Raw genomic sequence first — 49,870 nt, forward strand, 5'->3', positions numbered from 1 at the left:
TGCATCGGTCAGGCCTGCAGCATGGGTGCCTTCCTGCTGGCCGGTGGCGCCAAGGGCAAGCGTTTCTGCCTGCCCAACTCGCGCGTGATGATCCACCAGCCGTTGGGCGGCTTCCAGGGCCAGGCCTCGGACATCGAGATCCACGCCAAGGAAATCCTCTTCATTCGTGAGCGCTTGAACCAGTTGCTGGCCCACCATACCGGCCAGAGCCTGGAAACCATCGAGCGCGACACCAACCGCGACAATTTCATGAGCGCCTCGCGCGCCATGGAGTACGGTATCGTTGACGCTGTGCATGAAAAGCGTCAAATGCCTGTCTAGATGAGGCATCGGCAGCGGGCATCCGCCATTGGCGCCACCGGCGCCCTTGAAAATGCCCGCATTTGCCTTCATCTTGTGTTTCAAGCCTACCGTATTGGATTGATCGAATGACTGATACTCGTAACGGTGAGGACAACGGCAAACTGCTTTATTGCTCCTTCTGCGGCAAGAGCCAGCACGAAGTGCGCAAGTTGATCGCCGGTCCCTCCGTCTTCATCTGCGACGAATGCGTCGACCTGTGCAACGACATCATCCGTGAGGAGGTGCAGGAAGCGCAGGCCGAGAGCAACGCGCACAAACTTCCGGCGCCCAAGGAAATCAGCAGCATCCTGGATCAGTACGTGATCGGCCAGGAGCGTGCGAAGAAGGTGTTGTCGGTAGCGGTGTACAACCACTACAAGCGCCTCAACCAGCGCGACAAGAAAGACGATGTCGAGCTGGGCAAGAGCAACATCCTGCTGATCGGTCCGACCGGTTCGGGCAAGACGCTCTTGGCCGAAACCCTGGCGCGCCTGCTCAATGTGCCGTTCACCATCGCTGATGCCACCACCCTGACCGAAGCCGGTTACGTGGGTGAGGACGTCGAGAACATCATTCAGAAGCTGCTGCAGAAGTGCGACTACGATGTCGAGAAGGCCCAGATGGGTATCGTCTACATCGACGAGATCGACAAGATCTCGCGCAAGTCGGACAACCCGTCGATCACCCGTGACGTATCGGGTGAGGGCGTGCAGCAGGCGCTGCTCAAGCTGATCGAGGGCACCGTGGCCTCGGTTCCGCCGCAGGGCGGGCGCAAGCATCCGCAGCAGGAATTCCTGCAGGTGGACACGCGTAACATCCTGTTCATTTGCGGCGGCGCCTTCGCTGGCCTGGAAAAGGTCATTCAGGCCCGTTCCACCAAGGGTGGCATCGGCTTCGGTGCGGAAGTGCGCAGCAAGCAGGAAGGCAAGAAGATCGGCGAATCCCTGCGTGAAGTGGAGCCGGACGATCTGGTCAAGTTCGGTCTGATTCCCGAGTTCGTCGGTCGTCTGCCGGTGATCGCCACCCTGGAAGAGCTGGACGAAGCGGCCCTGGTGCAGATTCTCACCGAGCCGAAGAACGCGCTGACCAAGCAGTACGCCAAGCTGTTCGAGATGGAAGGCGTGGATCTGGAGTTCCGCTCCGATGCGCTCAAGTCCGTGGCGCAGAAGGCGCTGGAGCGCAAGACCGGTGCTCGTGGCCTGCGTTCGATCCTCGAAGGCATTCTGCTCGACACCATGTACGAGATCCCGTCCCAGCAGGACGTGAGCAAGGTGGTGATCGACGAGAGCGTCATCGACGGCAGTTCCAAGCCGCTGCTGATCTACGAGAGCAGCGAGCCTCAGGCCAAGGCTGCGCCGGACGCCTGATCGCGTTGTCACCCGATGCAAAGAAGGGGCCTCACGGCCCCTTCGCTTTTCTGGACATTGCGCTTGTTTTTTATGGGAGCTACCCCCATCTTTAAAGCCAAGGGTAATCCCGCCTGTTTACGGCCCTTGGGCCGCTGCTGAGCCGAAATCATGAAGACAACCATCGAATTGCCTCTCCTGCCATTGCGCGATGTAGTGGTCTATCCGCACATGGTCATCCCGCTTTTCGTCGGGCGCGAGAAATCCATCGAGGCCCTGGAGGCAGCGATGACGGGCGACAAGCAGATTCTGCTGGTGGCCCAGAAGAATCCGGCGGTCGATGATCCGGGTGACGAGGATCTCTACCGTGTCGGCACCGTCGCCACCGTCCTGCAACTGCTCAAACTGCCCGACGGTACCGTCAAGGTGCTGGTCGAGGGTGAGCAGCGCGGCGTCATCGAGCGCATCTTCGAGCGCGAGGAGCACTGCCGTGCCGAAGTGCAGCTGATCGAGGAAAGCGATACCGCCGAGCGCGAGTCGGAAGTGTTCACGCGCAGCCTGCTGAGCCAGTTCGAGCAATACGTGCAGTTGGGCAAGAAGGTGCCGGCCGAGGTGCTGTCTTCGCTCAACAGCATCGATGAGCCCAGCCGCCTGGTCGATACCATGGCCGCGCACATGGCGCTGAAGATCGAGCAGAAGCAGGAAATCCTCGAGATCACCTCGCTGTCGGCGCGCGTCGAGCACGTGCTGGCGTTGCTGGATGCCGAGATCGACCTGCTGCAGGTGGAAAAACGCATCCGTGGCCGCGTGAAGAAGCAGATGGAGCGCAGCCAGCGCGAGTACTACCTGAATGAGCAGATGAAGGCCATTCAGAAGGAGCTGGGTGACATCGACGAAGGCCACAACGAGCTCGACGAGCTGCGCAAGCGCATCGACAATGCCGGCCTGTCCAAGGAGGCGCTGACCAAGGCCAATGCCGAGCTGAACAAGCTCAAGCAGATGTCGCCGATGTCTGCCGAGGCCACCGTGGTGCGTTCCTACATCGACTGGCTGGTGAACGTGCCGTGGAAGGCCGAGAGCAAGGTGCGCCTGGATCTGGCCCGTGCCGAGAGCATCCTCGATGCCGACCATTACGGTCTGGAAGAGGTCAAGGAGCGCATCCTCGAGTATCTTGCCGTGCAGAAGCGGGTGAAGAAGCTCAAGGGCCCGGTGCTGTGCCTGGTCGGCCCGCCCGGCGTGGGCAAGACCTCGCTGGCCGAGTCCATCGCCACCGCCACCAACCGCAAGTTCGTGCGCATGGCCCTGGGCGGTGTGCGTGACGAGGCCGAGATCCGTGGTCACCGTCGTACCTACATCGGTTCCATGCCCGGCCGTCTGATCCAGAAGATGACCAAGGTGGGCGTGCGCAACCCGCTGTTCCTGCTCGACGAGATCGACAAGATGGGCCAGGACATGCGCGGCGACCCTGCCTCCGCGCTGCTCGAGGTGCTCGATCCGGAGCAGAACCACAACTTCAACGATCACTACCTGGAGGTCGATTACGACCTGTCGGACGTGATGTTCCTCTGCACCGCCAACTCGATGAACATTCCCGGCCCGCTGCTGGACCGCATGGAAATCATCCGTCTGCCGGGCTACACCGAGGACGAGAAGGTCAACATCGCCATCAAGTACCTGGCGCCCAAGCAGATCAAGGCCAATGGCCTGAAGAAGGGCGAGCTGGAGTTCGAGGAAGCGGCGATTCGCGACATCATCCGCTACTACACCCGCGAAGCCGGTGTACGCAGCCTGGAGCGGCAGATCGCCAAGGTGTGCCGCAAGGCCGTGAAGGAGCATGCCAAGGAGAAGCGCTTCCAGGTCAGCGTCACGGCCGATTCGCTGGAGCATTTCCTCGGCGTGCGCAAGCACCGCTATGGCCTGGCCGAGCAGCAGGATCAGATCGGCCAGGTGACCGGCCTGGCCTGGACTCAGGTGGGTGGCGAGCTGCTCACCATCGAGACGGCCGTGGTGCCGGGCAAGGGCAATCTGATCAAGACCGGCTCGCTCGGTGACGTCATGGCCGAGTCCATGACGGCGGCCATGACCGTGGTGCGCAGCCGGGCTCAAAGCCTGGGGATCGCCACCGACTTCAACGAGAAGCGCGACGTTCACATCCATATGCCCGAGGGTGCCACGCCCAAGGATGGCCCCAGCGCGGGTATCGGCTTGTGTACGGCGCTGGTGTCGGCGCTGACGCAGATTCCGGTGCGGGCCGATGTGGCCATGACCGGGGAGATCACCCTGCGTGGTCAGGTGCTGGCCATCGGCGGGCTCAAGGAAAAACTTCTGGCCGCGCATCGCGGGGGGATCAAAACTGTGATCATCCCGGAAGAAAACGTGCGCGATTTGAAGGAAATTCCGGAAAATATTAAACAAGATCTGCAGATTAAACCCGTTAAATGGATTGACGAGGTCCTGCAAATTGCGCTGCAATACGCGCCGGAGCCCTTGCCCGATGCGGCTCCCGAGATGGTTGCAACGGATGACAAACGCGAGTCTGATTCCAAGGAGCGAATCAGCACGCATTAGTGGGGTGGCTTCCTTGACACATTTTTTGAGCCCTTGTTATAAAGCGGCTCTTATTGCGTCAGCAGGCTATCCAGCGCCCGCTTTGCTTACATTAAAAATCAAGAAACAAACTAAACAGAAATAAGGGGACTTTAGAGTGAACAAGTCGGAACTGATCGATGCTATCGCTGCATCTGCTGATATCCCGAAAGCTGTTGCTGGCCGCGCGCTGGATGCAGTGATTGAATCCGTCACTGGCGCTCTGAAAGCTGGTGATTCCGTCGTACTGGTTGGTTTCGGTACCTTCGCTGTCAAAGAGCGTGCTGCTCGCACCGGCCGTAACCCGCAGACCGGCAAGCCGATCAACATCGCTGCTGCCAAGATCCCGGGCTTCAAAGCTGGCAAGGCTCTGAAAGACGCCGTCAACTAAGCGTCTTCCGGGTTTGCCTCGCCTCGGGGTTCGCCCTGTGGTCAGTCGGGAGGCAGGGCAAGGCAGTCGCTGACTCCTTTCACCCGACACGTTACGAGAAGGCGCATCCACAGGATGCGCCTTTCTTCTATCTGGACATTACCCACGCTGCGCGACTGGTGACTCTGTACAGTCGTTCTGGGGGAAGCATGCTGCAAAACATCAGGGACAATTCACGCGGTTGGATTGCCAAAACCATCATCGGTCTCATCGTGATCTTGATGGCCTTCACTGGCGTCGAGGCCATCTACACCGGCACCAGCAATCGCAATAACGCGGCAGAGGTGAATGGCGACACCATCACCCTCAACGAACTCAACCAGGCTGTCGAGATGCAGCGCAGGCAACTGCTGCAGCAGCTCGGCCGTGATTTCGACCCTTCTCTGCTCGATGAAAAGCTACTGCGCGAAGCGGCGCTGAAGGGCCTGATCGACCGCAAACTGCTGCTGCAGGGCGCCAAGGACGCAGGCTTTGCCTTCTCGCAGCCGGCGCTGGATCAGGTCATCCTGCAGACGCCGGAATTCCAGACCGATGGCCGTTTCGATGCAGCCCGCTACGACCAGGTGATCCGGCAGATGGGCTACACCCGCCTGCAGTTCCGCCAGATGCTGGAAGAGGAAATGCTCATCGGCCAACTGCGCGCCGGTATCGGTGCCAGCAGTTTCGTGACCGAAGAACAGGCCCGTGCCTATGCCAGCCTCGAACGTCAGACCCGCGATTTCGCCAGCTTCACGGTCAAGGCCGATGCGGCTGCGATCAAGGTTGCCGATGATGAGGTGAAAGCCTACTACGATGAGCATGCCAGCGAGTTCATGAGCCCCGAGCAGGTGGTGCTGGAGTACGTGCAGCTGGACAAGGAGCGCCTGTTCGATCAGGTCAAGGTCACCGACGAAGAGCTGCAACCGCTTTACCAGAGCGAGATCGCCAACCTGGCCGAGCAGCGTGACGCGGCGCATATCCTGATCGAGGGTGATGACGACGCAGCGAAGAAGAAGATCGAAGAGATCAAGGCGCGGATCGATGCCGGCGAAGACTTTGCCGCATTGGCCAAGGAGTTTTCCCAGGATCCAGGCTCGGCCGCCAACGGTGGTGACCTGGGTTATGCCGGGCCGGGCGTGTATGACCCCGCCTTCGAGAAAGCCCTCTACGCACTCAAGCAGGGCGAAGTGTCGGCGCCGGTGAAGAGCTCGTTCGGCTGGCACCTGATCAAGCTGCTGGGCGTGCAGTCGCCGGAAGTGCCGAGCTTCGCCAGTATCCGGGACAAGCTGGCCCGCGATTACAAGGAGCAGCAGGTCGAGAAGCGCTTCGTCGAACTGAGCAAGGAGCTGGAAGACTCGGCATTCGAGTCAGCCGATCTGACCCAGCCTGCCCAGGAACTGGGCCTCGAGGTGAAGGTCACCGAACCCTTCGGGCGTGAGGGTGGCAGCAGCGGTATCACGGCCAATCGCCAGGTGCTGCAGGCTGCATTCAGCCCCGAAGTGCTGGAGGAGGGTGCCAACAGCTCGACCATCGAACTCGACCCGAGCAATGTCGTGGTGGTTCGCCTCAAGCAGCATCTCAAGCCTGAGCAACTGCCGCTGGAGCAGGTGGCCGAGAGCATTCGCAACCATCTCGCGCAGGAGCGCGCCACCGCTGCTGCCAAGACCGAAGGCGAGCGGCTGCTGGCGGCGGTCAAGGCCGGTGACGAGAAGACTCAGACCTGGGCACGCCAGGAAGCGGTTACCCGCAGTCAGGAGGGTGTCGAGCCCAAGGTGCTGCAAACGCTGTTCCGCATGGTCAAGCCTGAATCCAAGGATGCCCCCAGCTACGCAGGCGTGGTGCTGAACAACGGCGACTACGTGGTGCTGCGTCTGGATGGCGTGAGCGTGCCGGAGGGGGCGCTGAGCGAGAAGGAGCTGGCGATGTACCGCAATTTCCTCGCCTCGCGTGAAGGTCAGCAGGACTTCGCGGCCTACCGTAAGCAGTTGCAGGACAAGGCTGATATCGAGCGCTTCTGATTGCCGTGCGCCTCGCAAGAGGCGCATGAAAGGCCATAAAAAAACCCGCACCAGGTGCGGGTTTTTTGTTGCCTCTAGTGGGAGTATTGGACGTGAGCCATGGTGCCGAACTTGGCATGGCCCGGCGGACTGTTCGCTGGCGCTCCTGAGTCCGCCCTACGGTTGAGCAGCACTCCGTGCTAATTCTGGGTTACCGCTGGTTCAGGCGCGTGCAGAGCCCGCCCAGGAGGGCGAACGGAATCGTCGTGGAAGAGGTTGGGCGACATGGATGTCGCGAAAGCCGCGATGGGCCAGGGATGGCCCTTCGTCGGTGGGCCGCATCCGGTCGGGCCTCTGGAGCGGCGATGGAGTGAGCGAACCCTCGCGTAGCGAGGGCCGGATGATCGGGCGGAGGTTTTGGTTACTTTTGCCCCAAAAGTGACTCGCCCGGGAGGGCGAAACCAAAAACATCAGCAAAAACGCGGCAATTCGGAACGGATACAAGAACAAGCAACAGTGTATTGCCCGCCCGATATCAAGCCCGACTCTCCCGCGACTCCGCGAAAACCATAAAAAACCCGCAACAGGTGCGGGTTTTTTGTTGCCTCTAGAAGGTCACTCTTCCATCGGGCCCATCGCGGTGGTGTTGAAACCGCCGTCGACGTAGAGGATTTCACCGCTGATGCCCGACGCCAGGTCGGAGCAGAGGAAGGCGCCGGCATTGCCGACTTCTTCGATGGTGACGTTGCGGCGCAGCGGGGTCTGGCGCTCGTTGGCGGCCAGCATCTTGCGGAAGCTGGCGATGCCGCTGGCGGCCAGGGTGCGAATCGGACCGGCGGAGATGGCGTTGACGCGGGTGCCTTCCGGGCCGAGGCTGCCGGCCAGGTAGCGTACGCCAGCTTCCAGGCTGGCCTTGGCCATGCCCATGACGTTGTAGTTGGGCATGGTGCGCTCGGCACCCAGGTAGGAGAGGGTGAGCAGGCTGCCGTTGCGGCCTTTCATCATCTCGCGGCCGGCCTTGGCCAGGGCGACGAAGCTGTAGGCGCTGATGTCGTGGGCGATCTTGAAGCCTTCACGGGTGGTGACGTCGGTGAAGTCGCCGTTGAGCTGGTCGCCCGGGGCGAAGCCGACCGAGTGGACGATGCAGTCCAGGCTGTCCCATTTCTTGCCCAGGGCCTCGAATACGGCCGCGATGTCTTCATCGTTGGCGACATCGCAGGGGAAGCACAGCTCGGCGTTGGAGCCCCAGCCAGCGGCGAATTCCTCGACACGGCCCTTGAGCTTGTCATTCTGGTAGGTGAAGGCCAGCTCGGCACCTTCGCGGTGCATGGCGGCGGCGATGCCCGAGGCGATGGACAGTTTGCTGGCAACGCCAACGATGAGTACGCGCTTGCCGGTTAGAAAACCCATTGTGCTATTCCTCTTCCTGTTTCAAGGATCAGTGAGCGATTGCCGGGGCCATGAAGGCGGCTTCCAGCAATTGCTGCGTATAAGGGTGTTGCGGTGACCTGAAGATCGCGTCCGCCGAACCTTGTTCGACCACCTGGCCCTGCTTGACCACCATCAACTGGTGGCTCAGCGCTCTGACCACCGCCAGATCATGGCTGATGAACAGATAGGTCAGGTTGTACTTGGCCTGCAGGCCGCGCAACAGTTCCACCACCTGGCGCTGCACCGTCCGGTCGAGCGCCGAGGTGGGCTCGTCCAGCAGGATCAGCGCCGGCTTCAACACCAGTGCCCGGGCAATGGCAATCCGCTGCCGTTGCCCGCCTGAAAACTCATGGGGGTAGCGGTGCCGCGTCTGCGGATCCAGCCCTACCTCCAGAAGTGCGTCGATGATCGCCTGTTCCTGCTCCGCCGCGCTCCCGATGCCATGGATGCGCAGGCCTTCGCCGACGATCTGAGCCACCGACATGCGCGGGCTGAGACTGCCGAACGGATCCTGGAACACCACCTGCATCTGCCGTCGCAACGGCCTTACCTCTTTCTGCGACAACCCCTGCAACTGCTGGCCCTGGAACTGAATGCCGCCCTGGCTGCCGAGCAGCTTGAGGATGGCCATGCCCAGGGTGGACTTGCCGGAACCACTTTCACCGACTATGCCCAGGGTCTGGCCCTGGGGCAGGGTGAAGTTGATGCCGTCCACGGCTTTCACGTGGTCGACGGTCTTGCGCAGCAGGCCCTTCTTGATCGGGAACCACACGCGCAGATCGTCGACCGCCAGCATGGTGTCGCCTGCAGGGTTGGCCGCAGGCTCGCCGCTGGGTTCGGCACCGAGCAGTTCCTGGGTATAGGGATGCTGCGGAGCCTGGAACAATTGTTCACACGACGCCTGTTCGACGATGCGACCGCGCTGCATGACACATACGCGATGCGCAATTCTGCGTACCAGGTTGAGATCGTGGCTGATCAGCAGCAAGGACATGCCCAGGCGCGCCTGCAGATCCTTGAGCAATTCGAGGATCTTCAACTGCACGGTGACGTCCAGCGCCGTGGTCGGCTCGTCGGCGATCAGTAATTCGGGCTCGTTGGCCAGGGCCATGGCGATCATCACGCGCTGGCGTTGCCCGCCGGAGAGTTCGTGCGGGTAGGCTTTCAGGCGCTTTTTCGGTTCGGGTATGCCCACCAGCTCGAGCAACTCCAGGGTGCGCGCGCTGGCGGCCTTGCCGCGCAGGCCCTTGTGCAGGGCGAGCACTTCGTTGATCTGCTTCTCGATGCTGTGCAGCGGGTTGAGCGAGGTCATCGGCTCCTGGAAGACCATGGCGATGCGGTTGCCACGGATGCCGCGCAGGCGGCCTTCGCCGAGCTTGAGCATATCCTCGCCGGCGTAATCGATGCTGCCGGCCGGATGGCGGGCCAGCGGGTAGGGCAGCAGGCGCAGGATGGAGTGCGCGGTGACCGATTTGCCCGAGCCGCTTTCGCCCACCAGGGCCAGGGTTTCGCCCTTGCGGATATCGAAGCTGACGTTCTCCACCACGCGCTGGCACTGCTCGCCGGAGGTGAACTCGACGGCCAGGTTGTGTACTTGCAGCAGGATGTCGGACTGGCTCATGTCATTTCCTCGGGTCGAAGGCATCGCGCGCGGCTTCGCCGATGAACACCAGCAGGCTGAGCATGATCGCCAGCACGGCGAAGGCGCTGATGCCCAGCCAGGGCGCCTGCAGGTTGTTCTTGCCCTGCGCCACCAGTTCGCCCAGCGACGGCGCCCCCGGCGGCAGGCCGAAGCCGAGGAAGTCCAGGGCAGTGAGGGTGCCGATGGCGCCGGTGAGGATGAAGGGCATGAAGGTCATGGTGGAAACCATGGCATTGGGCAGGATATGGCGGAACATGATGGCGCCATTGCTCATGCCCAGGGCGCGGGCGGCGCGCACGTATTCCAGGTTGCGGCCACGCAGGAACTCGGCGCGCACCACGTCCACCAGGCTCATCCAGGAGAACAGCAGCATGATGCCCAGCAGCCACCAGAAGTTGGGCTGGACGAAGCTGGCGAGGATGATCAGCAGGTAGAGCACCGGCAGGCCCGACCAGATTTCCAGGAAGCGCTGGCCGATCAGGTCGACCCAGCCGCCATAGAAGCCTTGCAGGGCGCCCGCGGTGACGCCGATCACCGAGCTGGCCAGGGTCAGGGTCAGGGCGAACAGCACCGAGATGCGAAAGCCGTAGATGACCCGTGCCAGCACGTCGCGGCCCTGGTCGTCGGTGCCCAGCCAGTTCTGCGCCGAGGGTGGCGCCGGGGCGGGCACTGCTAGGTCATAGTTGATGCTCGAATAGCTGAAGGGGATCGGTGGCCAGATCATCCAGCCGTCCTTGTCCGCGATCAGCTCCTGGATATAGGGGCTCTTGTAGTTGGCCTGCAGCGGGAACTCGCCGCCGAACACGGTTTCCGGGTAGCGCTTGAGCACCGGGAAATACCACTGGCCGTCGTAACGCACGGCCAGGGGCTTGTCGTTGGCGATCAGTTCGGCGCCGAGGCTGAGGCCGAACAGGATGAGGAACAACCACAGCGACCACCAGCCGCGTTTGTGGGCCTTGAAGCGCTCGAAGCGGCGCTGGTTGAGCGGGGACAGTTTCATGCTCAACCCTCCCGGCTCTCGAAGTCGATGCGTGGATCGACCAGGGTGTAGGTGATGTCGCCGATCAGTTTCACGATCAGTCCCAGCAAGGTGAAGATGAACAGGGTGCCGAACACCACCGGATAGTCGCGGTTGATCGCCGCCTCGAAGCTCATAAGGCCCAGGCCGTCGAGGGAGAAGATCACTTCTATCAGCAGGGAGCCGGTGAAGAAGATGCCGATGAACGCCGCCGGGAAGCCGGCGATGATCAGCAGCATGGCATTGCGAAACACGTGCCCATAGAGCACGCGGCGGTTGTTCAGGCCCTTGGCGCGGGCGGTGGTCACGTATTGCTTGCCGATCTCGTCGAGGAAGCTGTTCTTGGTCAGCAGGGTGAGGGTGGCGAAGTTGCCGATGACCAGGGCGGTGACCGGCAGCACCAGGTGCCAGAAGTAGTCGAGTATCTTGCCGCCGAGGCTGAGTTCGTCGAAGTTGTTCGAGGTCAGCCCGCGCAACGGGAACCAGTCCCAGTAGCTGCCGCCGGCGAACAGCACGATGAGCAGGATGGCGAAGAGGAAGGCCGGGATGGCATAGCCGATGATGATGGCCGAACTGGTCCAGACATCGAAGGCGCTGCCGTGGCGGGTGGCCTTGGCGATGCCCAGCGGGATCGACACCAGGTACATGATCAGGGTGCTCCACAGCCCCAGGGAGATGGACACCGGCATCTTCTCGATGATCAGGTCGATGACCTTGGCATCACGGAAGAAGCTGGAGCCGAAATCCAGGTGGGCGTAGTTCTTGAGCATGATCCAGAAGCGCTCCGGCGCCGACTTGTCGAAGCCGTACATCTTCTCGATCTCTTCGATCAGCTTGGGGTCCAGGCCCTGGGCGCCACGGTAGTTGGAGCCGGCCACCGAGACCTCGGCGCCGCCCCCGGCGATGCGGCTGGTGGCGCCGTCGAAGCCCTCGAGCTTGGCGATCATCTGCTCCACCGGGCCGCCGGGAGCGGCCTGGATGATGATGAAGTTGATCACCAGAATGCCGAACAGGGTCGGGATGATCAGCAGCAGGCGGCGCAGGATATAGGCCAGCATCTTATTGCGCCGCCTCTGCGTCGGCGGCGGGCAGGTCGGTACGCTCCCACCAGGTATGCAGGCCGATATCGTAGAGCGGCGTCACCTTGGGATGCTCGAAACGATTCCAGTAAGCCACGCGCCAGGTCTTGATGTGCCAGTTGGGGATCACGTAGTGGCCCCACAGTAGCACTCGATCCAGCGCGCGGGTGTGGTTGATCAGATCCTGCCGTGAGTCGGCGTTGATCAGCTCCTCGACCAACTGGTCGATGGCCGGATCCTTGAGGCCAATGAAGTTGCGGCTGCCAGGGTTGTCGGCGCTGGAGGAATGCCAGTATTCGCGCTGTTCGTTACCGGGGGAGTTGGACTGGGCGAAACCGCCGACGATCATGTCGTAGTCCCGCGAGCGCAGGCGGTTGATGTACTGCGACACGTCCACCCGGCGGATGACCATGTCGATGCCGAGATCGGCCAGGTTGCGCTTGAACGGCAGCAGCACGCGCTCGAACTCGGCCTGGGCGAGGAGGAACTCGAAACTGACCGGCTTGCCCTGGGCATCGAGCATGCGGTCACCGTCGATACGCCAGCCGGCCTGTTGCAGCAGTTGATAGGCGCGGCGTTGCTGTTCGCGGATGATGCCGCTGCCGTCGGTTTGTGGCACGCGGAACTCCTCGGTGAAGACCTCGGCGGGAATCTTGCCGCGCAGGGGCTCGAGAATGGCCAGCTCTGCCTCGCTGGGCAGGCCGCTGGAGGCCAGCTCCGAGTTGTCGAAGTAGCTGCGGGTGCGGGTGTAGGCACCGTTGAACAGGCGCTTGTTGGCCCACTCGAAATCGAACAGCAGGCTCAGCGCTTCGCGCACCCGGCGATCCTGGAAGATCGTCCGGCGGGTGTTGAAGACGAAGCCCTGCATGCCTTGAGGGTTGCGATTGAGGATCTCTTCCTTGATCAACTGGCCGTTGGCGACCGCCGGGGTGCTGTAGGCGGTGGCCCAGTTCTTTGCGCTCATCTCCAGCCAGTAGTCGAACTGCCCGGCTTTCAACGCCTCCAGGGCGACGGTGTTGTCGCGGTAGTAATCGAACTGGATGGCGTCGAAGTTGTAGAAGCCACGGCTGACCGGCAGATCCTTGGCCCACCAGTCCTTGACCCGCTCGTAGCGGATGCTGCGCCCGGCGCGCACCTCGCCGACCCGGTAAGGGCCGCTGCCCAGCGGAGCGTCCAGGTTGCTCTTGCTGAAATCACGCTTGGGCGGCAGCAGCGGCAGTTGGCGCAGTGCTTCGAGCAGGGTGTCGTCGGCTGGCTGGCGCAGCTCCAGGCGCAGGGTCTGGGGGGCGTCTTGGCTGACCTTGGTGATCGCGGCGAGCGCAGGCTCTTCCTGGCTGGCGAACTGCAGATTGCGCTGCAGCAGTTCCAGGCTCAGTGGCTGCTTGTCGTTCAGGTGGGCATCCTGGGGCAGGCTGAGAAGAATCGAGCGGTTATCCTCGGCGGTCTCCAGCTTCGCCTGAAGCGCCTCGTCACCGAGCCGTGGGGCTTGCTCGGCCTGGCTGTTGTCCAGCTCGTTCCACCAGTGTTCGGGCAGCACCGGGAGCTGGCCGAGAATCAGCGGCAACTCGCGGTTGCCGGTGTGCTTGAAGATGAAGCGCACGCTGTGTGGCGATTCCACCTCGACCCGATCGACGCCGGCATAGTAGCCGCGGTACATGGGCGAGCCCTTGCTCATCAGGGTGTCGAAGGTGAATTTCACGTCCTTGGCGGTGATGGGTACACCGTCATGGAAGCGCGCGGCCTTGCGCAGGTGGAAACGCACCCAGGCGTTGTCCGGAGCCTTCTCGATACTCTCGGCCACCAGGCCGTAGGCGGTGAAGGGCTCGTCCATGCTCTGCACCGTGAGGGTGTCGTAGATCAGGCCGATGTCGTCGGCCGGCACCCCCTTGCTGATGAAGGGGTTGAGGCTGTCGAAGCCGCCGAAGCCGGCTTCACGCAGGGTGCCGCCCTTGGGCGCATCGGGGTTGGTGTAGTCGAAATGCTGGAAGTTGGCCGGGTACTTGGGCGGCTCGTCGTAGAGGGTCACGGCGTGTTGCGCGGCGGCGAAGGTGAGGCCGGACAGGCCAAGCAGGATGAGGCTGCTGCCGTGAAGCAGGAAACTGCGCAGCGGGTTTGTCATCGAGCGTTCTCCGTGGGCTTCAGCCACCAGGTGCGCAGCCCCAGGGTATAAGGCGGCGTGGTGACGAAGGCGAACCGATTGCGGTACGCCAGGCGGTGATAATTGATGTACCAGTTGGGGATGCTGTAGTGCTGCCACAGCAGGATGCGATCCAGCGCGCGCATGGCGGCGATCTGCTCGTCGCGGGTCTGGGCCGAGAGCAGCTTGTCGATCATGGCGTCCACCACCGGGTCGTTGACCCCGGCGTAGTTCTTGCCGCCGCGCACCTTGACCTGGCTGGAGTGGAAATACAGCGATTGCTCCAGGCCCGGGCTCAGGGTCTGCGGCAGGGTCAGCAGAATCATGTCGTAGTCGTACTGATCCAGGCGTTGCTTGTACTGGGCGCGATCAACCGTGCGCAGGTTGGCCTGGATGCCGATACTGGCCAGGTTGGCGGCATAGGGCTGGAGAATGCGCTCGAGGCTGGGGTTGACCAGCATGATCTCGAACGCCAGGCGCTCGCCACGGGCGTTGCGCAATTGCTGACCGACGGGTTTCCAGCCTGCTTCGGCGAGCAGGCTGAGCGCCCGCCGCAGGGTCTCGCGGGGAATGCCACGACCAGCGGTAACCGGCATCTTGAACGGCTCGGTGAAGAGTTTCGCCGGCAACTGCTCGCGGTAGGGCGACAGCAGCAACCATTCGGCGCCTTCCGGTTTGCCGGTGGCGGAGAATTCGCTGTTGGGGAAGTAGCTGGCCGCGCGTATGTAGGCGTTGTTGAACAGCGTGCGGTTGGTCCACTCGAAGTCGAACATCAGCCCCAGGGCCTCACGCACGCGGCGGTCGCCGAGCAGCGCACGGCGGGTGTTCATGAACAGGGCCTGGGTCTGGGTGGGAATCTGGTGCGGGATCTCGGCACGCACCACGTCGCCGCGGGCCACGGCCGGGAAGCGATAGCCGTTGCTCCAGTTCTTCGCCTGGTTCTCGATATAGAAGTCGAATTCACCGGCCTTGAATGCCTCGAAGGCGACGTTGCTGTCGCGGTAGAACTCCACCTCGACGCGGTCGAAGTTGTACTTGCCACGGTTGACCGGCAGATCCTTGCCCCACCAATTCTTGACCCGCTCGAACACCAGACGCCGACCCGGCACCACCTCGACGATGCGATAGGGGCCGCTGCCCAGCGCTGGCTCGAAGGTGGTCGCCTTGAAGTCACGGCCTTTCCAGTAGTGCTGAGGCAAGACTGGCAGCTCGCCGAGGCGCAGGATCAGCAGCGGATTGCCGGCGCGCTTGAAGACGAAGCGGATGCGGTGGCGACCGAGAATGTCGACGCGCTTCACCTCCTGCAGATTGGTGCGGTATTGCGGATGGCCCTCGTTGCGCAGCAGCCGGTAGGAGAAGGCCACGTCATAGGCCGTGATGGGTTTGCCGTCGTGAAAGCGGGCTTCGGGGCGCAGGTTGAACACCACCCAGCTACGATCCTCGCTGTACTCGACGCTCTTGGCGATCAGGCCATAGCTGGACGCCGGTTCATCGCCGGAGGGGTCGTAAATGCCGGTGCCGACCATCAAGGGCTCGTTCAGCTCGTTGACGCCGTACTGCAGGAAATGCGCCGTGGAAATCGGGCTGGTGCCCTTGAGCGTGTAGGGATTGAGGGTGTCGAAGGTGCCCGACGCCATGAGGCGCAGCGTGCCGCCTTTGGGCGCATCCGGGTTGACCCAGTCGAAATGACTGAAGCTGGCGGGATACTTGAGGGTTCCGAACTGCGCGTAGCCGTGGCTTTCGCTGATGGCCGCAGAGACGGGAAAGCTCAAGACCAGACTGAGGAACAGCGGGAAGAGGAAACGCATCGGGCGTGAAGTTTCGATCCTGGGGCAGCGTTGGCGCTATTGCGTCGGTACAGTAACAGCTTGTCCGAACAGGAAAAAGAGCAGCGTTTGCAACGCCATGCATGGGCTGAACGCAGTAGGCAGGCAATGGCGGCACTTTGGCATACACTGTCAGAAAACAACGAGGGCTCGATCTTGGTCGAACGCAGTCATGGTACGCAGTCATGGATCGACCGCCTGAGTCAAACCGAATTGCCAGCACTGACCGCCGTGGTGCGCGACTTGCAGCGCCTGGCGCAGCAGAACGACGCCTCGGTGCAGCAACTGGCCGATGTGCTGCTACGCGATGCGAGCCTGACCTCCAAGGTGCTGCGCGTCGCCAACAGTGTCTATTACAACCCATCGCAGGAAAGCATCCGCACCATTTCGCGAGCCATCGTGCTGATCGGCTTCGACAACGTGCGTCTGATCAGCCTGTCGGTCAGCCTCATCGATGGGCTGCTCACCCACCGGCCGCGTCAACAGTTGCAGGAGCTGTTGGCCAGTGCCTTCCATGCAGCGGTGCAAGCGCGCAACCTCAGCAGCTACGTGCTCAATAGCCATGAAGAGGAAGTATTCATCGCCGCATTGCTGCATCACCTGGGGGAGATGGCCTTCTGGAGCGCCGGTGGCGAGCAGGCCGATGAGCTGGCGCAGGCCCTGCAAGTGCCCGGCACCGAGGTCGAGGCGGTGGTGCAGCGGGTATTGGGCACCAGTTTCCGCCAGCTATCTCAGGGCCTGGCGAAGAGCTGGGGTTTGGGTGAACTGGTCAGCCTGGCGCATGCCGGGGGTTCGCACACCCATCCGGCGGTCAAGGCGGTGCAGCTCGGCGTGCAGATCAGCAAGGCCGCGCTCGAGGGCTGGGGATCACCGGCGATGGAGGCGTTGCTGAACAAGGTGGCGCCTTTCATCGGCCTGGGCCCGGAGGAAAGCCTGCAGCAGGTGCTGGCCAGTGCCGACGAGGCGGTCAAGGTCGCTTCCACCTTCGGTGCGAGCAGTTTGTGCCGATTGATTCCGAGTACCGATCCGGCGCAGATTCTCGATCAGCAGCAGGCGCGTCAGGCGCGCTTGCTGCAGCCCGATCTGCTGTTCATGCAGCAGGCGTTGCAGGATCTGGGCTTGATGGCCAATCAGCGCAGCGACGTCGAGCAGATTCTGTCCAGCGTGCTCGGCGGTCTGCACCGTGGCGCGGGGCTGGAGCGGGTGATGCTCGCCGTGCTGGCCGATGGGCAGAGCCGCTTTCGCGCCAAACGGGTGATCGGTGAGCAGACCGAAGGCTGGCTGAGGGATTTCGTCCTGCCTGCCGTGCAGGTAGAGCAGCCGCATATCTTCAGCTATGCGCTCAGGCATCGGGAGGCGATCTGGATGGGCGTGCCGGCCAGCTACAGCCTCAATGAGCTGGTGACCCTGCCCATCCGCCAGAGCCTTGGCGCTGGCATGTTCTTCATCGCCCCCGTGCTGGCCAATGGTCGCGAGGTCGGCGTGCTGTATGCCGATTGTCATCTGTCGGGGCGCGCCTTGCGCCATGAGCAGTTCGTCGCCTTTCAGCGTTTCACGCTGCTGGCCGGGCGCTGTCTGGGGGCCTTGAGCAAGCGCTGAGGATCAGGGTAGATAGAGGGTCAGCATCTGCCCCGGCTGCAGGGCATGGCTGGACAGGCGATTCCAGTCCTGCAGGGTCTTGGTGTCGATATTGAAGCGTTTGGCGATGACGTACAGCGAGTCGCCTTTCTTCACCCGGTAGTAGGTGGCCTTGTCGCGGCTGCTGCTGGCCGCTTTCGTGCTCTTGCCGGCGCTGGCCAGCGCGGTGGTCGTCGTGGGTTGCAGGCGCAGGGTCTGGCCGATCTTGAGCTGATTGCCCTGCAGCTTGTTCCATTGTTGCAACTCGCGCACCGAAACCTGATGGTCGCGGGCGATCTGCCAGAGGTTGTCGCCATCCTTGACCCGATAGCTGCGCGCGCTGCTGCTGGAGGCGAGCTGCGTACCACTGCGTTGGAACATCGGTTCGCTGGGCAGCGTGCCGGGCTTGACCGGGATGGTCAGCTCCTGGCCGATGCTCAGGCGGTTGCTGGATAGCTGGTTCACTTCCTTGAGCGTATTGACCGTCAGGTGATAGCGGTTGGCGATGGCATGCAGGCTGTCGCCGGCGTGTACGCTGTAGGTCTGCCAATCCACCAGTTCCTGGGGCTTCATCAGGGCCAGGTTGGCACTGAACATCTCGGCCTTCTGCGCGGGTATCAGCAGATGCTGGGGGCCGTCCATGGTGACGCCGCGCTTGTATGCCGGATTGAGCTGCAGCAACTCGCTCTCGTCGAGGTCGGCCAGTTGCGCCAGGCGCGACAGATCCATGTGCTGCTTGATCGCCACCTGCTCGAAATAGGGCTCGTTGGCGATCGGGGCCAGGGTCACGCCATAGGCTTCCGGAGTGAAGATCACCTGGGACAATGCCAGCAGCTTGGGCACGTAATCCTCGGTTTCCTTGGGCAGCGAGAGGTTCCAGTAATCGCTGGGCAGGCCCAGCTTCTCGTTACGCTCGATGGCGCGGCTGACGCGGCCTTCGCCCGCATTGTAGGCAGCCAGGGCGAGCAGCCAGTCGCCATTGAACATCTCGTGCAGACGGCTGAGATAATCCAGTGCCGCGCGGGTCGATGCGGTGACATCGCGTCGGCCGTCATACCAGTTGGTCTGGCGCAGGTTGTAGACGCGCCCTGTGGAAGGGATGAACTGCCAGAGACCCACCGCCTGAGCCGGGGAGTAGGCCTGCGGATCGTAAGCACTTTCGATCACCGGCAGCAAAGCCAGCTCCATCGGCATGCCGCGTTCGGCCAGGCGCTCGACGATGTAATGAATGTAAGGGGCCGCTCGTTCGCTGACGGCTTCCACGTGCTGCGGGTTGCTGGCGAACCACAGGCGCTGGCGCTCGATGCGCGGGTTGCTGCCGATTTCGTCCTGCAGTTTGAAACCGTCGCGCAGGCGCTCCCAGATATCGTGATAGTCGCGGGTCTTGGCGTCGAGGCTCAGCCACTCGGGCTCACGCTCGAGGCCGATCGCGCGCTGGGTCGTCACGCTGTCGTCGGTAGTCGAAGGTGCGAAGCTCTGGCAGCCGGCCAGGGTGACGCAGCAGAGCAGGGCGGACATTCGCACGCTCTGCGCCAATGCCTTTATTTTCAATGGCTTGCGCGTAGGTGAAGGCATTGGCTGAGAGGAGTTCCCCGAAAAAAAGTTCGGGCGATTCTAGAAACCGAAGCGGGGGTGGTCAAGTTTTCACCAGGCTTTTGTGACCTGCATCCCTGTCAGATCGTCGTATGCGCTTCCGATAAAGGCCGCTGCTGGCGCGCGCTAGAAGCGATCCTTCCAGGCACGCAAGCCAGCGAATACCGCCTGTGGGTCGGTGCTGCGCTGGCCATCGGCGCGGGCCAGGCTGTCGATCACCTCGGCTTCATCTACGCGCAGGAAGGGGTTGGTCGCGCGTTCCAGGGCAATGCTGGACGGCAGACTGATGCGTCCCTGCGCTCGCCACTGGCTGACCTGCTCGACGCGCGCTTGCAGCTCCGCGTTGCCCGGTTCCACCGCTTGTGCGAAGCGCAGGTTGCTCAGGGTGTACTCGTGGGTGCAGTACACCTGAGTGGCATCCGGCAGGGCGGCGAGGCGTTGCAGGGAGGCGTGCATCTGTGCCGGCGTTCCCTCGAACAGGCGGCCGCAGCCGGCGGCGAACAGGGTATCGCCGCACATCAGCAGGTGCTGCTCGGCCTGGTGATAGGCGATATGCCCAAGGGTATGACCGGGCACCGCGATGATCTGCCAGGGCAGGCCGAGCACCTCGATGGTCTCGCCGCCCGCCAGGGCGACATCGCGGGCCGGTATCTGCTCGCTGGCCGGGCCGTACACTCGTGCGCCGGTGGCGTCCTTGAGTTCGGCAACGCCGCCGACATGATCGAAATGATGGTGGGTGACCAGGATATCGCTCAACTGCCAGTCGGGATGGGCCTCGAGCCAGGCGCGCACGGGGGCGGCGTCGCCCGGGTCGACCACCGCGCAGCGGCGCGTGCCGGCATCCTGGAGCAGCCAGAGGTAATTGTCGTTGAAGGCGGGCAGGGCATCGATCTGGATCATCATGGGTCGCTAAGCCGGTGATAAAGGTGCATCTTATAAGAGCAGTCTCAGGCTGCAAGCGATCAGGGCGGTTCGTGCCGCCGGCAACCTTTAGGGAGGAGTCGTGATGAGCGATCAGGCATTCGCCCAGGCCGACCCCGAGTGGCTGAAACTCATCGGCGAGGCCCGTCAGTGGCTGGCCGGGCCGCTTGGCCAATTGCTGCTGGAAGAAGAACGACGCTTGCTGGACGAAGAGCTGGCGCGTTTCTTCGGCGGTTATCTGGTGAGTTACGGCCCGGGCGCCGAAGGCCCACCCCATGCCAGGCAGATTCAGCACAACGTGCGCCTGGGGGCGCCCATGCCGGGGGTGCAGATTGTCTGCGAGGAACAAGCCTGGCCGCTGGGCGAGCATGCCGCCGATGTGGTGGTGCTGCAGCATGGCCTGGATTTCAGCCTTTCGCCCCATGGCCTGCTGCGCGAGGCGGCGCGTAGCGTGCGGCCTGGCGGCCATCTGCTGATCCTCGGCATTCACCCCAGAAGCACTTGGGGCGCGCGCCGGCTGTTTGCCCGCGACGGCCTTCGCCAGGCACGTTGCATCGCCCCCAACCGGGTTGGCGACTGGCTGTCCTTGCTGGGCTTCGCGTTGGAGAAACGCCGCTTCGGATGCTATCGTCCGCCGCTTGCGTCGCTCGCCTGGCAAATGCGCCTGCGGCGACTGGAGCGTTGGGGGGAGGCCTGGCAACTGCCGGGGGCGGGTTTCTACCTGCTGGTGGCGCGCAAGCTGGTGGTGGGATTACGCCCCTTGCCACAGGTGCGCCGCGAGCCCATGGGCAAGCTGCTGCCGCTGCCGGTGGCCAAGCTCAGCCGGCGCGACGTCGAGCACTGACAGGGTGCCCCCAGCCGAGCATTTTCCAACAGAGCCTGTGAATGTCTGAAACCGATGAAGTGGTGATCTACACCGATGGCGCCTGCAAGGGCAATCCCGGCCCAGGCGGCTGGGGCGCGTTGCTGGTCTACAAGGGCGCGGAGAAGGAGTTGTGGGGCGGTGACCCCAGTACCACCAACAATCGCATGGAGCTGATGGGGGCCATCGCCGGGCTGGTCGCCCTGACCCGGCCCTGCAAGGTCAAGCTGGTCACCGATTCGCAATATGTGATGAAAGGCATTCAGGAGTGGTTGCCGAACTGGAAGAAGCGCGGTTGGAAGACGGCGGCGAAGGAGCCAGTGAAGAATGCCGACCTCTGGCGCAAGCTCGATGAAGAGGTCAACCGGCATGAGGTGAGCTGGCAGTGGGTACGTGGCCATACCGGCCATCCTGGCAACGAGCGCGCCGACCAGTTGGCCAACCGTGGCGTCGATGAGGTTCGTGGTCAGTGACCCGCACTAACATGGCCTTGTCGCAAGCAGTACTACAGATTCGAGAGAGAAAGTCAGCGTGAGTACAGAAAACGGCGTCATCAGACGGGTCGTGCTGGATACCGAAACCACGGGTATGCCGGTGACCGACGGCCACCGCATCATCGAGATCGGCTGCGTGGAGGTGCTCGGCAGGCGTCTGACCGGCCGGCATTTTCATGTCTACCTGAACCCGGATCGCGAGATCGACGAGGGCGCGATCGCGGTTCACGGCATCACCAACGAATACGTTGCCGACAAGCCGCGTTTCAAGGATGTGGCCGATGAGTTCTACGAATTCATCAAGGGCGCGCAGTTGATCATTCACAACGCGGCATTCGACGTTGGCTTCATCAACAACGAATTCGCCCTGCTGGGGCAGAGCGAGCGCGCCGACGTCAACGACTACTGCAGCGTGCTCGACACCCTGATGCTGGCGCGCGAGCGCCATCCGGGCCAGCGCAACAGCCTCGATGCGCTGTGCAAGCGTTATGGCGTCGACAACTCCAACCGCGAGCTGCACGGCGCCTTGCTCGACTCGGAGATCCTCGCCGACGTCTACCTGGCGATGACCGGTGGGCAGACTCATCTGTCGCTGGCCGGTGAAGAGGGTGATGGCGACGGCAGCGGGCGTCAGCAGGCCACGCCGATCCGCCGCCTCGACCCGAGCCGCGCCCGCACCCGAGTGATCCGCGCCAGCGCCGACGAACTGGCCGCCCACGCCGTGCGCCTGGCCGCCATCGAAAAATCCGCCGGCGGCCCGGCATTGTGGGCGCAGTTGGAGGAGTCCTGAGCTGCAAGCCTCAAGCGACAAGTTACAAGGCGTTTGCTCGTGCTTGAAGCTTGCCGCTTGCAACTTGTAGCTGCTTCATTGCGACCTTTTCTTACAGCCTGATGCCCAGGGGGTTCCGCCCGTTCGGGGGAGCCTCTAACCTGAGTCGATAGGCAGGCCCTGCCTGCCACCGCTCAGGATGTCAGCATGTACAAAGACCTCAAGTTCCCCATTCTCATCGTCCATCGCGACATCAAGGCCGATACCGTGGCCGGTGATCGGGTGCGCGCCATCGCTCGCGAGCTGGAGCTCGACGGCTTCAGCATCCTGCCCACCGCCAGCTCCACCGAGGGGCGTATCGTCGCTTCGACCCACCATGGCCTGGCCTGCATCCTGGTCGCTGGCGAAGGCGCTGGGGAGAACAGCCGGTTGCTGCAGGACATGGTCGAGCTGATTCGCGTGGCGCGGGTGCGCGCGCCGCAGTTGCCGATCTTCGCCCTCGGCGAGCAGGTCACCATCGAGAACGCGCCGGCCGAGGCCATGGCCGATCTGAACAGCCTGCGCGGCATTCTCTATCTCTACGAAGACACCGTGTCCTTTCTCGCCCGGCAGGTGGCGCGTGCCGCGCACAATTACCTCGAAGGCCTGCTGCCACCATTCTTCAAGGCGCTGGTGCAGCATACCGCGCAGTCCAATTACTCCTGGCACACGCCGGGGCACGGCGGTGGCGTGGCCTACCGCAAGAGCCCGGTGGGCCAGGCCTTCCACCAGTTCTTCGGCGAGAACACGCTGCGCTCGGATCTGTCCGTGTCGGTGCCGGAGCTGGGCTCGCTGCTCGATCACACCGGCCCGCTGGCCGAAGCCGAGGCCCGCGCGGCGCGCAACTTCGGCGCCGATCACACCTTCTTCGTGATCAACGGCACCTCCACGGCGAACAAGATCGTCTGGCATTCGATGGTCGGCCGTGACGACCTGGTGCTGGTGGATCGCAACTGCCACAAATCGATCCTGCACTCGATCATCATGACCGGCGCCATCCCGCTGTACCTGACGCCGGAGCGCAACGAGCTGGGCATCATCGGGCCGATCCCGCTCGGCGAATTCAGCAAGGAATCGATCCAGGCCAAGATCGATGCCAGCCCGCTGGCCCGGGGGCGTGCGCCCAAGGTCAAGCTGGCGGTGGTGACCAACTCTACCTATGACGGCCTGTGCTACAACGCCGAACTGATCAAGCGCACCCTGGGCGACAGCGTCGAGGTACTGCACTTCGACGAGGCCTGGTACGCCTACGCGGCGTTCCACGAGTTCTACGCTGGGCGCTACGGCATGGGCACCGAGGGCGGCGCGCAGACGCCGCTGGTGTTCAGCACCCACTCGACGCACAAGCTGCTGGCGGCCTTCAGCCAGGCGTCGATGATCCACGTGCAGGACGGCGGGCAGCGTCAACTGGATCGCGACCGCTTCAACGAAGCTTTCATGATGCATATTTCCACCTCGCCGCAGTACGGCATCATCGCTTCGCTGGATGTGGCCTCGGCGATGATGGAAGGCCCGGCGGGGCGCTCGCTGATCCAGGAAACCTTCGACGAGGCGCTGAGTTTTCGCCGTGCCCTGGCCAACGTGCGGCGCAACCTGGCGGCGGACGACTGGTGGTTCAGCATCTGGCAGCCGAACCTGGGCGAGGGCAACGAAGGGGTGGCCACCGCCGATTGGCTGCTAGAACCCAACGCCGACTGGCACGGTTTCGGCGAGGTGGCCGAGGACTACGTGCTGCTCGACCCGATCAAGGTGACCCTGGTGATGCCGGGGCTCAATGCCGCGGGTCGTCTGGAGCAGCAGGGCATCCCGGCGGCGGTGGTCAGCAAGTTTCTCTGGGAGCGCGGCCTGGTGGTGGAAAAGACCGGCCTGTACTCCTTCCTCGTGCTGTTCTCCATGGGCATCACCAAGGGCAAGTGGAGCACTCTGCTGACCGAGCTGCTGGAATTCAAGCGCAGCTATGACGCCAACCTGCCTCTGGCGCAGGTGTTGCCCACCATCGCCCAGACCGGTGCAAGCCGCTATCAGGGCATGGGCCTGCGTGATCTGTGCGATGCGTTGCACGGCTGTTATCGCGATAACGCCACTGCCAGGGCGCTGAAGACCATGTACACGACCTTGCCCGAGGTGGCGATCAAACCGGCCGACGCCTATGACCGTCTGGTACGCGGCGAGGTAGAGTCGGTGCCGGTGGAGCGCCTGGAAGGGCGCATCGCGGCGGTGATGCTGGTGCCCTATCCGCCGGGCATTCCGCTGATCATGCCGGGCGAGCGTTTCACGGCGGCGACGCGCTCGATTCTCGACTACCTGAGCTTTGCGCGGACTTTCGACCAGGCCTTTCCGGGTTTCGATATCGATGTGCACGGCCTGCAGGTGGAGGAAGGGCGCTATTGCGTGGACTGCCTGGTCGAGTGAGGCGAGGCGTTGCCGCGCCGAGCAAGAATCCAGCCAGATCAACCTCTTAATCGCCATAGTCAAAGTGTTTTTTAAACCCTTGGACGAGGCGTGCATCACAGTGTCGGCATCGACTTTTGCAGCGTGCTTGTTATAGTTGCGCGGCTATTAGTTCGCAAAAATAATGACTGCGCTGCCAAGTCAGCGGCTGAGGATTACCGTCATGCCCGAGTATCAAGCCTTCCGCGTCGAACTCGTGGACAAGATCGCCCATGTGCAGATCAACCGCCCGGAAAAGATCAATGCGATGAACGCCGATTTCTGGCGGGAAATCATCGAGATCTTCCGCTGGGTCGACGACACCGACGCCGTGCGTGTGGTGGTGCTTTCCGGCGCTGGCAAGCATTTCTCCTCGGGCATCGATCTAATGCTGCTGGCCTCGGTGGCCGCCCAGCTCGGCAAGGACGTCGGTCGCAACGCCGACGCGCTGCGGCGCAAGATTCTCGAACTGCAAGCCTCCTTCAATGCCGTCGACCAGTGCCGCAAGCCGGTGCTGGCGGCCATCCAGGGCTATTGCCTGGGTGGCGCCATCGACCTGATCAGCGCCTGCGACATGCGCTACGCCACCGTCGATGCACAGTTTTCCATCAAGGAGATCGACATGGGCATGGCCGCCGATGTCGGCACCCTGCAGCGCCTGCCACGGATCATTGGCGACGGCATGATGCGCGAGCTGGCCTATACCGGGCGCAGCATCGATGGCCAGGAGGCCGCCCGCATTGGCCTGGTCAACCGTACCTATGACAACCAAGAGGCCCTGCTGGCGGGAGTCATGCAGCTTGCCGGCGAAATCGCCGGCAAGTCGCCGATCGCCGTGCGCGGCACCAAGCAGATGATTCGCTATATGCGCGACCATCGGGTCGATGACGGGCTCGACTACATCGCTACCTGGAATGCGGCCATGCTGCAATCCGAGGATCTGCGTCTGGCCATTGCCGCGCACATGAGCAAGCAGAAGCCGGAGTTCGCAGACTGATGCCTTGTAGACTCTTGTACGGCGCAACTTGCGAGGTGCCCAGCGTATGGTGAGCGGAGCGACATCCCTGAACCTGGTGCGTGACGAGCTGTTCAACACCATGGAAGAGGCCGAGCGCAGTCTCGAGCAGTTCATCGTCGAGCGGCATAACGGCAGCCTGTTGCAACAGGCGGTGGAAAGCCTGCAACAGGTGCGTGGCACGCTCAACCTGATCGAACTGGCCGGTGCCGAGCTGTTGGCGCAGGAAGTGCTCGACCAGGCCACCGACATTCCGGCTGGCGCCGGTGAAGAGCGCGACGTGCAACTGGCGGCGCTGAGTAACGCCCTGCATGTGCTACGCCGCTACCTCGAGAGCCTCGACGTGCATCGCCAGGAAATGCCCGAACTGCTGTTGCCGGCGATCAACGACCTGCGCCAGGCCGGTAGCCAGCCGCCGTTGCCGGAAAGTTTCTTTTTCAGCCTGCGTCTCGACCAGGCTCGCCCGCAATCCTCGGTGCCGGTGGTCGATGAGGCCACCCGTCAGGTGCAGGCCAAGCGCCTGCGACACATGTATCAGGTGGGATTGCTGGGCTTCGTCCGTGAACAGAACACCCAGGCCAGCCTCAAGCTTATGGCGCGCGCCATGGCGCGGCTGGACAGCCTGTTCGCCAGCGAGGCGCGTGGGCGCATGTGCTGGATTGGCGCGGCGGCCATCGAGTCGCAGGCCGATGGTCAGTTGCTGCCGCGCAAATCGCGCAAGCAACTGTTCCTGCGCCTGGATCGCGAACTGAAACTGATGCTCGGCAACCCGCATTACGAAGCGCCGCGCAGCCTGCTCAAGGAACTGCTGTATCTGGTAGCCCTGGCTGACAGCCATGGGCCGCTGGCCAGCGCCATGCGCGAGGTGTTCGGGCTCACGCCACTGCCATTCACCGACCACCTGCTGGAAGAGGAATACCAGCGTCTGGCTGGGCCGGGGCAGGCGGTGATGCGCTCCTTGTCCACGGCCATTCGCGAAGAGCTGACCAGCGTCAAGGACATGCTCGATCTGCTCGAGCGCGGCACCTTGCAGGAGGATACCCTGGGTACCCTGCATGCGCTGCTGGGCAAGCTGGCGAAGACCCTGAGCATGGTGGGCCTGAGCTCCGCCGGCAATGCCTTGAGCGTCCAGCTCCCGCAGGTGGCCGCCTGGAACGACAGCGAACCACCGGCGCTGGAGCAGTTGCACAAGCTGGCCGATGCCGTGCTCTATGTCGAAGGCATGGTGGCCAGCCTGGAAAGCGGTTCGCGGCGTGACGCGCAGCCGGCGCCGAGTGCGGCGCTGAGCGATGCCGAATCCTTCGCCTTGCACCAGCTCAACGAGGCGCGCATCGTCGTGGTCGGCGAGGCACAGGCCGGTCTGGCCCTGGCCAAGCGCGCGATCACCGCCTACCTGGAATCCGCCGGCGACAAGATGCACCTGGCCAACGTGCCGTTCAGCCTGCAGGCAGTGCGCGGTGGCCTCTGGTTCCTCGAGCAGCGGCGTGCCGCCGCGCTGGTCGGCGCCTGCGCCGAGTACATCCAGACGCGCATGCTCGACGCTGCGCAGATGCCGTCGGAGCAGATGCTGGAAACCCTCGCCGATGCCCTGAGCAGCCTGGAGTACTACCTCGAGGCGGGGGCTGTGCTGCGCCCGGAAACCCAGCCGAGCGTGCTCGACCTGGCCGAGGACAGCATCAGGGCGCTCGGCATGCCGGTGGCGGCCTGATATGGCCTGGCAGCATCGTTATCTCGATCCGGCCCAGCCAGGCGGTTGGGCCTTGCTCTATGATCGTCAGCATTTTCTCGCCGACGGCAATGGCGTGCTCTTTCCGCGTGACTGGATCAAGCGCCAGGATCTGCCGATCCTCAGCGAGCAGGGCATCGGGCATTTCGACGAACAGCCGGTCTATCTGTTGCAACTCGACTCCGCCGCCGAGCTGTCGGGCTGTTCCTGGCAGAGCCTGCGTCAGTTCATGCTGCATGGTGAAGCCGAAACCTTCCGCATGCTGACCTATGCCGCGCAGATCGGCACCTGGCAGCGCGAGCATCGTTTCTGCGGCGGCTGCGGGGCGGCGACGCAGCAGGTGCCGGGGGAGTGGGCGATGCGCTGCGAGGCCTGCGAGTCGCAGCATTACCCACGCCTGTCGCCGAGCATGATCGTGCTGGTGACCCGGGGCGACGAGATTCTCCTGGCGCGTTCGCCGCGTTTCGTCACAGGCGTCTACAGCACCCTGGCGGGCTTCGTCGAGCCGGGCGAATCGGTGGAGCACTGCGTGGCGCGCGAAGTGCACGAAGAAGTGGGCTTGCAGGTGCACAACCTGCAGTACATCGGCAGCCAGGGCTGGCCGTTCCCGCATTCTTTGATGCTGGGCTTTCATGCCGAATACGCCGGCGGCGAGATCGTCATGCAGGAAGACGAGATCGAGGACGCGCGCTGGTTCCGCGTGGATGACCTGCCGCCGTTGCCGGCCTCGCGTTCCATCGCCCGCCATCTGATAGATCTGTACGTGGCACGCCGTCTGGGCCTGCCGGAGCCGCAACTGCCGCAATGAGTGTAGCCCGGATGCAATCCGGGATTCATGTCAGCCGACCCAGTGCTGCCAGACCAGGCGTGCGGTCAGCGCTAGTACCACCAGAATGAATACCGGGCGGATGAACTTCGAGCCGCCCCTGATCGCCGTGCGGGCGCCGAGGAAGGCGCCGACCATCAGCGCTGCGCCCATGCTCAGGCCGAGCACCCAGGCCACCTGGCCGAAGGCGATGAATACCACCAGTGCCGCCGCGTTGCTGACGAAGTTCATGGTGCGCGCCACGCCGCTGGCGCGCACCAGATCGAGCGGGTACATGAGCAGGCTGCTGACCGTCCAGAACGCGCCGGTGCCGGGCCCGGCCACGCCATCGTAAAGCCCCAGGCTCAGCCCCTGCGGCCATTGCCGGCCACGAGCGATGGGCAGGTTCTGCTCGCTGGGCGCTTCCGGCGTACGGCCGAACAGCAGGTACAGGCCGCAGGCGAAAACCACTGCTGGCAGCATCTGGTTGAGCCATTCGGCGGGCAGCCAGTGTGCGATCAAGGCGCCCAGCAGTGCGCCGACCAGGGTCGCCAGCAGGGCGTTGCGCCACTGGCTGGGGTCGAACAGCTTGCGCCGATAGAAGGTGAAGGCCGCCGTGCCCGAGCCGAAGGTGGCGCAGAGCTTGTTGGTGCCCAGCACCAGATGGGGTGGCAGGCCAGCGGTGAGCAGGGCAGGGATGGTCAGCAGGCCGCCGCCACCGGCGATGGCGTCGATGAAGCCGGCCGTGAAGGCCACCAGGGCAAGGATGGCGAGGGTACTGGGATCGATGGCAAGTTCGAGCGCGAAGGGCATGGAAAGTGTCGACTTGTGGGCGAATGCGCAGCCTGCTGGCTGTTCGCCGTGAAAAGAGCTGCGCATAATGCCCTGATTTTGCCAGAGAAGGAACGTGACCGATGCAATACAACGGCTTGGCCTGGGCAACTGCCTTGCTGGCAGTGCTGGCGCTGCTGGTGGCGCTGCGCATTCTGCTCAACAGCGGCTGGTTTCTGGGGTGGCTGCGTGGCACCTGCGGGCTGGCGTTCCTGGCACTGGCTACGCTGGTGGGGCTGGTGGCCTACGACCTGTACTCCTATTCGCCGTTGCCGGACGACAAACCCCTGGTGACCCTGAGCTTCAAGGCCGATGGCCCACAGCGCTACAGCGTCACCCTGTTGGAGGGTGGGCGAGAGCGCAAGGTGACCTTGGAAGGGGACATGTGGCAGCTCGATGGGCGCCTGATCCGCTGGAAGGGCATCGCGGCGCTGATCGGCTTGCAACCCGGTTATCGCCTCGAACGCCTGTCCGGGCGTTTCCTCGCCATCGAGCAGCAGGCCCTGGCTCAGCATGGCCGCGTACAACTGGCGCAAAGCCCCTATGGCATCGATCTGTGGCGCTGGCTACGGCTGAATCAGCGTGACCTGTTCCTGTTCGAGCCGCAGGCGCTGCGAGTGACCTATCTGCCGATTGCCGCCGATGCGGTCTATAGCGTCAGGCTGACGCCTACCGGCCTGCTGGCGGAACCGATGAGCCCGGCAGCCGAAGCGGCGTTGAAGAACTGGTAGCGGCCGCTTGCGGCCATCTGATGACCCTGGTTGCAGAGTAGGGTGCGCTGTGCGCACCGATAGCAACCGCTGAATCTGCGGTGCGCATGGCGCACCCTACAAAAAAGGCACCGTAAGGTGCCTTTGTCGTGTATGGCCTCCGGCTTCAGGAAAGGAAACCGCCGTCCACGTTCAGGGCGATGCCGGTGGTATAGCTGGACGCTTCGCTGGCCAGGTACAGCACCGCGCCGGCCATCTCGCTGGGGTCGGCCACGCGCTTGAGCGGAATGCGCTGCAGGGCCATCTTGAGAATGGCGTCGTTCTTGGTCAGCGCCGAGGCGAACTTGGTGTCGGTCAGGCCCGGCAGCAGGGCGTTGCAGCGAATGCCGAAGGCCGCGCACTCCTTGGCGAAGACCTTGGTCATGCTGATCACCGCCGCCTTGGTCACCGAGTAGATGCCCTGGAACTCGCCCGGCGTGACGCCGTTGATCGAAGCGACGTTGATGATCGAGCCGCCGCCGTTTTCCTTCATCAGCTTGCCGCCTTCGATGGACATGAAGTAGTAGCCACGAATGTTCACGTCCACGGTCTTCTGGAAGGCGCCCAGGTCGGTGTCCAGCACGTTGCAGAACTGCGGGTTGGTGGCCGCGTTGTTGACCAGGATGTCGAGGCGCCCGAACTGCTCGCGGATCTGCGCGAAGACGCTGGTGATCTGCTCCATCTCGCCGATGTGGCAGGCGATGGCGGTGGCCTTGCCGCCGTCAGCGATGATGGCGTCGGCCACGGCCTGGCAGCCCTCGATCTTGCGGCTGGAGACGATGACATGGGCGCCTTGCTGGGCCAGCAGCTTGGCGATGGCTTCGCCGATGCCGCGGCTGGCGCCGGAAACGAAGGCGATCTTGCCGTCGAGATCGAACAGTTGGGTCTTGGACATTGTGATTTTCCCGGGGTTAGAGCGTGGATTTGCCGATGACCTGCAGGCACATGCGCTCCAGCAGCTTGTTCATCTGGACGAACTGGGCGAAGCGCTTGTCCTGAGTCTGGCCGTGGAAGAAGCGGTAGTAGATCTGCTGGACGATGCCGGCCAGGCGGAACAGGCCGTAGGTGTAGTAGAAATCGAAGTTGTTGATCTCGATGCCGGCCTTTTCCGCGTAATAGTCGACGAACTGCTGGCGGCTGAGCATGCCGGGGGCATTGCTCGGCTGGCGGCGCATCAGTTGCACCGGTACCGGGTCTTCGGCTTCGATCCAGTAGGCCAGCGTGTTGCCCAGATCCATCAGCGGATCGCCGATGGTGGTCATCTCCCAGTCGAGCACGCCGATGATTTGCATTGGGTTGTCCGGATCGAGAATCACGTTGTCGAAGCGGTAGTCGTTGTGCACGATGCCTGGCTTGTGGTGATCAGCCGGCATCTTCTCGCGCAGCCAGGCCATGATCGGTTCCCAGGTCGGTGCATCGGGGGTCAGGGCCTTCTGGTAGCGGTCACTCCAGCCGCTGATCTGCCGCTCCACGTAGCCTTCCGGCTTGCCCAGGTCGCCCAGGCCACAGGCGGCGTAATCGACGTTGTGCAGATCCACCAGCTTGTCGATGAAGCTCTTGCACAGCGCCTCGGTCTGCTCCGGGGTGAAGTTCAGCTCGGCGGGCATGTCGGCGCGCAGGATGATGCCCTTGAGGCGCTCCATGACATAGAACTCGGCGCCAATCACCGACTCGTCGGTGCAGTGCACGTAGGCCTTGGGGCAATAGGGGAAACCGGCATTGAGTCGGTTGAGAATGCGGTACTCGCGGCCCATGTCATGAGCTGATTTGGCCTTGTGGCCGAAGGGCGGGCGGCGCAGCACGAATTCCTGTTGCGGGTACTCGATCAGGTAGGTGAGGTTGGAGGCACCACCGGGAAACTGGCTGATCCTGGCCTCGCCACTCAGGCCGGGAATCTGTGCCTTGAGATAGGCGTCGATGGCAGCACTGTCGAGTTCTTCGCCGCTGCGGATATCGGTGGATTGATCGGTGAGCGCCATGTCTATCCCTTCTATTGATGATGGGTGCCCCAGATAATTTCCTAATCTAATGCTGTGCCTGGGGCGCCACAAGCGATACGCCTCGTCATAGGCGGGCGTGTTGCCTCGCAATCAAACTGCCTGATCAGTCATTTTAGGCTTTGTACGAAAAGAGCCTGCGCTCGGTAATGCTGCGTTGCCCCCCTCAGAATGCTCATTTACCACACGTAAACTCCGCTTCTTCGAGGAGGTTCGCCCTGTCGGACTGGCAATACTGTGTTAGTTGTTCTTGTGTCTGTTCCGGGTTGCCGCGTTTTTGTTGATGTCTCTGGTTTCGCCCTCCCGGGCGAGTCACTTTTGTAGGGCAAAAGTAACCAAAACCTTCCGCCCGGTCATCCGGCCCTCGCTGCGCGAGGGTTCGCTCACTCCATCGCCGCTCCAGAGGCCCGCCACGGTGGGCCATCCATGGCCCATCGTGGCTTTCGCGGCATCCATGCCGCTCAACCTCTTCCGCAACGATTCCGTTCGCCCTCCTGGGCGGGCTCTGCACGCGCCTGAACCTGCGGTAACTCCCTGGGAGTCTGCGTGCTTGATGTGGCAGCCGTAGGGCGGATCGGGGCGCCGACTGCTCGTAGCGCCAGCGAACAGTCCGCCGTGCCATGCTGAGCTCGGCACCACAACCTACGTCCAATACCCCAACGGCGCGCTGCTTCCGAGCGGCCGGCGTTTCGGGGCGAATGAAACTACGCGAATGAAAATATTGGTTTAATTCGACGGCCCCATCGTGGCCTCATAATTCAAAGAAAAGTGAGTTGCCCGAGGGGGCCACAGGGAGTTCCTGTACACACCGCAGTGGCGTCCAGAAGACCAAGCAGCACACAAACTTGCCACTCCGGTAGCAAGCAAACAGCCCTATAAAAACCTGGCATGAGGTTTTAACGAAAGCCCCTGGCCGCAAATGCTTGAGCGAACGCCATCGCTGTCATACGGCATTCACCTAATCGCCATATCCCTGCCACCGCGTTTCGTTGCAATCACAGCGAAAACGGGGAGGAATGCTCATGCGAATCTGTGTGATCGGTGCTGGATATGTCGGTTTGGTCAGCGCGGCCTGCTTCGCTGAAATGGGCAATCGGGTGATTTGCGTGGAGCGTGATCCGCTGCGGGTGGCGCGCCTGAACAAGGGCGAGGTGCCCATCTACGAGCCCGGGCTCGAACCCATTCTCAAGGCGCAGACCCAGAGCGGCCAACTGAGCTTCACCACGCAACTGACCGCCGGCATTCGCCAGGCGGAGATCATCTTCATCGCGGTCGGCACGCCCAGTGGCGAAGACGGTTCCGCCGACCTCAGCCATGTGCTCGCCGTGGCCGACGAGCTGGGCGAGCAACTGGAACACCCTTGCCTGGTGGTGGACAAGTCCACCGTGCCGGTCGGCACAGGCGAGCAGGTGGCGCGGCGCATCAACGCCGGCCTGGCCAGGCGGCAGCAGTGCGCACGGGTGGTGGTGGCGAGCAACCCGGAATTTCTCAAGGAAGGCTCGGCGGTCGAGGATTTCATGCGCCCCGATCGGGTCATCGTCGGCTGCGACGAGGAGCGCGGCCGGGAAGTGTTGCGCCGTCTCTATTCGCCGTTTCTGCGCAACCATGACCGCCTGCTGTGCATGAGCCTGCGCGCTGCCGAGTTCAACAAGTACGCGGCCAACGCCTTTCTTGCCACCAAGATCTCCTTCATCAACGAAATGGCCGGCATCTGCGCGCGCCTGGGGGTGGACATCGAGGATGTGCGCCGTGGCATCGGCAGCGACAAGCGTATCGGCACCCACTTCATCTATGCCGGCTGTGGCTATGGTGGCTCGTGCTTTCCCAAGGACGTGCGCGCGCTGATCCGCACCGCCGAGCATGAGGGCATTGAACCTGGCATCCTGCGCGCGGTCGAAGCCCGCAATGCGTTGCAGAAAACGCTGTTGTTCCAGGCCATCCGCGAACATTTCAACGGCCATTTGCAGGGCCGTGTCGTGGCGCTGTGGGGGTTGGCGTTCAAACCGGGTACCGATGATCTGCGTGAAGCGCCGAGCTTGGTGCTGCTCGATGCCCTGCTCAATGCCGGGGCGCGGGTGCAGGCTTGCGATCCTGCAGCCCTGGCCGGTGTGGCACGGCGTTATGCGCAGGCCATCGAGAGCGGCCAACTGGTGTTGAGCGAGTCTCCTTACGTGGCCTGCCAGGGCGCCGATGCGCTGGTGCTGGTCACCGAGTGGAAGCAGTATCGCCAGCCCGACTTCGCCCGCATTCGCGGGGCCATGCGCATGCCGGTGCTGTTCGACGGGCGTAACATCTACGACTCGGCACAACTGGTGGAACAGGGCTTTCTGTACCGTGGTATCGGTAGGCCAGCAGCCGGGAGTTGTAAGGCTAGCGCGGCTTGATAGACTAGGCTCCGTACGAAAAGTCGTCGAGCGAAGGTCAGGCAAGGCGAAATCGCTCGAAGAAGCGCAGTTTACGTGCTGTAAATGAGCATTCTGAGAGTGATTTCAACGCAGCATCACCGAGCGCAGGCACTTTTCGTACAAAGCCTAAGGGCCGTTCACGATTCAGGAACCTGGCCCGCCGTTGCGGGCCCGATCATTCGTGAGCAGGTCTGCAGCGCGCAATCCACCCATCCCCATTAGGGAGTCCCATGATCAAGAAATGCCTGTTCCCCGCCGCCGGTTACGGCACCCGCTTCCTCCCCGCCACCAAGGCGATGCCCAAGGAAATGTTGCCGGTGGTGAACAAGCCACTGATCCAGTATGGGGTTGAAGAGGCCCTCGAAGCCGGTCTCGACCAGATCTCCATCGTCACCGGGCGCGGCAAACGCGCGCTGGAAGACCATTTCGATGTGAGCTACGAACTGGAGCACCAGATCAAGGGCACCGACAAGGAGAAGTACCTGGTCGGCATCCGTCGTCTGATCGATGAATGCAGCTTCTCTTACACCCGCCAGGTCGAGATGAAAGGCCTGGGCCACGCCATCCTCTGCGGCCAGCCGCTGATCGGTGACGAGCCGTTTGCCGTGGTACTGGCCGATGACCTGTGTCTGAACCTCGAAGGTGACAGCGTGCTGGCGCAGATGGTCAAGCTGTACAACCAGTTCCGTTGCTCCATCGTCGCGATCCAGGAAGTGCCCAAGGACGAAACCTACAAGTACGGCGTGATCGACGGCGAGATGATCCGCGAAGACATCTACCGCGTCAGCAACATGGTAGAAAAACCCAAACCCGAAGACGCGCCGTCGAATCTGGCGATCATCGGTCGCTACATCCTCACCCCGGACATCTTCGACCTGATTCGCAGCACCCCGCCGGGCAAGGGCGGTGAAATCCAGATCACCGACGCCCTGATGCGCCAGGCCCAGCAAGGCTGCGTGATGGCGTACAAGTTCAAGGGGCAGCGTTTCGACTGCGGCAGCGCCGAAGGTTACATCGACGCCACCAACTTCTGCTTCGAGAATCTGTACAAGACCGGCAAAGCGTTCTGATACGTCGGCCAGTCAACAGAACGCCACCTCCGGGTGGCGTTTTGCATTTCAGGGGATGGGCATCTGCTCGGAGCCGGGCCCGAGTGGCTGGCCGTAGCTGAACTCCACGTAATTGCCGGCTGGGTCACGCAGGCCGCAGTAATAGCCGACCGGGTAGGGCTCATCGCGCGGTGGCCAGATTAGGCAACCCTGTTCCTCGGCCATTGCCGCGACTTGATCGACCTCGGCGCGGCTGGCCAGGGCGAAGCCGAAATGGCTGTAGTCATCCTCTGCCAGGTTGCGTTGCTGGCCACCGGGAATGATGACGATGATGAACTGGTGTTCCTTGCCGGGCTCGGCCAGCCAGACGATGCGCTGGCTGTCACCGGGGCGCTGGTGAACCACCTGCATGCCGCAGAAGCGCTGATAGAAGGCTATGCAGGCATCGATATCCGGGACGTGCAGGGCAAGGTGGGTCAGGGTAGGGCGCATCACTGTTCTCCTCCCGCTTGTATGGCCCCTGGCATGGGGCTTTGCGGTATGCTCCCGGTCTGCCAAGGAGATACCTCATGAGTTACGACTTCGACCTTTTCGTGATCGGCGCCGGTTCCGGCGGCGTTCGGGCCGCGCGCTTCGCGGCTGGCTATGGTGCGCGTGTCGCGGTTGCCGAAAGCCGCTACCTGGGCGGTACCTGCGTCAACGTCGGCTGCGTGCCGAAGAAACTGCTGGTCTATGGCGCGCATTACGCCGAGGACATCGAACAGGCCGGTGCCTTCGGCTGGTCGCTGGGTGAAGCGAAGTTCGACTGGGCGACCCTGATCAGCAACAAGAACCATGAAATCCAGCGCCTCAATGGCATCTATCGCAATCTGTTGACCAACAGCGGCGTGACTTTGTTCGAGGGCCATGCGCGCATCCTCGATGCGCACAGCGTCGAGGTCAATGGCCAGCGCCACCGCTGCGAACGCATCCTCATCGCCACCGGCGGCTGGCCGCACATTCCCGACATTCCCGGCTGCGAGCTGGCCATCAGCTCCAACGAGGCCTTCTTCCTGCCCACCCTGCCCAAGCGGGTGCTGGTGGTCGGTGGCGGTTACATCGCCGTGGAGTTCGCTTCGATCTTCAATGGTCTGGGCGCACAGACCAGCCTGCTCTATCGCGGCGACCTGTTCCTGCGTGGCTTCGACGGCGCCGTGCGCGAGCACCTGCGCGACGAGCTGAGCAAGAAGGGCGTCGACCTGCAGTTCAACGCCGATATTGCCCGCATCGAACGCCAGGCCGATGGCGCGCTCGCCGCCACTCTCAAGGATGGTCGCGTGCTGCATGCCGACTGCGTGTTCTACGCCACCGGGCGGCGGCCGATGCTGGACAACCTGGGCCTGGAGAACGTCGAGGTGAAGCTCGACGAGCAGGGTTTCATCGAGGTGGACGATCTGTACCAGAGCAGCACGCCGTCGATCCTGGCCATTGGCGATGTGATCGGTCGCGTGCAACTGACACCGGTGGCCCTGGCCGAGGGCATGGCGGTGGCACGGCGGCTGTTCAAGCCCGAGGAGTATCGCCCGGTGGATTACCAGATGATCCCCACGGCCGTGTTCAGCCTGCCGAACATCGGCACGGTGGGTCTTAGCGAAGAACAGGCCATCGAAGCCGGGCACAAGGTGAAGATCTTCGAGAGCCGCTTCCGGCCGATGAAGCTGACCCTGACCGAGTGCCAGGAGCGCATCCTGATGAAGCTGGTGGTCGATGCCGACAGCGATCGCGTGCTGGGCTGCCACATGGTCGGCCCGGAGGCCGGCGAGATCGTCCAGGGCCTGGCCATCGCGCTGAAGGCCGGTGCCACCAAGCAGGTCTTCGACGAGACCATCGGCGTGCACCCCAGTGCCGCGGAAGAGTTCGTCACCTTGCGTACGGCGGTCAGGTAAGCATCCATCATGCAGCAACTGTTCTATTTCGCCGACCTGTTCGGCGTGGCCGTGTTCGCCATCACCGGTGCCCTGATGGCTGGGCGCAAGTCCATGGATCTGTTCGGGGTATTGGTCATGGCCATCGTCACCGCGTTGGGTGGTGGCACCCTGCGTGACCTGATCCTGGACAATCACCCGGTCAGCTGGATTCGCGACGACACCTACATCCTCGTCGCCTCACTGGCGGCGCTGGGCACCGTGGCCTGGGTACGCATGACCCGACCGATCCATGAAAAGGGCCTGTTGATCGCCGATGCCATCGGCCTGGCGGTATTCACCGTGTATGGCACCGAACTGGCGTTGCAGCACGACACGCCGATCAGCACGGCGGTGATCATGGGGGTGATGACCGGCGTGGTCGGTGGGGTGATCCGCGATGTGCTGTGCAACGAGATACCGTTGATCTTCCAGAAGGAAATTTACGCCACGGCCTGCATCGCCGGTGCCCTGGCGTTCATCGGCCTGCGCATGCTCGGCACGCCGCACTGGCTGGATACCGCTGCCGCCATGCTGGTGGTACTGCTGGCGCGCCTGGCCGCGATCCATTGGCACCTGGCGCTGCCCCGTTTCCATCTTCTCGATAAGCCCTGAGGACTGATCCGGCTGCACCTGCAGCCACACCGAGAAGGCGCCCACCCCGGCCCAGAACACGATGAACAGCCAGGGTGAGCGCAAGGAGAACAGCAGCGACTTGTAGCCGCTGTCCATGCTCGACTCCTGCTCGCTGAACAGCGGGAAGTCGTCGTAGGCATGGCCGAAGCCGGGCTCGCCGCGCAGCAGTTGTTCCTGCTTGTAATGCCAATGCCCGATGATCGCCGCCGAAGCCTTGATGCCGGGCCAGGCGTGCAGTGAGCTGACCACTCCCAGCAGCGCCAGCAGGGTCGGGAAGACCAGGGTGAAGAGCTCGCCCCAGACGTCATTGCTGTTGGCCATCGAGGTGGCGTAGGCAATCACCAGGAAGGACTGCGCCGACAGGTAGGCGTTAGTGCGGCCGGCCAGCAGGCTGGTTTCGTACTGGATTTCCCGGCGATAGAAATCGAGCCGCTCCCTGGGGCTGCCGAAGAGCAGTGTCAGCGATGGATCATCCGGTTTCATCCGAACCTCGGCAGGCGTCTTTGCGCCATCGGCGCCTGGTTCTGGCTATACCGGGCAGGTGCCCGGCAGGTCTTGCGTTTCATCCCATTTCCTCGTGTGCAGCGTTCAGGTGTTCACCTGCGTTGCAGGCGCACCTGTAAAGGGACTGGCATGGCTCGACTACGCTCGCCCAAACCGACGGACGGACGCGCGATTCTTTCCTGACCTTTGCCCTGCCAAGCGGTCACAACAGGCAGGAGGAACCGCCCATGCACCAGTCCGAACGCAACAGCCGCCGTGTGCCGGTACGCGAGAACATGCCCCTGCAGATTCGTGGTTGGCAGATCGAGCGCGTGGGGTGGTATGGCCTGCTCCTGCTGGTCGCGCTGGCATTGGCCGGCCTGTTTTCCAAGGGGCTGCTGAGCGATGCCCGTCTTGCCAGCCCCCAGGGTGAGCTGCAGGTGCACTATCAGCGCTTCATGCGCAACGGCGCTTCGTCGTTGCTGCAGGTGAGGTTGCCGCGCACGTCTGCTCTGGAGCTGGGCGGCGAGCTGCTGCAGGGCTTCTCCATCGAATCGATCCAGCCGCAGCCGGCCAGCAGCGTCAGCGACGGCCAGGGTGGGCTGGCCTTGCACTTCGGCAAGGGCGCGGCCATCACCGAGGTCAGCATCCAGCTCAAGGCCGACGGTGTCGGCGCCTATCGTTCGCACCTGCACGCGGCTGGCCAGCGGGTCGAGATCAGCCAGTTCATCTACCCCTGAGGAGACTCCCATGGATGCCGTGCTACGTGCGGGCGCCATCTACCTGGCGTTGCTGATCCTGTTCAAACTGGCTGGCCGGCGTTCGCTGGCGCAGCTTTCCACCTTCGACTTCGTGCTGCTGCTGATCATCGGCGAGGCGACCCAGCAGGCGCTGCTGGGCGAGGATTTCTCCATCACCAACGCGGTGCTGGTTATCGTCACCCTGATCGTGCTGGATGTCGGCGCCTCGCTGCTCAAGCGCCGCAACACCTGGCTGGCACAGATGCTCGACGGCACGCCGACCGTGGTGGTCGAGGACGGCGTACCGCTGCAATGGCGCCTGGACAAGTCGCGGCTGACGCTCGACGACGTCATGGACGTCGGCCCGTGAGAACGGCCTGGAGCGCCTGGAGCAGATTCGCTACGCGATCATCGAGCGCAACGGCAAGATCTCCATCATCCCGCGGCCTGACTGAGGCGCACACGACCGCTCGTCTGCGGCGTGGCGATACAGCGAAGAAAAAAGCTGAACATCCGCCGCGGGGGCTTTCTCCAAACAGTGCAAGGGCATTGGTGCCCTGTCACTGAGGAGATACCGATATGACCACCAACAAAAACCCTGGCAACTTCGCCAACGACCGCGAGAAGGCCTCCGAGGCCGGCAAGAAAGGCGGGCACAACAGCGGCGGCAACTTCGCCAATGACCGTGAGAAGGCTTCCGAGGCTGGCCGCAAAGGCGGGCAGAACAGCCACGGCGGTCGTAGTTGAGTCTTGCCACACCCCGAGGAGGCTCCTGGTGGGCCTCCTTCCTCCCAGAGTTGCGCGACATTCGACAAGCGAGCCTGATGCCCTTCGATGCAAACCCCTGGGTCTGGCACGCATGCAGTTCGCCTTCAGCATGTCCTTCCGCTTGAAGCTTCCATCTGTTTCGCAGCACGGTGACACCCGAGCCGGGCTATCACTAAGCGGGGGGATGAAAAATTCTTGAACCGGGGGGCGCTCAGATGAGTCCTTTCCTAGTACCCACCCTCAGAATATTGGTGCCCCATGATCAAGAAATGTCTGTTTCCCGCTGCTGGTTACGGTACCCGCTTCCTGCCTGCGACCAAGTCGATGCCCAAGGAAATGCTGCCGGTGGTGGATACGCCGCTGATCCAGTATGGCGTCGAGGAAGCATTGGAGGCCGGTCTCAACCAGATCGCCATCGTCACTGGCCGGGGCAAGCGCTCGCTGGAGGATCACTTCGACATCAGCTACGAGCTGGAGCACGAGATTTCCAACACCAGCAAGGAAAAATCCCTCAACGGCATTCGCCACCTGATCGATTCCTGCACCTTTTCCTACACCCGCCAGGTGGAGATGAAGGGCCTCGGCCACGCCATCCTCACCGGCCGCCCGCTGATCGGCGACGAGGCCTTCGCCGTGGTGCTGGCCGATGACCTGTGCCTGAACGTCGACGGCGATGGCGTGCTGGCGCAGATGGTCAAGCTCTACGAGCAGTTCCGCTGCTCCATCGTCGCCATCCAGGAAGTGCCGATGGAAGAGGTGTCGCGCTACGGCGTGATCGCCGGCGAGGCGCTGCGCGACGACATCTTCCGCATCGAGCGCATGGTGGAAAAACCCAAACCCGAGGATGCCCCGTCGAACCTGGCGATCATCGGCCGCTACATCCTCACCCCGGACATCTTCGACCTGATCGAGCAGACCGAGCCGGGCAAGAGCGGTGAGATCCAGATCACCGATGCCCTGATGAAACAGGCCGAACAGGGCTGCGTGCTGGCTTACAAGTTCAAGGGCCAGCGCTTCGACTGCGGTTCGGCCGAAGGCTACGTGCAGGCCACCAACTTCTGTTTCGAGCACCGTCACAAGACCCACCCGGCAGCCGTGAGCCCTCGCTTGCAGGCTGTCTGACCCAAGGAGCCCCGCATGAACGACAAGACCTTGCCGCCCCAGCATCAGCAACGCCAGCCCGGCCTCGAGCATGCCATGCAGCCCGAGCCGATCTACCTCGACGAAGGCTATCGTCCTGCCGGCAAACTGATCGACAAGGTGGCGATCATCACCGGCGGCGACAGTGGCATCGGCCGTGCCGTGGCCGTGCATTACGCCCTGGAAGGCGCCAAGGTGGCGCTGGTCTATCTGAACGAGGACGAGGACGCGCAGAAGACCGTGGACGAGGTCAAGCGTCACGGCGGCGAGGCCCTGGCCCTGGCTGGTGACGTTGGCGATGCGGGCTTCTGCCAGTGCGTGATCGATGCGGTGATCGGCAAATGGGGGCGCCTGGACATCCTCATCAACAATGCCGGCGAGCAGCACCCGCGCAAGGATCTGTCGGAGATGGACGAGGAGCAATGGCAGCAGACCTTCCGCACCAACATCTTCGCCATGTTCCAACTGACCCGCGCGGCGCTGCCGCACCTGCACAGCGGCGCCAGCATCATCAACACCAGCTCGGTCACCGCTTACAAGGGCAACCCGATGCTGATCGACTACTCCTCGACCAAGGGGGCGATCACCTCGTTCACCCGTTCGTTGTCGATCAACCTGGCATCACGCGGAGTCCGGGTCAACGGCGTGGCCCCGGGGCCGATCTGGACGCCGTTGATTCCTTCCACCTTCAGCGCCGACAAGGTGGCCGAATTCGGCGCCGAAACGCCTCTGGGGCGGCCAGGGCAGCCGGCCGAAGTGGCGCCGGCCTACGTCTACTTGGCCAGCAACGATGCTTCCTACATCACCGGGCAGATGTTGCATGTCAACGGCGGGAGTGTGGTCAACGGCTGATCGCTTCTGAACCGATCGTAAGCGACGCACGGGCATGTAAGTGTTCGTGCGTTTTTTGTTGGGGGCTTGTTGGGGTTGGGCGTTGGTTGTGGTGCCGGGTCGGGCATGGCCCGGCGGACTGTTCGCTGGCGCTACGAGCGGTCGGCGCCCCGATCCGGTCTACGGCTGCTCCATGTTCTCGCGTGCGGCGATGTAGGCGTACTCGCGAAGCAGTACGCCGATTTCATCGGTGAGGGATGAAACATAGAGTTCCTGCATATGTTGAGAACACCAAAAAAACCAACCGCACCATTTCATGTTCGTTCAAGGAAGTGCCGATATACGGCACTAAAAATAACCTGAACACCTCACCGTCTGGATTGCCTGAATACTTGCAAGGGCAATAAAGCCATTGCACGGAAATATCAAACTCAGGAGGGCCATGCCATGGCTGCTAACAAGAATCCGGGAAACTTCGCCAACGACCGTGAGAAAGCTTCCGAAGCAGGACGCAAGGGCGGCAAGAACAGCGGGGGCAACTTCGCCAATGACCGTCAGCGCGCCTCGGAAGCCGGACGCAAGGGAGGCCAGAACAGTCACGGCAGCCGTGACTCCTGAGCCGTCTGCAAGGCCCGATTTCTCGGGCCTTGCATCATTAACCGAAGCTGCAAGAGCGTGATCGAAAAAAGCCTGGATGAGGGAGAGAACATGAACGCCATCGATCTTCTGAAGAAGGATCATGAGACGGTAAAGAGCCTGCTCGAACAACTGCAGGATACCAGCGAGCGCGCCGTGCAAACGCGCAAGAAACTGGTCGCGAAGATAGAACAGGAATTACAGATTCATACCGCACTGGAAGAGCGCATCTTCTATCCGGCTTTCCGTGAGGCCGGCAAGAAAGAAGAAACCGTGATGACCAGTGAGGCCAAGGAAGAACACCGCGCCGTGGATTCTTTGGTATTGCCCGATATCAAGGAAACTTCACCCTCGACCCTGGAGTTCGCCGGGCGGGTGAAAGTGCTCAAGGAATTGCTCGAACATCATATCGAGGAAGAAGAGAGCGACATGTTTCCGCAAGCCAGCAAACTGCTCGGCAAAGGTCGCCTGGAGGAACTGGGTGAGCAGATGCAGGCCATGCGCAAGACCCTCGAGAGCGAGTCGAAGAAACGCGCCGCCTGAACCAAGGCGGGAGCCCTGGGGCTCCCGCCTCGCGCTCATTGCCGGCAGGTCAGGCGCAGGGCCACGCAGGCGATGCGCTCCACCTCGGCGTAAGCCTGATTCTGCAACTCCTCGCCGAACACGTCCGGATCGATCTCTTCGTACTGCCAGTCCCAGCCTGTGTCGCGCAGCGACAGGGCGATGGCATTGAACAGCGCATCCTCACCCTTGACGATCGCCACCCCGCTGTACAGCAGCAGGGTGCCACCCGGTGCCAGGCGTTCCATGGCGGTGTCGAAGATCGCCAGCGACAGCGCGCCGCCGTGCCGGCCGCCGCCATGGCGATAGGTGCGGCGCAGCGGGTCGAGCATATAGGGCGGGTTGGCGATGATCAGGTCGAACTGGCCGTCCACGTCGCGCAGCAAATCGCTGTGCCGGGCCTGCAGGTTGAACAGGCCGGCCAGGCGCGCGTTGACGGTGGTGAAGGCCAGCGCTTCGGGGTTGATGTCCAGTGCCAGCACTTCGGCCTGGGGCCGCGCCAGAGCCGCGCAGATGGCGCCGGCGCCACTGCCGCAACCGATGTCGGCGATACGCCGGATCGGCCGCCGCTCATGGGCCAGGTGCGCCTTGAGCAGGCGCACGAAACGGTAGGTGTCGGGGCCGAAGAACACCGCATCGGCCTGCTCGGTGGGAAAGCCGGCGTGCAGGTAGAGCTGCCCGTCCAGGCTCGACCAGCGCACCCGGCTGCGCCAGAGATCGTCACAGGGTTGCAGCACCCCGGCGCCACGCATCGCCGTCAGGATTGGCTCATCCAGCAGTCCCAGCGAGAAGGGCCGGTTCCAGCCGAAGACATCACGCAGATCGCCGGCCAGGACTGCATCCGCACGGGCATTGACCCGTTCGTGGGTCAGTGGCGTGGGCGTGATGAAGTGGTAAGCGCGTGCCCGCAGCAGGCTACCCAGTTGCAGCAGGGCGATATCGCGCTCGCGGGTTGGGGTCAGGCCGCTCTCGTGCATGGTGTTCTCCGGTTCAACGGGCCTGTTGCAGCAGCGCGCTGAACAGCCGTGTGGCAGCCAGGCCGGCCACGCTGGGGTGGTGGGCCGGGGCCAGCAGTTCGATCAGCCGCGCTTCGCGCTCGGCCGGTGGCAGGGCCTTGAGTTCGTCGCTCAGCGCCTGGCGTTCGTTCTCCTGCAAGGGGGCTTCGGCAGCGGCCGCCGGCAGGCTCAGCACCTCCTTGTGCGGCGCACGGCGCAAGCTCAGGGCTGGGGCCTGGTCGCCAGCGATCCAGTCATGCAGTAGCTGTCGCTCATAGGGGGTGAAAACGCCGAACATGGCTGCGCCTTCACCCTCCACCAGGCGCCAGAAGCGGCTATGGCTGGGGTCGCGCTGACGCCTGATCCAGCCATGGCGCTGCAGGGCGTCGAGAAAGGCCTCGATGCCTTCCGGCGCTGCCAGCCACTGGTTCACCGTGCGCCCGCCGATGCGGCAATGATCCGAGTGCGCCTGGGCGGCGAAAGGGCGTTTGCCTTCGAGCATGCGCAGCAGCTCCTGTTGCAGGTCGAAACCTGCGATCACCGCGCACGAACCGCTGCCCAGATCGTTGAGGCGATAGCCGAGGCGCACGCGGCGGTAGAAGTCCTCGGCATCGCCCACCTGCGGCAGGTTGTCCAGCACGCTCTGCACCGCCTTGGCGGCATGGCCGCTGGCGGCGTTGTCGATGGTGACGTGGAGCTGGAAATAATAGGGGTCGATGCCCAGCTCCTTGAGCTCGTAGGCGCTGATCAGCAGGTGCAGCGGCAACTGTTCGTAGCCGAGGTTGTAGCCGATCACCTCCGGCAGGAAGGCCTCGGCCTGCAGGCCCAGCGCCAGCTGGATGGCGCCCTGGCGATAGAGCTCGTCGTCCAGAGCGCCGGGCTGTTCGCAGCCTTGCGCCGCCAGCAGCCGACGGTACAGCAGCACGTGATTCTGCGCCGCCAGGCCATCGCCCAGCTCTTCCAGATAGGTGCGCACCAGCGGTTGCAGGCGCAGGTCACGCCAGTACGGCAGGCAGCCATAGAGCCAGGCGCCATCGACCTCCTTGGTCGGTGCCACTGCGCGCAGGAAGTACAGGGCCTGAGCGCGCCCGGCGAAGTACCGTCGAGGGCCACCGGCATGGCGCTCGGCGAGGTAGGCCGCGTATTCGGCGCCGACCTGCGCAGTGTGCTGGCGCGACCACTGGGGCAGCTCGGCGGGCACTTCGGGCAGGGCGCAGGGCAACTGCGCCGCCTCCTCCAGGCTCGTTTCGAGCACGGCACGTGCCGCAGGCGCACCCGGCCGTGCCGCGAGCAACTGGCGGTAGCTGGCTTGCCAGGGGCCGCTCTCCGGGGCTGGGCGCGCAAGCTTGGCGAGCGGCGTGGCGAGGCTGGCAATCGGCATGGACGGTTTCTCCTGTGGCAGGGCCATGTTCTGTCTAGGAGGGGCCGGTTCGGACAAAGATTCCACCTAAATCTTGGCCAGCGGGCGCTCCGTCCGATGGGTTGAACCTGGCTGCCTCGGAGCGGCTCCATCGCTGCACCCACCCCATGCGAGCAGGCCATGACAAACAGCAGTTTCGGCATCGAAGAGGAGTTCTTCCTTACGGATCAGGCCAGCAGGAAGGTGGCCCGCGACGGCCTCGACACCTTCGCCACGGCGTGCCGGCAGGCGCTGGGTGCGGGGTTTACCCGGGAGATGTTCGCCGCCCAGTTCGAGGTGGTGACGCCGGTGTTGCACGACCTCACCGCAGCGCGCCAGTACCTGAGCCAGGCGCGCCGCTGCCTGGCTCGTCTGGCGCAACGCCAGGGCTGTGGCATCGTCGCCGCCGGCAGTCAGCCGCTGGCTGACTGGCGGGATGTGCAGGCCACCGACCTGGCCCGCTACCAGCCGATCTTCGACGAATACCGCCTGGTCGCCAGCCGCAGCGTGCTGGCGGGCTTGCATGTGCACGTCGGGGTGCCCGAGGGCGTCGACCGCATCCGCCTTATGAACCGGCTCATACCCTGGTTGCCGCTGCTGCTGGGCCTGAGCGCGTCATCACCCTTCTGGCAGGGGCAGGCGTCGGGCCTGATGAGCTATCGCCAGGCGGTGTGCGATGAGTGGCCGCGCATGGGCATACCCGATCACTTCCGCGACGAGCATGCCTACCAGCAGTATCTGCAGGTGATGACCGACACCGGCTGCATCGCTTCGGCGGCCAGCCTGTGGTGGAACATCCGCCCGTCGCTGCGCTACCCGACCCTGGAGCTGCGCATCGCCGATGCCTGCCCCGACCTGGACGATGCGCTGTGCATTGCCGGGCTGTTCCGCGCCATGCTCGAGCACCTGCTGACCACGACTCATCCGGCCTGGGTGGATGACCCGCTGACCCGCACCCTGACCCTGGAGAACCGCTGGCGGGCCAAGCGCCGTGGTGTGCGTGGCGACTTCATCGAACCGGCCAGCCGCCGCAGCCTGCCGTTCCAGGCCTGGCTGGAGCTGGTGCTGGAGCAGATCGGCGAACGGCTGCCGGCCGCCGACCAATGGCTGTTGGCCCGCGCCCGCCGCCTGGCGCGACAGGGTGGCAGTGCCGAGGCACAGTTGCGCCACTACCGGCAGGCCCGTGTTGCCGGCCAGGGCCATGGCGAGGCCTTGTGCAGCCTGGTCGACGCCTTGATGGCGCAGAGCGGCCTGTACCACTCGTCCCAATAGCCTGAACGTCTGCCGGGGGGCGATCTCCCAGATAGCACATGCCTTGTCCGGGAGAACCCTCATGCGTGCATTGACCTATCACGGCAGCCACGACGTCCGCGTCGAACAGGTGGCCGACCCGATCATCGAACAGGCCGACGACATCATCCTGCGGGTTACCGCCACGGCCATCTGTGGCTCGGATCTGCACCTGTATCGCGGCAAGATTCCGCAGGTGAAGCACGGCGACATCTTCGGCCATGAGTTCATGGGCGTGGTGGAAGAGGTGGGGCCGGACGTCACTGCGGTGAGCAAGGGCGACCGGGTCATCGTGCCCTTCGTCATCGCCTGCGGCAGTTGCTTCTTCTGCCAGATGGATCTGCACGCGGCCTGCGAAACCACCAACCCGGGGCGCGGCGCGATTCTCAACAAGAAGCAGATCCCATCGGGCGCCGCGCTGTTCGGCTACAGCCACCTCTACGGCGGCGTGCCGGGCGGCCAGGCCGAGCTGGTGCGGGTGCCCAAGGCCAACGCCGGGCCGTTCCGCATTGCTGAAGGGCTGGACGACGAGCGGGTGCTGTTTCTCACCGACATCCTGCCCACCGGCTACCAGGCCGTGACCAACGCCGGTGTCGGGCCGGGCAGCAGTTTGGCGATCTTCGGTGCCGGCCCGGTGGGGCTGATGAGTGCTGCCTGTGCGCGCATGCTCGGCGCCGAGCAGATCTTCATGGTCGACCACCATGCCTATCGCCTGCAGTACGCCCAGCAGACCTACGGCGTGATACCGCTCAACTTCGACCAGGTGGACGACCCGGCCGCCGCCATCATCGAGCAGACGGCAGGTCGCCGTGGCGTCGATGCGGTGATCGATGCGGTGGGTTTCGAGGCCAAGGGCAGCCTGACCGAAACCGTGCTCACCACGCTCAAGCTCGAAGCCAGTAGCGGCGTGGCGCTGCGCCAGTGCATGGCCGCCGTGCGCCGTGGCGGCACGGTGAGCGTGCCCGGGGTCTATGCCGGCTTCATCCATGGCTTCCTGTTCGGTGATGCCTTCGACAAGGGGCTGACCTTCAAGATGGGCCAGACCCATGTGCACCCGCTGCTGCCGAAGCTCCTGGAGCATATCCAGCGCGGTGAGCTGAACCCGGAAGTGATCATCAGCCATCGCCTGCCGTTGAGCGAGGCGGCCGAGGGTTACCGCATCTTCGAGTCACGCAGCGAGGACTGCCGCAAGGTCATCCTGCGCCCCTGAGCAGCGCACGGCCACTGGCCCGATTGTCTGAACCTTTGTCGGGTGGTGGTGCTTCTAAACCACACAGGGGCCGCATTGGCTCCGTCATCGATCAGGAGAACATGCCATGTCATCACTCACTCATAACGTCCACCGTCTGGAGCGTGTGGTATCGCTGGCCACCGGCGTCACCGCCATAGTTGCCGGCGTTTCCCGTGGGGGCGCCGGGGGTGTGCTCAAGGCGTTGGGCGGCGCGGTGCTGGTGCAGCGCGGTTTGACCGGGCATTGCGTGGTCAAGGGGATGGTCAGTGATCCCAAGGCCGAGATCGAGTGCCTGCGCCAATGCATCGCCGACATGCGTGCCGCACTGCCCAAGGTGCAGGCCAAGGTGCCTGAGCAGAGTGCAGCGAGCAGGGCGCCACATCAGGAGTCCAAGCTCGACCATGCCGTGGAGGAAACCTTCCCGGCCAGCGACCCGATTTCGCCCTGAGTAGGGCTTCCATGCGGCGGCCTCATGCCGCCGCGGGTAACAGGAGATTTGCCATGCAAGAAGACCGCAACGACAAGCCACTGGATTTCCAGGACGACCAGCAAGCGCAGGACGAGCGCGCCGCGGAGTGCCAGGCAGGGCTGACCGGCGCCGCCACTCAGGGGCAGAGCGAGCACGAGGACAACGTCAGCCTCGACGACCTCAGCCCGGATACCCTGATCGACGACAGCGGTGCGCGCTCGCCGGTCGAGCCCGGCGCGGATCGACCGGCGGACGAGGAACTCAGCGTGGTGGACGAAAGCCAGGTGGATCTGGGCGTCGGCCTGGACGAAGCCGAGCTGGCCCGCTCCGCGCCGCTCGACGGTGAGCCGTGGAGCGACGAGGTGGTCGACGGCGAGGGTGATGACCGCGAATGAATGCGCGCTCCATTCATTCGCCATGCGCAGCGCGTCATTGGTCCTTGCGCAGTGCCTCCAGCAGTTCCTGCTTGCGCATGCGTGAGCGCCCGGAGAGATCGCGCTTGCGCGCCAGCTCCATCAGTTCGTCACGGCTCATGGCCTCCAGCTTCTGCCCGGGGCGGGGCACGCCCTGACGTGTTTTTGCCGCACGGCGCGCAGAGGATTCGCGCGCCGCTTTTTTCTCCTCACCGCTGGTGCTGCGGCCCGATCCGCCGGGCTTGTCGCCGCCACCGGACTGCTTGTTGACCGTGGCCCAGGCCCGCGCTTCGGCTTCGTCCTTCGGCACACCACGAGCCTCGTAACTGTCCTCGATATGCTCGGCCTTGCGTTTCTGCTTGTCGCTGTACTTGGCTTTGCTGCCCCTTGGCATGGTCACGTTCCTCCAGCAGGCGGCCCCGGCCGGATTGCCGAGGCTCTAGCTGAAGAAGCGCAGGGCAGGGGATTGGTTCCCCCTTCTGGATAAGCGGCCAGATAAAACCAGGCGAACCCTCGCCGCGCCTGTCGCTCAGAGCAAGAAACGGACTCGCATCAGGAGGGCATGATGGATGTGTGGGAAACCCTGCTGGCCACCCTGCAACTGGAGCTGGCCGACCTGCAGCAGATCGAGCATCTGCTGCGCTCCAGTCTGCGCCTGCTGCTGGTGATGCTGCTGGGCGGGCTGCTCGGTTACGAGCGCGAGGCCACCGGCAAGGCGGCCGGGGTGCGCACGCACATGCTGGTGTGCCTGGGCGCGAGCATCTTCGTCATGGTGCTGGAACAGGAGGGCGCGGCAGGAGACGCCATGAGTCGGGTGATCCAGGGCGTGGCCACCGGCATCGGTTTTCTCTGCGCCGGCACCATTCTCAAGGGCAACAGCCTGGCCGACGTCAAGGGCCTGACCACCGCCGCCGGGCTGTGGTCATCGGCGGCCATCGGCGTGGCGGTGGGGTTGGGGCGCGAAGCCATTGCCATCCTGGCGACTCTGCTGGTGTGGACGGTGCTGCGGGTGATCCCGCGGCTGCTGGATACGCCGCGCAAGAACGGCAATCCCTGAGCAAAAAAATGGTTCATCGCATTTTCAGGGGGATGCCGGGTTGATAGCGGACTGGCAAGTTTGTGTGTGGTCTTGTTGTCATGGTTTGGTGTTCCGGACGCCGCTTTGGGTGTTTTCAGATATTCCGGGTTTCGCCCCCTCGGGCGACTCACTTTTCTTTGAA

43 protein-coding genes and 3 pseudogenes (1 of these 46 running past the window's edge) are annotated in these 49,870 nt (G+C 63.4%); 30 read left to right on the forward strand and 16 right to left on the reverse strand.

The window, feature by feature from the left end; genetic code table 11:
• From clpP to ACSVIK_RS13420, 5 genes are all read left to right on the forward strand, one after another.
• Positions 1 to 321: the 3' portion of an ATP-dependent Clp endopeptidase proteolytic subunit ClpP gene (clpP, locus tag ACSVIK_RS13400; RefSeq protein WP_268183785.1), read on the forward strand. The gene continues 321 nt to the left of window position 1, outside the view; the window shows 321 of its 642 coding nt (coding positions 322-642); its start codon lies off the left edge, out of view; it ends in the stop codon at positions 319 to 321.
• Positions 322 to 428: 107 nt separating this feature from the next.
• Positions 429 to 1,709, forward strand: coding sequence for an ATP-dependent Clp protease ATP-binding subunit ClpX (gene clpX, locus ACSVIK_RS13405; protein WP_442444793.1), 1,281 nt, complete (start codon positions 429 to 431; stop codon positions 1,707 to 1,709).
• 150 nt (positions 1,710 to 1,859) lie between these two features.
• Positions 1,860 to 4,256, forward strand: coding sequence for an endopeptidase La (gene lon, locus ACSVIK_RS13410; protein ID WP_442444794.1), 2,397 nt, complete (start codon positions 1,860 to 1,862; stop codon positions 4,254 to 4,256).
• Positions 4,257 to 4,392: 136 nt separating this feature from the next.
• Positions 4,393 to 4,665 carry a nucleoid-associated protein HU-beta gene (gene hupB, locus ACSVIK_RS13415; protein ID WP_003282502.1) on the forward strand — a complete coding sequence of 91 codons (273 nt, stop codon included), beginning with the start codon at positions 4,393 to 4,395 and terminating at the stop codon, positions 4,663 to 4,665.
• 188 nt (positions 4,666 to 4,853) lie between these two features.
• Positions 4,854 to 6,701, forward strand: coding sequence for a SurA N-terminal domain-containing protein (locus ACSVIK_RS13420; protein WP_442444795.1), 1,848 nt, complete (start codon positions 4,854 to 4,856; stop codon positions 6,699 to 6,701).
• 594 nt (positions 6,702 to 7,295) lie between these two features.
• Here ACSVIK_RS13420 and fabI read toward each other — a convergent pair.
• From fabI to ACSVIK_RS13450, 6 genes are read right to left on the reverse strand one after another with little or no spacing between them, the layout of a single operon-like run.
• On the reverse strand, positions 7,296 to 8,090 hold the full coding sequence (fabI, locus tag ACSVIK_RS13425) for an enoyl-ACP reductase FabI (protein ID WP_442444796.1): 795 nt from the start codon (positions 8,088 to 8,090) through the stop codon (positions 7,296 to 7,298).
• A 28-nt stretch (positions 8,091 to 8,118) separates the two neighbouring features.
• A complete protein-coding gene (locus tag ACSVIK_RS13430) occupies positions 8,119 to 9,732 on the reverse strand; it encodes an ABC transporter ATP-binding protein (RefSeq protein WP_442444797.1) in 1,614 nt (537 codons plus the stop codon).
• A 1-nt stretch (position 9,733) separates the two neighbouring features.
• Positions 9,734 to 10,753, reverse strand: a complete 1,020-nt coding sequence (locus ACSVIK_RS13435) for an ABC transporter permease (protein ID WP_442444798.1) — start codon at positions 10,751 to 10,753, stop codon at positions 9,734 to 9,736.
• 2 nt (positions 10,754 to 10,755) lie between these two features.
• Positions 10,756 to 11,829 carry a microcin C ABC transporter permease YejB gene (locus tag ACSVIK_RS13440; RefSeq protein ID WP_442444799.1) on the reverse strand — a complete coding sequence of 358 codons (1,074 nt, stop codon included), beginning with the start codon at positions 11,827 to 11,829 and terminating at the stop codon, positions 10,756 to 10,758.
• A 1-nt stretch (position 11,830) separates the two neighbouring features.
• Complete coding sequence (locus ACSVIK_RS13445) at positions 11,831 to 13,969, reverse strand: extracellular solute-binding protein (protein WP_442444800.1); 2,139 nt, start codon at positions 13,967 to 13,969, stop codon at positions 11,831 to 11,833.
• Complete coding sequence (locus ACSVIK_RS13450; protein ID WP_442444801.1) at positions 13,966 to 15,795, reverse strand: extracellular solute-binding protein; 1,830 nt, start codon at positions 15,793 to 15,795, stop codon at positions 13,966 to 13,968. The genes ACSVIK_RS13445 and ACSVIK_RS13450 overlap by 4 nt, the downstream gene beginning before the upstream one ends.
• Positions 15,796 to 15,921: 126 nt before the next feature.
• Between ACSVIK_RS13450 and ACSVIK_RS13455 the strand changes: the two genes are divergently transcribed.
• Positions 15,922 to 17,412, forward strand: coding sequence for an HDOD domain-containing protein (locus tag ACSVIK_RS13455; RefSeq protein WP_442444802.1), 1,491 nt, complete (start codon positions 15,922 to 15,924; stop codon positions 17,410 to 17,412).
• 3 nt (positions 17,413 to 17,415) lie between these two features.
• On the opposite strand, the gene ACSVIK_RS13460 is transcribed toward ACSVIK_RS13455, so the two are convergent.
• On the reverse strand, positions 17,416 to 19,005 hold the full coding sequence (locus ACSVIK_RS13460; protein WP_442444803.1) for a LysM peptidoglycan-binding domain-containing protein: 1,590 nt from the start codon (positions 19,003 to 19,005) through the stop codon (positions 17,416 to 17,418).
• Positions 19,006 to 19,149: 144 nt separating this feature from the next.
• Positions 19,150 to 19,923, reverse strand: a complete 774-nt coding sequence (gene gloB / locus ACSVIK_RS13465; RefSeq protein WP_442444831.1) for a hydroxyacylglutathione hydrolase — start codon at positions 19,921 to 19,923, stop codon at positions 19,150 to 19,152.
• A 106-nt stretch (positions 19,924 to 20,029) separates the two neighbouring features.
• On the opposite strand from gloB, the gene ACSVIK_RS13470 reads away from it, so the two are divergent.
• From ACSVIK_RS13470 to nudC, 7 genes are all read left to right on the forward strand, one after another.
• Positions 20,030 to 20,788: a class I SAM-dependent methyltransferase gene (locus ACSVIK_RS13470; protein WP_442444804.1), complete on the forward strand. Its 759-nt coding sequence runs from the start codon at positions 20,030 to 20,032 to the stop codon at positions 20,786 to 20,788.
• A gap of 41 nt (positions 20,789 to 20,829) precedes the next feature.
• Positions 20,830 to 21,279, forward strand: a complete 450-nt coding sequence (rnhA, locus tag ACSVIK_RS13475) for a ribonuclease HI (protein WP_442444805.1) — start codon at positions 20,830 to 20,832, stop codon at positions 21,277 to 21,279.
• A 79-nt stretch (positions 21,280 to 21,358) separates the two neighbouring features.
• Entirely contained in the window at positions 21,359 to 22,090 is a 732-nt protein-coding gene (gene dnaQ, locus ACSVIK_RS13480; protein WP_442444832.1) for a DNA polymerase III subunit epsilon, read from the forward strand.
• A 186-nt stretch (positions 22,091 to 22,276) separates the two neighbouring features.
• The gene (locus tag ACSVIK_RS13485; RefSeq protein WP_442444806.1) at positions 22,277 to 24,520 is read left to right on the forward strand and encodes an Orn/Lys/Arg decarboxylase N-terminal domain-containing protein; all 2,244 of its coding nucleotides are present in this window, start codon (positions 22,277 to 22,279) and stop codon (positions 24,518 to 24,520) included.
• Between the two features lie 202 nt (positions 24,521 to 24,722).
• Positions 24,723 to 25,535 carry a crotonase/enoyl-CoA hydratase family protein gene (locus ACSVIK_RS13490; protein WP_442444807.1) on the forward strand — a complete coding sequence of 271 codons (813 nt, stop codon included), beginning with the start codon at positions 24,723 to 24,725 and terminating at the stop codon, positions 25,533 to 25,535.
• 46 nt (positions 25,536 to 25,581) lie between these two features.
• Entirely contained in the window at positions 25,582 to 27,261 is a 1,680-nt protein-coding gene (locus ACSVIK_RS13495) for a ferrous iron transporter B (protein ID WP_442444808.1), read from the forward strand.
• A gap of 1 nt (position 27,262) precedes the next feature.
• Positions 27,263 to 28,087 carry an NAD(+) diphosphatase gene (gene nudC / locus ACSVIK_RS13500; protein ID WP_442444809.1) on the forward strand — a complete coding sequence of 275 codons (825 nt, stop codon included), beginning with the start codon at positions 27,263 to 27,265 and terminating at the stop codon, positions 28,085 to 28,087.
• Between the two features lie 30 nt (positions 28,088 to 28,117).
• Here the strand turns inward: nudC and ACSVIK_RS13505 are convergent, their stop codons facing one another.
• Positions 28,118 to 28,897, reverse strand: a complete 780-nt coding sequence (locus tag ACSVIK_RS13505) for a TSUP family transporter (protein ID WP_442444810.1) — start codon at positions 28,895 to 28,897, stop codon at positions 28,118 to 28,120.
• Between the two features lie 101 nt (positions 28,898 to 28,998).
• On the opposite strand from ACSVIK_RS13505, the gene ACSVIK_RS13510 reads away from it, so the two are divergent.
• Positions 28,999 to 29,646 (forward strand): hypothetical protein, encoded by a 648-nt coding sequence (locus ACSVIK_RS13510; RefSeq protein WP_442444811.1) that lies wholly within the window; start codon positions 28,999 to 29,001, stop codon positions 29,644 to 29,646.
• Between the two features lie 145 nt (positions 29,647 to 29,791).
• Here the strand turns inward: ACSVIK_RS13510 and ACSVIK_RS13515 are convergent, their stop codons facing one another.
• Both ACSVIK_RS13515 and ACSVIK_RS13520 read right to left on the reverse strand, forming a co-directional pair.
• Entirely contained in the window at positions 29,792 to 30,559 is a 768-nt protein-coding gene (locus ACSVIK_RS13515) for an SDR family oxidoreductase (protein ID WP_277374803.1), read from the reverse strand.
• Between the two features lie 16 nt (positions 30,560 to 30,575).
• Positions 30,576 to 31,643, reverse strand: a complete 1,068-nt coding sequence (locus ACSVIK_RS13520; RefSeq protein ID WP_442444812.1) for a phosphotransferase family protein — start codon at positions 31,641 to 31,643, stop codon at positions 30,576 to 30,578.
• A 1,040-nt stretch (positions 31,644 to 32,683) separates the two neighbouring features.
• Here ACSVIK_RS13520 and ACSVIK_RS13525 point away from each other — a divergent pair.
• Both ACSVIK_RS13525 and galU (ACSVIK_RS13530) read left to right on the forward strand, forming a co-directional pair.
• Positions 32,684 to 34,045 carry a UDP-glucose dehydrogenase family protein gene (locus tag ACSVIK_RS13525; protein ID WP_442444813.1) on the forward strand — a complete coding sequence of 454 codons (1,362 nt, stop codon included), beginning with the start codon at positions 32,684 to 32,686 and terminating at the stop codon, positions 34,043 to 34,045.
• Positions 34,046 to 34,296: 251 nt separating this feature from the next.
• The gene (gene galU, locus ACSVIK_RS13530; RefSeq protein ID WP_442444814.1) at positions 34,297 to 35,136 is read left to right on the forward strand and encodes a UTP--glucose-1-phosphate uridylyltransferase GalU; all 840 of its coding nucleotides are present in this window, start codon (positions 34,297 to 34,299) and stop codon (positions 35,134 to 35,136) included.
• A gap of 48 nt (positions 35,137 to 35,184) precedes the next feature.
• On the opposite strand, the gene ACSVIK_RS13535 is transcribed toward galU (ACSVIK_RS13530), so the two are convergent.
• Positions 35,185 to 35,607 carry a VOC family protein gene (locus ACSVIK_RS13535; protein WP_442444815.1) on the reverse strand — a complete coding sequence of 141 codons (423 nt, stop codon included), beginning with the start codon at positions 35,605 to 35,607 and terminating at the stop codon, positions 35,185 to 35,187.
• A 77-nt stretch (positions 35,608 to 35,684) separates the two neighbouring features.
• Here ACSVIK_RS13535 and gorA point away from each other — a divergent pair, with 77 nt between their 5' ends.
• Entirely contained in the window at positions 35,685 to 37,040 is a 1,356-nt protein-coding gene (gene gorA, locus ACSVIK_RS13540) for a glutathione-disulfide reductase (RefSeq protein WP_442444816.1), read from the forward strand.
• Between the two features lie 9 nt (positions 37,041 to 37,049).
• On the forward strand, positions 37,050 to 37,673 hold the full coding sequence (locus tag ACSVIK_RS13545; protein ID WP_442444817.1) for a trimeric intracellular cation channel family protein: 624 nt from the start codon (positions 37,050 to 37,052) through the stop codon (positions 37,671 to 37,673).
• A gap of 15 nt (positions 37,674 to 37,688) precedes the next feature.
• On the opposite strand, the pseudogene ACSVIK_RS13550 reads toward ACSVIK_RS13545, so the two are convergent.
• Positions 37,689 to 38,177: pseudogene (locus tag ACSVIK_RS13550) on the reverse strand (hypothetical protein); the annotation flags it as partial.
• A 248-nt stretch (positions 38,178 to 38,425) separates the two neighbouring features.
• Between ACSVIK_RS13550 and ACSVIK_RS13555 the strand changes: the two are divergent.
• From ACSVIK_RS13555 to ACSVIK_RS13585, 7 genes and pseudogenes are all read left to right on the forward strand, one after another.
• On the forward strand, positions 38,426 to 38,917 hold the full coding sequence (locus tag ACSVIK_RS13555) for a hypothetical protein (RefSeq protein WP_442444818.1): 492 nt from the start codon (positions 38,426 to 38,428) through the stop codon (positions 38,915 to 38,917).
• Positions 38,918 to 38,927: 10 nt separating this feature from the next.
• Positions 38,928 to 39,372 (forward strand): annotated as a pseudogene (locus ACSVIK_RS13560) (DUF421 domain-containing protein).
• Between the two features lie 145 nt (positions 39,373 to 39,517).
• Positions 39,518 to 39,664: pseudogene (locus tag ACSVIK_RS13565) on the forward strand (general stress protein); the annotation flags it as partial.
• A 279-nt stretch (positions 39,665 to 39,943) separates the two neighbouring features.
• Positions 39,944 to 40,807 (forward strand): UTP--glucose-1-phosphate uridylyltransferase GalU, encoded by an 864-nt coding sequence (gene galU, locus ACSVIK_RS13570; RefSeq protein ID WP_442444819.1) that lies wholly within the window; start codon positions 39,944 to 39,946, stop codon positions 40,805 to 40,807.
• 15 nt (positions 40,808 to 40,822) lie between these two features.
• The gene (locus tag ACSVIK_RS13575; protein WP_442444820.1) at positions 40,823 to 41,677 is read left to right on the forward strand and encodes an SDR family oxidoreductase; all 855 of its coding nucleotides are present in this window, start codon (positions 40,823 to 40,825) and stop codon (positions 41,675 to 41,677) included.
• Between the two features lie 426 nt (positions 41,678 to 42,103).
• Complete coding sequence (locus ACSVIK_RS13580) at positions 42,104 to 42,274, forward strand: general stress protein (protein WP_268183978.1); 171 nt, start codon at positions 42,104 to 42,106, stop codon at positions 42,272 to 42,274.
• A gap of 90 nt (positions 42,275 to 42,364) precedes the next feature.
• Entirely contained in the window at positions 42,365 to 42,835 is a 471-nt protein-coding gene (locus tag ACSVIK_RS13585; protein WP_442444821.1) for a hemerythrin domain-containing protein, read from the forward strand.
• Between the two features lie 35 nt (positions 42,836 to 42,870).
• Here the strand turns inward: ACSVIK_RS13585 and ACSVIK_RS13590 are convergent, their stop codons facing one another.
• Positions 42,871 to 43,830 (reverse strand): methyltransferase, encoded by a 960-nt coding sequence (locus ACSVIK_RS13590; RefSeq protein WP_442444822.1) that lies wholly within the window; start codon positions 43,828 to 43,830, stop codon positions 42,871 to 42,873.
• Positions 43,831 to 43,843: 13 nt separating this feature from the next.
• Complete coding sequence (locus ACSVIK_RS13595; protein WP_442444823.1) at positions 43,844 to 45,229, reverse strand: iron-containing redox enzyme family protein; 1,386 nt, start codon at positions 45,227 to 45,229, stop codon at positions 43,844 to 43,846.
• Positions 45,230 to 45,388: 159 nt separating this feature from the next.
• On the opposite strand from ACSVIK_RS13595, the gene ACSVIK_RS13600 reads away from it, so the two are divergent.
• From ACSVIK_RS13600 to ACSVIK_RS13615, 4 genes are all read left to right on the forward strand, one after another.
• Positions 45,389 to 46,519 carry a carboxylate-amine ligase gene (locus ACSVIK_RS13600; protein ID WP_442444824.1) on the forward strand — a complete coding sequence of 377 codons (1,131 nt, stop codon included), beginning with the start codon at positions 45,389 to 45,391 and terminating at the stop codon, positions 46,517 to 46,519.
• A 61-nt stretch (positions 46,520 to 46,580) separates the two neighbouring features.
• Positions 46,581 to 47,747: a zinc-dependent alcohol dehydrogenase gene (locus ACSVIK_RS13605; RefSeq protein ID WP_442444825.1), complete on the forward strand. Its 1,167-nt coding sequence runs from the start codon at positions 46,581 to 46,583 to the stop codon at positions 47,745 to 47,747.
• A gap of 106 nt (positions 47,748 to 47,853) precedes the next feature.
• Entirely contained in the window at positions 47,854 to 48,216 is a 363-nt protein-coding gene (locus tag ACSVIK_RS13610; protein ID WP_442444826.1) for a YgaP family membrane protein, read from the forward strand.
• Positions 48,217 to 48,269: 53 nt separating this feature from the next.
• Positions 48,270 to 48,632: a hypothetical protein gene (locus tag ACSVIK_RS13615; RefSeq protein ID WP_442444827.1), complete on the forward strand. Its 363-nt coding sequence runs from the start codon at positions 48,270 to 48,272 to the stop codon at positions 48,630 to 48,632.
• Positions 48,633 to 48,666: 34 nt separating this feature from the next.
• On the opposite strand, the gene ACSVIK_RS13620 is transcribed toward ACSVIK_RS13615, so the two are convergent.
• Positions 48,667 to 49,044 (reverse strand): Rho termination factor N-terminal domain-containing protein, encoded by a 378-nt coding sequence (locus tag ACSVIK_RS13620; RefSeq protein WP_442444828.1) that lies wholly within the window; start codon positions 49,042 to 49,044, stop codon positions 48,667 to 48,669.
• 171 nt (positions 49,045 to 49,215) lie between these two features.
• On the opposite strand from ACSVIK_RS13620, the gene ACSVIK_RS13625 reads away from it, so the two are divergent.
• Complete coding sequence (locus ACSVIK_RS13625; RefSeq protein ID WP_442444829.1) at positions 49,216 to 49,707, forward strand: MgtC/SapB family protein; 492 nt, start codon at positions 49,216 to 49,218, stop codon at positions 49,705 to 49,707.
• The last annotated feature ends 163 nt before the right edge of the window (positions 49,708 to 49,870 follow it).

The organism is Pseudomonas sp. NCHU5216, from assembly GCF_052156495.1.
GTDB lineage: Bacteria > Pseudomonadota > Gammaproteobacteria > Pseudomonadales > Pseudomonadaceae > Aquipseudomonas.

Coding starts and splice junctions, on each gene's coding strand:
- galU (WP_442444814.1), top strand. CDS start 34,297: ATGATCAAGAAATGCCTGTTCCCCGCCGCCGGTTACGGCACCCGCTTC.
- ACSVIK_RS13445 (WP_442444800.1), bottom strand. CDS start 13,969: ATGACAAACCCGCTGCGCAGTTTCCTGCTTCACGGCAGCAGCCTCATC.
- gloB (WP_442444831.1), bottom strand. CDS start 19,923: ATGATCCAGATCGATGCCCTGCCCGCCTTCAACGACAATTACCTCTGG.
- ACSVIK_RS13420 (WP_442444795.1), top strand. CDS start 4,854: ATGCTGCAAAACATCAGGGACAATTCACGCGGTTGGATTGCCAAAACC.
- ACSVIK_RS13515 (WP_277374803.1), bottom strand. CDS start 30,559: ATGTCCAAGACCCAACTGTTCGATCTCGACGGCAAGATCGCCTTCGTT.
- rnhA (WP_442444805.1), top strand. CDS start 20,830: ATGTCTGAAACCGATGAAGTGGTGATCTACACCGATGGCGCCTGCAAG.
- ACSVIK_RS13575 (WP_442444820.1), top strand. CDS start 40,823: ATGAACGACAAGACCTTGCCGCCCCAGCATCAGCAACGCCAGCCCGGC.
- ACSVIK_RS13450 (WP_442444801.1), bottom strand. CDS start 15,795: ATGCGTTTCCTCTTCCCGCTGTTCCTCAGTCTGGTCTTGAGCTTTCCC.
- ACSVIK_RS13510 (WP_442444811.1), top strand. CDS start 28,999: ATGCAATACAACGGCTTGGCCTGGGCAACTGCCTTGCTGGCAGTGCTG.
- ACSVIK_RS13545 (WP_442444817.1), top strand. CDS start 37,050: ATGCAGCAACTGTTCTATTTCGCCGACCTGTTCGGCGTGGCCGTGTTC.
- ACSVIK_RS13525 (WP_442444813.1), top strand. CDS start 32,684: ATGCGAATCTGTGTGATCGGTGCTGGATATGTCGGTTTGGTCAGCGCG.
- ACSVIK_RS13455 (WP_442444802.1), top strand. CDS start 15,922: ATGGCGGCACTTTGGCATACACTGTCAGAAAACAACGAGGGCTCGATC.
- ACSVIK_RS13610 (WP_442444826.1), top strand. CDS start 47,854: ATGTCATCACTCACTCATAACGTCCACCGTCTGGAGCGTGTGGTATCG.
- ACSVIK_RS13495 (WP_442444808.1), top strand. CDS start 25,582: ATGGTGAGCGGAGCGACATCCCTGAACCTGGTGCGTGACGAGCTGTTC.
- clpX (WP_442444793.1), top strand. CDS start 429: ATGACTGATACTCGTAACGGTGAGGACAACGGCAAACTGCTTTATTGC.
- nudC (WP_442444809.1), top strand. CDS start 27,263: ATGGCCTGGCAGCATCGTTATCTCGATCCGGCCCAGCCAGGCGGTTGG.
- ACSVIK_RS13520 (WP_442444812.1), bottom strand. CDS start 31,643: ATGGCGCTCACCGATCAATCCACCGATATCCGCAGCGGCGAAGAACTC.
- gorA (WP_442444816.1), top strand. CDS start 35,685: ATGAGTTACGACTTCGACCTTTTCGTGATCGGCGCCGGTTCCGGCGGC.
- ACSVIK_RS13590 (WP_442444822.1), bottom strand. CDS start 43,830: ATGCACGAGAGCGGCCTGACCCCAACCCGCGAGCGCGATATCGCCCTG.
- ACSVIK_RS13600 (WP_442444824.1), top strand. CDS start 45,389: ATGACAAACAGCAGTTTCGGCATCGAAGAGGAGTTCTTCCTTACGGAT.
- fabI (WP_442444796.1), bottom strand. CDS start 8,090: ATGGGTTTTCTAACCGGCAAGCGCGTACTCATCGTTGGCGTTGCCAGC.
- ACSVIK_RS13585 (WP_442444821.1), top strand. CDS start 42,365: ATGAACGCCATCGATCTTCTGAAGAAGGATCATGAGACGGTAAAGAGC.
- ACSVIK_RS13505 (WP_442444810.1), bottom strand. CDS start 28,897: ATGCCCTTCGCGCTCGAACTTGCCATCGATCCCAGTACCCTCGCCATC.
- ACSVIK_RS13595 (WP_442444823.1), bottom strand. CDS start 45,229: ATGCCGATTGCCAGCCTCGCCACGCCGCTCGCCAAGCTTGCGCGCCCA.
- ACSVIK_RS13535 (WP_442444815.1), bottom strand. CDS start 35,607: ATGCGCCCTACCCTGACCCACCTTGCCCTGCACGTCCCGGATATCGAT.
- ACSVIK_RS13430 (WP_442444797.1), bottom strand. CDS start 9,732: ATGAGCCAGTCCGACATCCTGCTGCAAGTACACAACCTGGCCGTCGAG.
- ACSVIK_RS13615 (WP_442444827.1), top strand. CDS start 48,270: ATGCAAGAAGACCGCAACGACAAGCCACTGGATTTCCAGGACGACCAG.
- ACSVIK_RS13470 (WP_442444804.1), top strand. CDS start 20,030: ATGAGCGATCAGGCATTCGCCCAGGCCGACCCCGAGTGGCTGAAACTC.
- galU (WP_442444819.1), top strand. CDS start 39,944: ATGATCAAGAAATGTCTGTTTCCCGCTGCTGGTTACGGTACCCGCTTC.
- ACSVIK_RS13555 (WP_442444818.1), top strand. CDS start 38,426: ATGCACCAGTCCGAACGCAACAGCCGCCGTGTGCCGGTACGCGAGAAC.
- ACSVIK_RS13625 (WP_442444829.1), top strand. CDS start 49,216: ATGGATGTGTGGGAAACCCTGCTGGCCACCCTGCAACTGGAGCTGGCC.
- ACSVIK_RS13460 (WP_442444803.1), bottom strand. CDS start 19,005: ATGCCTTCACCTACGCGCAAGCCATTGAAAATAAAGGCATTGGCGCAG.
- ACSVIK_RS13620 (WP_442444828.1), bottom strand. CDS start 49,044: ATGCCAAGGGGCAGCAAAGCCAAGTACAGCGACAAGCAGAAACGCAAG.
- ACSVIK_RS13605 (WP_442444825.1), top strand. CDS start 46,581: ATGCGTGCATTGACCTATCACGGCAGCCACGACGTCCGCGTCGAACAG.
- ACSVIK_RS13485 (WP_442444806.1), top strand. CDS start 22,277: ATGTACAAAGACCTCAAGTTCCCCATTCTCATCGTCCATCGCGACATC.
- ACSVIK_RS13580 (WP_268183978.1), top strand. CDS start 42,104: ATGGCTGCTAACAAGAATCCGGGAAACTTCGCCAACGACCGTGAGAAA.
- ACSVIK_RS13435 (WP_442444798.1), bottom strand. CDS start 10,753: ATGAAACTGTCCCCGCTCAACCAGCGCCGCTTCGAGCGCTTCAAGGCC.
- lon (WP_442444794.1), top strand. CDS start 1,860: ATGAAGACAACCATCGAATTGCCTCTCCTGCCATTGCGCGATGTAGTG.
- ACSVIK_RS13440 (WP_442444799.1), bottom strand. CDS start 11,829: ATGCTGGCCTATATCCTGCGCCGCCTGCTGCTGATCATCCCGACCCTG.
- ACSVIK_RS13490 (WP_442444807.1), top strand. CDS start 24,723: ATGCCCGAGTATCAAGCCTTCCGCGTCGAACTCGTGGACAAGATCGCC.